Consider the following 48,093-nt stretch of genomic DNA (forward strand, 5'->3'; position numbering starts at 1 on the left):
CGCCGCCCTGGCCCTGCACCTTGTGACCGACACGGCGCTCAGTGCCCCGCGCAGCGTGCCCGACGTCGTGGCGGCCGCCGTGGCCGGGGGAGCCACCATGGTCCAGGTCCGGGAGAAGCACGCCCCGGCCCGGGACCTGGTCGCCCTGCTCGTGGCCGTCGCCGAGCGCGTGGGCCGGGACGTCCCCGTGCTCGTCGACGACCGCGCCGACGTCTACCTGGCCGCCCGGGCGGCAGGGGCGCCCGTGGCCGGGGTGCACGTCGGCCAGAGCGACCTGCCCGTGGAGCTGGCCCGGCGGATCTGCGGTCCGGACGCGGTGCTGGGCCTGAGCGCCGCCACGGCGCCGGAGCTGGACGCGGCCGCTGCGCTGCCCCCGGGCACCGTCGACTACCTCGGGGTCGGCGCCGTGCGCGCCACCCGGACCAAGCCCGACCACCCCGAGCCGCTGGGCGTCGAGGGCTTCGCCCGTGCCGCGGCCCGGACCGCCCTGCCGTGCCTGGCGATCGGCGGGGTGCGGGTCGAGGACGCCGCAGCCCTGCGCGCCGCCGGCGCGGCGGGACTGGCCGTGGTCTCCGGGATCTGCGCCGACCCCCACCCCGCGGCCGCGGCCGCCCGCTACGTGCGCGCCTTCGGCCGCGTCCCCGAGGAGGCGGCCCGATGAGCCCTCGGGTGCCCCGCGTCCTGGCCGTCGCCGGCACCGATCCCACCGGCGGGGCGGGACAGCACGCGGACCTGAAGTCGATCGCGGCGATGGGCGGCTACGGCATGAGCGCCGTGACGGCCGTCGTGGTGCAGAACACCCTCGGGGTGCGCTGCGTCCACGTCCCGCCGGTGGAGTTCCTCGCCGCCCAGCTGGACGCCGTCGCCGAGGACGTCGAGATCGACGCGGTGAAGATCGGCATGCTCGGCTCCGTGCCGGTGATCGAGACGGTGACCCGCTGGCTCGAGGACCGGCGGCCGCCGGTGGTGGTGCTGGACCCGGTCATGGTCGCGACCTCGGGCGGGCGCCTGCTCGAGCGGGAGGCCGAGGACGCCCTGCGCGCGATGCTCGGCCACGCCGACCTCGTCACCCCGAACCTGCCGGAGCTGGCGGTGCTCGCCCAGGAGGAGATCGCCTCCTCCTGGGCGGAGGCCCTGGCGCAGGGGCACCGAGTGGCCCGGGCGCACGGCACCCTGGTGCTCGTCAAGGGCGGTCACCTCACCGGGGACCGCACTCCCGACGCCCTCGTGGGCCCGGACGCGCCAAAGCCCCTCGTCGCGTTCGACGGCGCCCGCGTGCCCACCGAGAACTCCCACGGCACCGGCTGCTCCCTCTCCTCGGCGCTGGCCACCCTGCAGGCCCGGCACGGGGACTGGGCGCACAGCCTCAGGATCGCCCGCGAGTGGCTGCGCGGGGCGCTCGAGCGCTCCGGGGACCTGGCGGTCGGCCACGGCAGCGGCCCCGTGCACCACTTCCACCACGTCCAGGACGCGCTGGAGAGCTGGGGCGCGGCACCGGCCCGGTTCAGCGACGAGCTCTGGGCGGCCTCCGCCGGGGTGCGCCGCGAGATCGAGGAGCTCGACTTCGTCCGCGGCCTGGGCGACGGCCGGCTCGAGCCGGAGCGGTTCCTGGCCTACCTCGACCAGGACCTGCAGTACCTCGACGGCTACAGCCGGGCGCTGACCCTGCTCGCCGCCCGGGCCCCGGACGAGCGGCAGCGGCTGTTCTTCGCGGCCGGCGCGGTGTCCTGCACCGAGACGGAGAGCGAGCTGCACCGGGCCCGCCTGCGGCACGCCGGGCCCGGTGCCGCCGGCGCCGGGCCCGGGGAGGTGACCCGGCGCTACACCTCCTTCCTGCTCGCGGCCACCGCCGCGGAGCCCTATCCGGTGGGCCTCGCCGCGGTGCTGCCGTGCTTCTGGGTCTACGCCGACGTCGGCCGGCACCTGGGGGAGCTCGCGGCCGCCGCCGGGACCGGCGAGCACCCCTACGCGGACTGGCTCGCCACCTACGCCGACGAGGGCTTCCAGGAGGCGACCCGCACGGCCCGGGAGCTGCTCGACGAGGCCGCCCGGGGCGCGTCACCGGCCGTGCGGGAGCGGATGCGGGAGGTGTTCCTGGAGGCCTGCGCCCTGGAGCGGGACTTCTTCGCCGCGCCGGTCGCGGCGGTCCGGCTGGCGGGCATTGACGGGATCGAGTAGTCTTGATCTTCGGTGCCATGCCGGTGCGCGCGTGTTCCAACTCGACACCCCACCTGGCGGCACATGCGGGTGCAGTTCCTGAATTGCGGCGAACCTGCGCTGACCACGGCCTGGTCCCACGGGCCGGTCACCGTCAGCTCGTCTCAACGTCGTTGGTCCTGACAGGGGTGCGCTCGACCCACACTGTTTACACATGACGTCGAGAGAAGTGAGTTCCCAAGTGGTGTACGCGATTGTCCGCGCTGGCGGCCGCCAGGAAAAGGTTTCCGTCGGAGACCTCGTTACCCTTGACCGCGTCGCCGGCGGAGCAGGCAGCACCATCGAGCTTCCTGCTCTTCTGCTGGTGGACGGGGACAAGATCACCTCGGATGCCCAGACCCTGGCCAACGTCAAGGTCACGGCCGAGATCGTCGGCGACCTGCGCGGTCCCAAGATCTCCATCCAGAAGTTCAAGAACAAGACCGGCTACAAGAAGCGCCAGGGCTTCCGGGCCGAGCTGACCACCGTCAAGGTGACCGGTATCGACGCCTGATCGGCGCGATTCCCCCTCCACATACCGGACGCCAGTCCCAACACGAAGGTAGGCACACCTCATGGCACACAAGAAGGGCGCGAGCTCCACTCGCAACGGTCGGGATTCCAACGCGCAGTACCTCGGCGTGAAGCGCTTCGGCGGCCAGACCGTCAACGCCGGCGAGATCCTCGTCCGCCAGCGCGGCACGCACTTCCACCCCGGCCTGAACGTCGGCCGCGGTGGCGACGACACCCTCTTCGCCCTGGCCGCCGGCCAGGTCGAGTTCGGCACCCGTCGGGGCCGGAAGGTCGTCAACATCCAGGCTGCCGCCGAGTAGTCGACCGGGCCGGTCCGCCGGCCCCCGGTGCGGGCTCCGTCCCGCACCACCCATGTCTGATCTGTGGAGGGTGGGTGCGTCCAGCGCCCGCCCTCTACAGTTTTAACGTGGCCCGTGCGCGGGCCCGCCCGTTCATGATCCAGAGGAGCTCTCCGTGGCCAGTTTCGTCGACCGCGTCGTCCTGCACGTCTCCGGCGGTGCCGGGGGGCACGGCTGCGTGTCCATCCGCCGCGAGAAGTTCAAGCCGCTCGGCGGGCCGGACGGAGGCAACGGCGGGGACGGCGGCAACGTGATCCTGCGCGTGGACGGCCAGACCACCACCCTGCTCAACTACCACCACGCCCCCCACCGCTCCGCGCCCAACGGCGGACCCGGCAAGGGCGACCTCCGGCACGGCCACCAGGGCGAGGACCTGGTGCTCTCCGTGCCCGACGGCACCGTGGTCAAGGACGGCGACGGCAACGTCCTGGCCGACCTCGTGGGCGAGGGCGCCGAGTTCGTGGCCGCCGCCGGCGGTCAGGGCGGGCTCGGCAACGCCGCGCTGGCCTCGGTCAAGCGCAAGGCCCCCGGCTTCGCCCTCCTGGGCACCCCCGGCGCGTCCGGGGACGTGGTCCTGGAGCTGAAGTCGATCGCGGACATCGCCCTCGTCGGCTATCCCTCGGCCGGCAAGTCCAGCCTGATCGCGGCCATCAGCGCGGCCCGGCCGAAGATCGCCGACTACCCGTTCACCACGCTCGTGCCCAACCTCGGGGTCGTCCAGGCCGGGGACGTGCGCTACACCGTCGCGGACGTGCCCGGACTGATCCCGGGGGCCTCCGAGGGCAAGGGCCTGGGCCTGGAGTTCCTGCGCCACGTGGAGCGCTGCGCCGCTCTCGTGCACGTCCTGGACTGCGCCACGCTCGAGCCCGGCCGGGACCCGATCTCCGACCTGGAGACCATCGAGGCGGAGCTCGCCGGCTACGCCGTGGACGGCGACCTCGACGGCGGGGACGCGCTGCCGCTCAACGAGCGGCCCCGGCTGGTCGTGCTCAACAAGATCGACGTGCCCGAGGCCCGCGAGCTGGCCGACTTCGTGCGCCCCGAGCTCGAGTCCCGCGGCTACCGCGTCTTCGAGATCTCCACCGCCTCCCACGAGGGGCTGCGCCCGCTGACCTTCGCGATGGGCGAGGTCGTGGAGCAGGCCCGGGCGGCGCGCCCGGCCCCGGCGGAGGCCCCCCGCGTGGTGCTGCGGCCCAAGGGCGTGCGCGGGCCCGAGTTCACCATCACCCGCGAGGAGCGCAACCTCGAGCCGCTGTGGCACGTGCGCGGGGACAAGCCCGACCGCTGGATCCTGCAGACCGACTTCAACAACGAGGAGGCGGTGGGCTATCTCGCCGACCGGCTCGCGAAGCTCGGGGTGGAGGCCGGGCTGTTCAAGCAGGGCGCCCGGCCCGGGGACGCCGTGCTCATCGGCCCGGAGGACAACGGCGTGGTCTTCGACTGGGAGCCGACGATGGTCGGCGGCGCGGAGCTGCTCGCCGGCCCGCGCGGCACCGACCTGCGCTTCGCCGACATCGACCGCCCCACCCGCGAGCAGAAGCGCCAGCAGTACCAGGAGCGCAAGGACGCCAAGGCCGCGGCCCGCGCCGAGCTCGAGGCCGAGCGCACCGCCGGGGTGTGGACCGAGTCGGTCGACGCCCGCCGCGGCGGGGCCGAGCCGGAGCCCGGCACCGACGACTGACGACCCGCCCGGGCTCCGGTCGACCCGAGCACGACGGCCCGGGACGGTCCGGAGCCGAGGTGCGACCGCCCCGGCACCGAGGACCGCGACCCGCCGCACGACTCCCACGACCGCCCCGGCACCGACGACCACGACCCGCCGCACGACCACCACGGCCGCCGCCCCCTACCGACCCCCCACCGACGACGCCCACCGCACAGGGAGACGCACAGGATGAACGAGCAGACGACCCGGATCGACGTCGAACGCCTCGAGGAGGTCGCGGAGAAGTCCGCGGTCCAGCTCAGCAGCGAGAACCGCGGCAAGAACCGGCGCAGCCCGATCGAACGCCGGGAGGACATCCCGCGCGCCCACCGCGTGGTGGTCAAGGTCGGCTCGTCGTCGCTGACGTCCATCGAGAGCTCCATCGACGAGCAGGCCGTGCGGATGATCGTGGACGCCCTGGGCGAGACCAAGGCCCGCGGCATCGAGCTCGTGTTCGTCTCCTCGGGCGCGATCACGGCCGGCCTGGCGCCCCTCGGGCTGTCCCGGCGGCCCAAGAACCTGGCCGGCAAGCAGGCCGCCGCCGCCGTGGGCCAGGGCCTGCTCATGGGCCGCTACATCGAGTCCTTCGCCCGCTACGGCGTCACCGTGGGGCAGGTGCTGGTGACCGCCGAGGACCTCATGCGGCGCAGCCACTACAAGAACACCCACCGCCAGATCGAGCGGCTCCTGGACTTCGGCGTGCTGCCGATCGTCAACGAGAACGACGCGGTGTCCAGCCAGGAGATCAAGTTCGGCGACAACGACCGGATCGCCGCCCTCATCGCCCACCTGATCAAGGCAGACGTCCTGCTGCTGCTCTCCGACGTCGACGCCCTCTACACGAAGGACCCCCGCAAGGGCGGGGACCGGATCCCGGTGGTCAACGACCCCATCAAGGACCTCGAGGGCGTGCAGATCGGCTCCGTGGGGGCCGCCGGCGTGGGCTCGGGCGGGATGGTCACCAAGGTGCAGGCGGCCCGCATCGCGGCGGCCTCGGGCATCCCCGCCCTCGTCACCTCGGCGCAGAACATCACCCGCGCCCTGCACGGGGAGGACGTCGGGACCTGGTTCGCGACCTCCGGGGGCCGCCGCAACGTGCGGCTGCTGTGGCTGGCCCACCTCGCGGACATCAAGGGCTCGCTGACCCTGGACCCGGGCGCCGTGGAGGCGATCCGCGACCGCAACTCCCTGCTGGCCGCCGGCGTCATCGGGGTCTCCGGAACCTTCGATGCGGGGGAGCCGGTCTCGCTGCGGGACCCGGACGGCCGGGAGATCGCCCACGGGCTCAGCAACTACACCTCGGACGAGATCCCCCTGATGCTCGGCAAGTCCACCTCCGTGCTGGCGGACGAGCTCGGCGACGACTACAGCCGGGAGCTCGTGCACGTGGACAACCTGGTGGTCCTGCGGGCCCGGGGCGCGCGGACTAAACTGAAGAAATGACTTCCGCCGCACACGATTCCGTGACCACCGACGAAGCCACCCCCGCGACCGGCAAGGCGGTCGTGTCCGACACCGGCGTGATCGCGACCTTCGGCGAGGACCCGGTCGCCGGCGTGTCCGCCATGGCCGACGACGCCCGCGACGCCGCCCGGATCCTCGCCCGCGCCACCCGCACCTGGAAGGACCGCGCGCTGCTGGCCATCGCGGACCGGATCGAGCGCAAGCAGGACGTCGTGCTCGCCGCCAACGCCAAGGACCTCGAGCGCGGCCGCGTGAACGGGACCTCCGAGGCCCTGCTGGACCGCCTGAAGCTCGACGCCCAGCGGATCACCGGCCTGGCCGAGAGCCTGCGCGAGCTCGCCGCGCTGCCCGACCCCGTGGGCGGGTTCGTCCGCGGCAGCACCCTGCCCAACGGCCTGCGGATGCGCCAGGTGCGCGTGCCGATGGGCGTGGTCGGCGCCATCTACGAGGCCCGCCCGAACGTGACCGTCGACATCGCAGGCATCGCCCTGAAGTCCGGCAACGCGGTGCTGCTGCGCGGCGGCTCGGCCGCGGAGGAGAGCAACCGGGCTCTCGTGGGGATCATCCGCGACTCCCTCGCCGACGTGAAGCTGCCCGTGGACTGCGTCCAGAGCATCGACGAGTACGGCCGCGAGGGCGCCAACGCCCTGATGGGCGCCCGCGGCAAGGTCGACGTCCTCATCCCGCGCGGCGGGCACGGGCTGATCCAGTCGGTCGTGCAGAACGCGAAGGTCCCCGTGATCGAGACCGGCGAGGGCAACGTGCACCTGTTCGTCGACCACTCCGCGTCGAAGGACATGGCCGTTGACCTCGTCGTGAACTCCAAGACCCACCGCACGAGCACCTGCAACACCACGGAGACGCTGCTGCTGCACAGCGGCTTCGCGCACGGGGACGCCGTCCTGGCGGCTCTCGACCGCGCCGGGGTGACCCTGCACGTCGACGAGCGGGCCGAGGCGATGCTGCCGGCCGGCAGCCACCACGTGCGCGCCACCGACGAGGACTGGGCCACCGAGTACCTGTCCATGGACCTGGCCGTGAAGGTGGTCGACTCCCTGGACGAGGCCCTCAAGCACATCGACCGCTGGTCCACCCGGCACACCGAGGCCATCGTGACCAACGACCTCGCCCACGCCGAGCGGTTCGTGGCGGAGATCGACGCCGCCGCGGTCATGGTCAACGCCTCCACCCGGTTCACCGACGGCGGCCAGCTCGGCCTCGGCGCGGAGATCGGCATCTCCACCCAGAAGATGCACGCGCGCGGCCCGATGGGCCTGGAGGAGCTGACCACCACCAAGTGGATCGTCCAGGGCGACGGGCACGTCCGCGCCTGAGCCGTGCGCGGCGGGCCCGCCGCGGATTCAGTACCATGAGAACCGTCCGGGCCCGCCGGCCGAGGCGGCACGGGCCGCTCCAAGACTTCCGGCCCCGTGCCGGCACCAGAAGGGATCCCCATGTTCCAGCAGTCCGTCACCACCGTCCTCGCCGCAGTCGAGGGTGGGCACGCCGCCGCCGAGGCCGGGATCCCGCCCGCCGTCTGGGGCGTCTCCGTGTTCGTCGTGCTGATCGGTCTGATGATCGTGGCGATGTCCTTCGCCAACCGCGGGCTCAGCCCGGAGGCCGGGCAGCACCAGGATCCCGCGGACCTGCCGGCGGACGAGCGGGCGCTGCTGGCCGAGTACGCCGCCAAGCGGCACGGCTGAGCCGGGAGGTCCTTTCGTCGTGACGACCGCCGCGCAGGACGCCTCCGCCCGCTCCCGGGACCTGCCCGCGACGGGGACGGCCGTCCCGCCCCGCAGGCCCGGACGCACCCGGCTGGGCGTGATGGGCGGGACGTTCGACCCGATCCACCACGGTCACCTGGTGGCCGCCTCCGAGGTGGCGGGGGAGTTCGACCTCGACGAGGTCGTGTTCGTGCCCACCGGCCACCCGTGGCAGAAGGCCGCCGGGGCCGTGAGCCCCGCCGAGCACCGCTACCTGATGACGGTGATCGCCACGGCGTCCAACCCGCGATTCACCGTCAGCCGCGTCGACATCGAGCGCAACGGCCCGACGTTCACGGTGGACACCCTGCGCGACCTGAAGCGCCAGCGCCCGGAGGCCGACCTGTTCTTCATCACCGGCGCCGACGTCATGGCGGAGATCCTGACGTGGAAGGGCGCCCAGGAGCTGTGGGAGCTCGCCCACTTCGTGGGGGTGACGCGTCCGGGCCACGACCTCGCCGCGCCCGTCGGGTCCAGCGGGGTGAACCTGCTGGAGGTGCCGGCCATGGCGATCTCCTCCACGGACTGCCGCGCCCGGGTGGCCCAGCACAAGCCCGTCTGGTACCTCGTGCCCGACGGCGTGGTGCAGTACATCAACAAGTACGGCCTGTACCTCGGCCCGGAGCCGAGCGCGGAGGCCGGCCACGTCGGCGCGCATCCGGACACCGTCCCGGCGGAGGCCCCGTGATGTCCGGCAACGACGAGACCCGGGACGACGGAACGCGGGACGACGGGACCCGGGACGACGGTCAGCCGGCCCCTTCCGGGCCCGCCCCGATCATCGACCTCGGCGGGGGCGCCGTGCCGGTGCGGCCCGTGAAGCCCCTCGGACCACGGCGGCTGGCCCGCCTGCAGCGGGAGCTGGCCGAACGCTCCCGCGAGCTGGAGCAGACCGGCGGGGGCCCGGCCGACCCGGAGCTGCTCGAGAAGCAGCGCCGCTTCGCCGAGCTCGCCGCCCAGGCCGAGCAGGCCAACGCGCCCTCCGCCGGCGGTGCCGGCGTCCCCGCGCACGTTTCGGCGCAACCGCCCGTGGCGCAGCCCGCGCCCGTCGAACCGGCACCCGCGGAGCCGACACCCGGAGAGCCCACGACTCCGGGAGAGACCGAGCAGATCACCGTCGTCTTCCCCGGCGCGGACGGCCCGGCCGGGGCGGACGGGCACGTGGGCCACGACCCGGTGCACGTCGATCCCTCCCTGTTCAGCAACCGGCTCGCGCCGGAGGAGCTGGCCGCGCTCACGCACATCGAGATCCTCGCCCCCGCCGAGCACCACGGCTCGCACGCAGCGGTCCCCGAGGATCCCGGTGACACGACGGCACCGCAGTCTGCACCACCGGCGGCCCCGTCGGAGAACGCCCCCTCGGCGACCGCCCTGCCGGAGCCGGTCGGGGCGTGGCCCGAGGCCGAGGAGGAGCCGGAACCGCCGGCCGCTCCGGTGCCCGCCACGGCGGCGGGCGGCCTGGAGCTGCTCGAACCGCGCGAGTACCGGCGCGGGGCCGGGGGCCGCTGGCTCGGGCTCCTGCTGCTGGTGCTGCTGGCGGCGCTGGCCGTGGTGCTGGTGCTCTTCGTCCTCTGAGGGTGCCTTTCTTCCTCCCTCCTGTTCACCATCCGTTCGCTCGACACCGTCCTCACCGTGGGGGCGGAACCACCGGTTCGCCGGGAAAGGATCCTCCTTGACTGTCAACGATCTCTCCCTGTCCATCCTCCAGGTCGCGGCCGCCGCGGCCGACGCCAAGCAGGCCCACGACATCGTGGCCCTCGACGTCAGCGAGGCGCTGGGCATCACCGACGCGTTCCTCGTCGCCTCCGCCTCCAACGAGCGGCTCGTCAACGCCGTCGTCGACGAGATCGAGGAGAAGCTCGTCGAGCGGCTCGACCTGCGCCCGATCCGGCGTGAGGGACGCTCCGAGGGCAGGTGGGTCCTCCTGGACTACGGCGACGTGGTGATCCACGTCCAGCACGACGAGGACCGGGCCTTCTACGCGCTCGAGCGGCTCTGGCGGGACAGCCCCGTGGTCGACCTGGAGCTGCCCGGGCGGGGTGCCACCGCGCCCGAGGAGTCCGCACCCGCCCCCGCGTCCGACGATTTGCCTTGATCCGGATCAGCTGTCTACTATGAATGCGTTGCCCAGCGGGGCGCAGGATCAACCGGAAAAGGGTGACCGACAAGGGAACTCTGAGGTTGTGATAGTGTACCGGAGGTAACGACCTGGGGCTGTGGCGCAGCTGGTAGCGCATTTGCATGGCATGCAAAGGGTCAGGGGTTCGAGTCCCCTCAGCTCCACCAGGACGAAAGAGCCCGTTCCGCACCACGCGGAACGGGCTCTTTCGCTGTGCCGCCCGCGGCATCCTCTGCCGGGCCGTTCCGGGTCCCGTGCCACAAAAGCCGAACTCGTCCGCATCCCTTCCGTTCGTTGATGCGTCCTGTTAGCGTCTGCTCCACCGGCGGCCGACCTCCGTGAGCTGCATCACAGCGTGGCGGAATCCGCCGGACACGCGCGCCTCACGGCGCACATTCCAGCGGACATCCTCAACGGAAGAGGTCATGATGGCAGGCAACAGAGCGGTCGCCTACAAGGGTCCCGGCAAGGTCGAGGTCATCGACACCGACTACCCCGAGTTCGAGCTCAAGGACGCACCCGGGATCAACACCGCCAACATCGGCCGGAAGGTCCCGCACGGAGTCATCCTCCGGACCGTGGCCACCAACATCTGCGGCTCCGACCAGCACATGGTCCGCGGCCGCACCACGGCCCCCACGGACCTGGTCCTGGGCCACGAGATCACGGGCGAGGTCGTGGAGGTCGGCCCCGACGTGGAGTTCATCAAGGTCGGGGACATCGTCTCCGTGCCCTTCAACATCTCCTGCGGACGCTGCCGCAACTGCAAGGAGCGCAAGACCGGCATCTGCCTCAACGTCAACCCGGACCGGCCCGGCTCCGCCTACGGCTACGTGGACATGGGCGGCTGGGTCGGCGGACAGGCCGAGCACGTCCTGGTGCCCTACGCGGACTGGAACCTGCTGAAGTTCCCGGACCGGGACCAGGCCCTGGAGAAGATCATGGACCTGGCCATGCTCTCCGACATCCTGCCCACCGGCTACCACGGCGTGGTCACGGCCGGGGTGGGGGTCGGCTCCACCGTCTACATCGCCGGCGCCGGCCCGGTCGGCCTGGCCGCGGCGGCCTCGGCCCACCTGCTCGGGGCGGCCGTGGTGATCGTGGGTGACATGAACGAGCAGCGCCTGGCCCAGGCCCGCAGCTTCGGCTGCGAGACCGTGGACGTGTCCAAGGGCGCGCCGGCCGAGCAGATCGAGCAGATCCTCGGCGTGCCGGAGGTCGACTGCGGCGTGGACGCCGTGGGCTTCGAGGCCCGTGGGCACGGCAAGGACGCCTCCCACGAGGCCCCGGCCACCGTGCTGAACTCGTTGATGGACATCACCGCCGCCGGCGGGGCCCTGGGCATCCCGGGCCTCTACGTCACCGGGGACCCGGGGGCGGTCGACGAGGCCGCCAAGAAGGGCTCCCTGTCCATCAGCCTCGGCACCGGCTGGGCCAAGTCCCTGTCCTTCACCACCGGCCAGTGCCCGGTCATGAAGTACAACCGGCAGCTCATGATGGCGATCCTGCACGACAAGATCCAGATCGCGAAGGCCGTCAACGCCAAGGCCATCCCGCTGGACGACGCGCCGAAGGGCTACGCCGAGTTCGACGCCGGGGCCGCCACGAAGTACGTGCTCAACCCCAACGGCTACATCAAGAACTGACCGCGGCACCCAGCGCGACGACGCACGCCCGCGCGGCGCTGCCGGCCGGGGAACCGGCTCGCAGCGCCGCGCGGGCGTCGCCGTGACCTGGGTGGGCGCTGTGAAACACTGGGCGCATGGCGAAGATATCCGACAGCTCGGACCTCCTGCAGACCGTCGACCACGTCACCGAAGAAGCCATCAACGTGGGCTACCGCCTCGAGCAGCGGTTCCACCGGTTCCGCCAGCGCCGCGCCGAGTCCCGGGGCGACATCCCCGTCATGGTCGCCTTCGAGGGCTACGGGTCCGAGCACCACGTCCGGGTGCTGGGCCGGGCGCTGCTGAAGACCCGCGGGTTGATCGAGTCCACCGACGAGAGCGGCGAGTCCATCCGCGGCTGGCGCTCCTTCACCTCCGTGCCCATCGCCTTCGCCCACGTCAACGTCTGGATCGACGAGTACGAGTTCCACCTGGTGGCCGACAGGGGCGGGGTGGTCGACGTCGACCTGCAGGTGTCCCTGCCCCCCGGCGAGCACACCGTGTGGATGCAGACGGAGGGCTCGGACGTCGTCGAGGCCCGGGTGTTCGTCGTCGCCGACGAGCAGCGGATCGGCGTGGTCTCCGACGTCGACGACACCGTCATGGTCACCGCCCTGCCCCGCCCCCTGCTGGCGGCCTGGAACTCCTTCGTGCTCAACGAGCACGCCCGCACCCCGACCCCGGGCATGGCCGTGATGATGGACCGGCTGCTGCACCGCCACCACGAGGCGCCGTTCGTGTACCTCTCCACGGGGGCGTGGAACGTGGCGCCCACCCTGCGCCGGTTCCTCACCCGCAACGCCTACCCGGACGGGGCCCTGCTGCTCACCGACTGGGGGCCCACCACGGACCGCTGGTTCCGGGCCGGCTCGGCGCACAAGGTGCAGAACCTGGAGCGCCTGGCCCGGAACTTCCCGGAGGTGCGCTGGATCCTCATCGGCGACGACGGCCAGCACGACCCCGAGATCTACAGCGGGTTCGTGCACCGCTATCCCGACCACGTGGCGGCGATCGTGATCCGCAACCTGTCCCCGGCCGAGGCGGTGCTGGCCGGCAACCCCCTGGTCAACGAGGAGCGGCGGGTGAGCATCCCCGAGGGGACGCTGTGGATCGAGGGCAACGACGGCGCCTCGATCTCCCGCCAGCTCGCCGAGCACGGACTGCTCTGAGCGGCCGGGCGGCCCGCCCGCGGCGTGGGACGTCCGAGCACGGCCCTACGCTGGACCCATGACGACTGGACCCACGACGAGCACCCACAGCACCCTCACCGCCGCCCCGGCCGCCACCGCCACCGGGGACTTCCCGGCGGTCGACGCCGCCGTCGCACGGGCCCGGGCGTCCTTCGTCCCGGACCTCGGCCTCGAGGCCCGGCTGGACCGGCTCCAGCGGCTGGAGGACCTCCTGCGGGAGAACCGCGAGGCGCTCCAGGACGCGCTCGCCGCCGACCTCGGCAAGCCCCCCGCCGAGGCGTGGCTGACCGAGATCGGCTTCACCCTCGAGGAGATCGCCGGGATCCGCAAGGAGCTGCGCCGCTGGATGGCCCCGGTGCGGATCCCGGTCCCGCTGAGCCTGGCCCCGGCCCGCTCCCGGATCGAGCACCAGTCCCTCGGCACCGTGCTCGTGATGGCGCCGTGGAACTACCCCGTCCAGCTCGTCCTGAGCCCGCTGGCGGGAGCGCTCGCCGCCGGCAACAGCGTCGTCGTCAAGCCCTCCGAGGTCTCCGCGACGGTGTCCACGGTGCTGGCCGGACTGCTCGAGACGTACCTGGGGGACTGCGTCAGCGTGGTCGAGGGCGGGGTCCCGGAGACCACCCGGCTGCTGGAGCACCGCTTCGACCACGTCTTCTACACCGGCAACGGGACGGTCGCCCGGATCGTGATGGCTGCGGCCGCCCGGCACCTGACGCCGGTGACCCTCGAGCTGGGCGGGAAGTCCCCGGTCTGGGTGGACGGCTCGACCGATCTGCGGACCGCCGCGCGGCGGATCGTGTGGGGGAAGTTCCTCAACGCCGGCCAGACCTGCGTGGCCCCGGACCACGTCCTCGGCACGCCCGGGACGCTGGCCGCCCTCGAGCCCGAGCTGGTGCGGGCGGTGGGGGAGCTCTACGGGAAGGACCCGCGCCGCAGCGACTCCTACGGGCGGATCGTCACCGGGCGCCACCTCGACCGGCTCACCGGCCTCCTGGACCAGGTCCCCGTCGAGGACGTGGTGTGCGGCGGCGCGGCCGACCCGGAGGCGCGCTACCTGGCGCCCACGGTGGTGCGCTCGGCGCCGGACGGCCCGCTGATGGCCGAGGAGATCTTCGGGCCCGTCCTGCCGCTGGTGCCGGTCGAGTCGGCCGAGCACGCGGTGGAGCTCGTCACCGCGAGGGACAAGCCCCTGGCCCTCTACGTGTTCACCGAGGAGAAGGCCGTCAAGGAGCTCTTCCGCCGGCGCACGTCCTCCGGCGGGCTGTCCTTCAACGCCCCGCTGCTGCACCTCAGCAGCCCGGAGCTGCCCTTCGGCGGGGTGGGGGAGAGCGGCACCGGCGCCTACCACGGGAAGTTCTCGTTCACCACGTTCTCCCACGCGCGGGCGGTCCTGGACAAGCCGCTCGCTCCCGACACCCTGCGGGTCGTCTACCCGCCCTACCGGGGCCTGCGGGCCCTGCTCGCCGGCGCGGCGGTCGGTCTGCGCCGGCCCCGCCGCCGGAGTCGACACGCCGTGTCCGAAAATTAATTCCGTCCACCGCCCGGGGGCCCCGCGGAGCGCACAGCCTGTGCATATCGGGGCCCCGGTCGCGGAATTCCGCGACCCCCGCGGACGGTGCCCTGTGGATGGCCGAGGCCCGCCCTGGGGATAGCCAGAGAGGAGCTGTGGACAACCTTCACCACTGCATCTAGGGGTCACTTCCCCTTCCGGACACTAGATGTAGTATTGAAATCAGCCACCCGGAGAGACCCCTTCACCGCCGCAGAGTCTGCGGAAGTCCCGGATCTCCCCCGAAAAACCACCCGAGCGACCAAGGGGAAACAGCGATGTCCGTGACCGTGTACAGCAAGCCGTCCTGCGTCCAGTGCAATGCCACCTACCGGGCCCTGACCAAGAAGGGCATCGAGTACAACGTCGTCGACGTCACCGAGGACGAGGCGGCCCTGGCCCACGTCCTGGCGCTGGGCTACCAGCAGGTCCCGGTCGTCGAGACGCCCACCGAGCACTGGTCCGGCTACCGTCCGGACAAGATCACCTCCCTGGCCGTCCTGCTCTCGGCCTGAGGCCCGCGCGCCGCCCGCTTCCCCGCGGCGCCCGGTCCCGGACCCGGATGCAGGACCACCGGCCACCGACCCACCCCGGAGCGCGGAAGCACATGAGCACGAACCTCCCCGGCACCCCCGGGACCGCTCTGCAGGACCCCGGCGCCGCCCGCGCGGCGTCCGAGCCCTGCGCCCCCCTGGTCGTCTACTTCTCCTCGGTCTCCAACAACACGCACCGCTTCGTCGAGAAGCTCGCCGCCCGCGCGGTGCGCCTTCCTCTTCTGACCGGGGAGGAGCCCCCCGAGATGACCGAGCCCTTCGTGCTGGTCGCCCCGACCTACGGGAGGCCCAGCGGCAGCGGGGCCGTTCCGCCGCAGGTCGTGAAGTTCCTCAACCGGGAGGCCAACCGGCGGCTGCTGCGCGGCGTGATCGGCGCCGGCAACACCAACTTCGGGCCGGCGTTCTGCCTGGCCGCGGACAAGATCGCGGCCAAGTGCGACGTCCCCGTCCTCTACAAGTTCGAACTCATGGGCACCCCCGAGGATGTCCGCAAGGTAAACGAAGGATTGGAACAGTTTTGGCGACAATTTCCGCAGCCCCGGGCGTGAGCGTCGAGCCCGGCCACGAGGACAAGCGCGTTCCGGAGAAGTACCGGGGCCTGGGCTACCACGAGCTCAACGCCCTGCTGAACCTCTACGACGCGGACGGCAACATCCAGTTCGACGCCGACCGGCAGGCCGCGCGGCAGTACTTCCTGCAGCACGTCAACAACAACACCGTCTTCTTCCACGACCTCGAGGAGAAGCTCGACTACCTGGTCTCGCACCAGTACTACGAGCCCGAGGTCCTGGCGAAGTACAGCCGGGACTTCATCAAGGAGCTCTCCAAGCGGGCCTACGCGAAGAAGTTCCGCTTCGAGACCTTCCTGGGCGCGTTCAAGTTCTACACGTCCTACACGCTGAAGACCTTCGACGGACAGCGCTACCTCGAGCGCTTCGAGGACCGCGTGGTCATGGTCTCCCTGTACCTCGCCGACGGGAACGAGACCCTCGCCACCCAGCTCGTGGACGAGATCATCTCCGGTCGCTTCCAGCCGGCCACCCCCACGTTCCTCAACGCGGGCAAGCAGCAGCGCGGCGAGCTCGTCTCCTGCTTCCTGCTGCGCATCGAGGACAACATGGAGTCCATCGGGCGCTCCATCAACTCCGCGCTGCAGCTGTCCAAGCGCGGCGGCGGCGTGGCGTTCGCGCTGACCAACATCCGTGAGGCCGGCGCCCCGATCAAGAAGATCGAGAACCAGTCCTCGGGCATCATCCCGATCATGAAGCTGCTGGAGGACTCCTTCTCCTACGCCAACCAGCTCGGCGCCCGCCAGGGCGCGGGGGCGGTGTACCTGCACGCCCACCACCCGGACATCTACAGCTTCCTGGACACCAAGCGGGAGAACGCGGACGAGAAGATCCGGATCAAGACCCTGTCCTTGGGTGTGGTCATCCCGGACATCACGTTCGAGCTGGCCAAGAAGAACCAGGACATGTACCTGTTCTCCCCGTACGACGTCGAGCGGGTCTACGGCATGCCGTTCTCGGACGTCAACGTGAGCGAGAAGTACCACGAGATGGTCGCCGACGGCCGGATCCAGAAGAAGAAGATCAAGGCCCGCGAGTTCTTCCAGACCCTCGCCGAGGTGCAGTTCGAGTCCGGCTACCCGTACGTCATGTTCGAGGACACCGTGAACCGGGCGAACCCGATCGACGGCAAGATCATCATGTCCAACCTGTGCTCCGAGATCCTCCAGGTCTCCGAGCCGTCCACGTACCACGAGGACCTGGACTACGACGAGGTCGGCAAGGACATCTCCTGCAACCTCGGCTCCCTCAACATCGCCCTCACCATGCAGTCCCCGGACTTCGGGCAGTCGGTGGAGACCGCGATCCGGGGCCTCACGGCGGTGTCGGACATGTCCAACATCAACTCGGTGCCCTCGATCGAGCGCGGCAACCAGATGTCCCACGCGGTGGGGCTGGGCCAGATGAACCTGCACGGCTACCTCGCCAAGGAGCACATCCACTACGGCTCCGAGGAAGGCCTCGACTTCACGAACATCTACTTCTACACGGTCACGTACCACGCGATCCGCGCGTCGAACGAGATCGCGAAGGAGCGGCGGGCCACGTTCGCCGGCTTCGAGCGGTCCCAGTACGCGACGGGGGAGTACTTCGCCAAGTACACCGACCGCGAGTGGGCCCCGGCCACCGAGCGGGTCCGGCGGCTGTTCGCCGAGGCCGGCGTGCACATCCCCACCCAGGCGGACTGGACGCAGCTCAGGGCCTCGGTGATGGAGCACGGGATGTACAACCAGAACCTCCAGGCCGTCCCGCCGACCGGTTCCATCTCCTACATCAACAACTCGACGTCCTCGATCCACCCGATCGCCTCGAAGATCGAGATCCGCAAGGAGGGCAAGCTGGGCCGCGTGTACTACCCGGCGCCCTTCATGAACAACGAGAACCTGGAGTACTTCCAGGACGCCTACGAGATCGGCTACGAGAAGATCATCGACACCTACGCCGCGGCCACGCAGCACGTGGACCAGGGCCTGTCCCTGACCCTGTTCTTCAAGGACACGGCCACCACCCGCGACATCAACAAGGCGCAGATCTACGCCTGGCGCAAGGGCATCAAGACGATGTACTACTCCCGGATCCGCCAGCTGGCGCTGGAGGGCACCGAGGTCGAGGGCTGCGTGTCCTGCATGCTCTGACCGCCGGCCCCGGCGACCACCACGAACTCCCCGCGTGCGTCCGCAGGACGCGCGCGGGGGCCCACCCCGTTCAAGGAAGAGACAGACCATGACGCTGGAGAAGAGCGAGAGCATCGACAAGGTGCAGCTGCTCCACCACCAGGCCCAGGCCATCAACTGGAACCGGATCGAGGATCCGAAGGACGACGAGGTCTGGGACCGCCTGACCGCGAACTTCTGGCTGCCCGAGAAGGTCCCGATCTCCAACGACGTCCCCTCGTGGAAGACGCTGACCCTGGAGGAGCAGGAGCTCACCATGCGGGTCTTCACGGGCCTGACGCTGCTGGACACCATCCAGGGCACCGTGGGCGCCGTCTCCCTGATCCCGGACGCCGTGACCCTGCACGAGGAGGCGGTGTACACCAACATCGCGTTCATGGAGTCCGTGCACGCGAAGTCCTACTCCTCGATCTTCTCGACGCTGTCCTCCATGAAGGACATCGACGACGTGTTCCGCTGGTCCCGGGAGAACCCGTACCTGCAGAAGAAGGCCGAGATCGTCATCCGGTACTACAAGGGCGACGACCCGCTGAAGAAGAAGGTGGCCTCGACCCTGCTCGAGTCCTTCCTCTTCTACTCCGGGTTCTACCTGCCCATGTACTGGTCCTCCCGGGCGAAGCTGACGAACACGGCCGACCTGGTCCGCCTGATCATCCGCGACGAGGCCGTGCACGGCTACTACATCGGCTACAAGTTCCAGCGCGCCATGGCCCAGGAGTCGCAGGAGCGCCAGGACGAGCTGAAGCTCTACACCTACGAGCTGCTCGACGAGCTCTACGAGAACGAGGTGCTCTACACCGAGTCCCTCTACGACGGTGTGGGGTGGACCGAGGACGTCAAGAAGTTCCTGCACTACAACGCCAACAAGGCCCTCAACAACCTGGGCTTCGAGGCGCTGTTCCCGAAGGAGATGACCGACGTCTCGGCGGCGATCCTCTCCGCGCTGTCCCCGAACGCCGACGAGAACCACGACTTCTTCTCCGGCTCGGGCTCCTCCTACGTCATCGGCAAGGCCGTGAACACGGAGGACGAGGACTGGGACTTCTGATCCCCGCCTGACCGGTGGGACGAGGGGCGGCTCTGCACCAGCAGGGCCGCCCCTGTGAGATCTCAATCCAGTTGTCAGATCCTCAAGATAGATGTCAGTACGGCACTGGAGTTGTCAGTGGTCACCTGATCTGTCAGTGACTGACGAATAGCGTGTATCAGCGTCATCCAAATGGCGAGGCCTCTGGAGGGTTTTCCTCCGGAGGCCTCGCCACGTTGCTCTCTGTAGTTTGTTGCGCTAATCCGCTGTCAAGGCTGTTTCGTCGATATCTGAAGTGCCAAGCTGCTCCTCCAGCGCCGTGGCAACGGCCTCGAACTCGACCAGGGCGGCGGTAAGCGTAACACCTGACGATGGCGAGTTAGACATGCTCGGAAACCTCGCGCTGGTCAGTGTCAGCACGAACTCCAAATTCAGCAACAATCTGCCTCCCTACAAGGCGAACAAGACAGAGATCGTCAGGCAGAGCACGAAGCTCCAAATAATGGCGGACTTGGTCAAGAGCGGGACCACCTGGGATAGGACGGCAACTCGCCAGCACGACCAGGCGATGGTGAAGTTGCTCCGGGAGGATCTTCGGAAGGCCGGCCACGACGTTTGAGATGTGAGGTACCGGAGCCCCTGACCAGCCTGTGCTGGCCGGCTGACCTTTGATCGAAGTCGGGACAGTGCTGAACCCGCGGCATCCCCTCCCGGCATGAAACCTCGAATTGAAACCATTTTTAGGTGCCCGGAAGGGCAAGCGGGTCTGCCCAGGAGAGAGACATCTCCCGCTCCGTCGTCACGCTGTCCGCCTTCTACCTTAATCCCAGGTGCCAGGAGCCGGGGCCATGTGATGCGCGGCGCACCGCAAGCGCAGCACTCCTCCTGATTCATGTCACGGTAAGCTTTCTCACCTTTGAGGTAGCGAGGATGCCATGTTCGCAATCATTGACACAAATGAATTTTTGTTACGTCAACCCCTGTCTCGAAGGAATCGTAAGAACAAACTGAGGGCGATTGTTTTAGCACTGTTTCTAGTGCTGTTAGTGAACGGCTGTGGAGCAGGCGGAAAGACACGTGCTACACCGACCCCGACAGCCACCGCGACCCCGACAGCCACCGCGACCCCGACAGGGAAGGGGAAGCAGTCCCCGGTTTCCACGTATGGACCCAACGCCAAGGCCGCCAAGGAATACAAGGGCAAGCTGCCCGTCAACACCATCATTGCGCCCACTTCTCCGCCCACGGTGTTGCCGGCGGGGAAGTTCGGGTGGAGGGATGCACCCGACCTTGACGGCCGGGAACTCCACAACGGGACTGACATCTCCGTCGGCGAAGGCCTGCCCGTGGTCTCGGCCATGGACGGAGTGGTGGAGGACGTGTTCTGGGACGTGTGGGGCGGCAACCGCGTGGAAGTTGTTCACGACGACGGGAAGATGATGAGTACCTACAACCACCTCAAGGACGTCCAGGTCAAAGAGGGGGACGAACTGAAGGCATCCCAGCAGCTCGGCACCGTCGGTCAGACCGGCACACGCGTTACCGGCCCGCACCTGCACTTCGAGATGTGGGTCAAGGGTGAGGTCGCCGACCCACAGACCTTCGACTGGAGGGACGGCTCCAAGACCATTCCCGCGCCTAGGAAATCTCAGCCGCAGGATGAAATCCCCATCGAGAAGCGAGCACCCTCCGATCCCGCAAAGCCCTGTCCCGCCGGACAACCTCAGACACACAATTGCACACCCCTGAATCTCCAGAAGGAGTTGTGTCCGCCCACGGATCCCCGGCGCGGAGACTGTCTGCCCCGAGAAGAGTTGCCTTCCTCGTTTCCTCCTCTCAAGGAATGTAAGTCTTTGGGAGAAGGGCGGTTCAACTGTGATCCCTTTAATCAGTACCCGGGGCCGGAGGACTGCCCGCCGGCGGTGGAGGGCGCGCGGGTCGACTGCCCGACGGTGCCGTCTGATCCGACGACCCCGACGGTGCTGCCTGATCTGAATGACCCGGAGCAGTGTGTTCCGGTCTCCCCGGGGGTGTTCGACTGTGTGCCGATCGCCCCGGTGCCGGGTTCTTCGCCGGGGCCGGAGGACTGCCCGCCGGCGGTGGAGGGCGCGCGGGTCGACTGCCCGACGGTGCCGTCTGATCCGACGACCCCGACGGTGCTGCCTGATGTGGAGATTGTTCCACCCTCTGGTCTCGTCTGACCGGCTTGCCCTTGGGGCGGCTTCAGGATGAGTGACGGGGTTTCCTCCGCCGCTGAAATGACTATGGAGTCGACCGGGGAGCAGGATTTCTTGGGCCATAGCTGTCGCGTGTCCATCCAAAGAGGCGAAGTGCTCCGTTCCGACGGGCAGTTCGATCTGAAGGTGGAAGCTTCGCGGCTCGTTGAGAGCCCGCGGTTCTGCAACGAGATCCTGCTTATCCGCAAACGCTTGACGGCCACTCCTTCGGTCGACTGCAGTAGTGCCGGAGGGGTTGCGCTCGATAACGGGGAGCGGCATCAGCTTCGATGCCCCAGAAATCTCCGACGCCACCTGCCTGGGAGATTGATACTCCTTCGACAACCAGCCAGCACTCAACTGAGACGAAGCCGAAGTTGCCCTCGAAGCGGTTCCGACACCGGCGCCTCTTCGTCCCTCGCGAAGGGGAAGCTGCAAAATGCGAGTATTGCTGGAGCAGTCTTTGGGAGAAGACCGCTGGACTTGCGGATGTCACCTGTCGCTATCAAATCGAGACCGGCATCTTTCTGGACACCTACTTCCTGCACCCTGTGATCAACGGCGACCCTTCCTGATTGGCAAGGGGCCCTCGACGGTGGGATGCTACGGCCGTGTGGGCTTCGGATCGCCGCCTGACCAGCACAGTAGAATTCGCTAGGGATCACTGCAGTGATATCAGTCGCAACGAGCCCTTCTCAACCCACAGCTTCGCCACGGTTATAACCGGACATGGTGCCAGTGGCGGCAAGCGCCCGACCCTGCCGTGCAGATGCGATCAACGCTCCGGCCACCCTGGCCGCGACTGTCATCAGCGCCTAGCGACTATCCCGTGAAGACTCTTGAAACCAACGCTTACTCGTCGGTTCTGCTTGTGACTTCATCGTTAGGCCTGTAATTTTCGGTTTCCTGCTCCCACCAGTAGCGACACCTCCTACGCTGAAGGTCCGCCCGCTTCCCCACGGAGGCCCCGGGACGCTCTGGGCGGGAGACCGAGCTGAGTAATGTCCTACGATGCGTTCCCATGCTGCGTACGCCGAGACTTTCCGGGGGTGGACGCCATGATGAGCACTGACAACGGACGTGCCCTCTGCGGCCCCCCGCAGGCCGAAGGGCTCGTTCGTGAACGCTTGCTCCGGAGGATCGACCCGGTGCTCTCCGCGCGGTTGGGCGTGGTCGTGGCCCCGCACGGGACCGGCAAGACGACGCTGCTGGCGCACTGGGCAGCAAGGAGACAGGCGCGGCTGGTCTGGCACCGGGTGGACCCGGCGGACGCACAACCGGAACGGCTGATGGCCGGCCTCGCCAGGAGTGTGGCCGCGCTCGTGCGCTCTCCCGAGCCGTGCTCCACGGCTGAGCTGGCCTCCCTGGCCGAAGCTGATGGCAGGCCCCTGTTCATCGTGCTCGACGATGTTCACCTGATAGTCGGTACTGCGGCCGAAACCGAACTGGAACGGTTGCTCCTCCTCTGTCCACCCAACGTCCACCTTGTGGTGGCCGGCCGGCTGGTGCCGTCGTTCAACCTCGCCCGTCCCGAGTTCTCGACTGTGGTGCTCGTGGCAGGGGAGGACCTGCGCTTCCGGGCGGACGAGGCCCACGCACTGCTCCAAGACGTCCACGGCCTGCGCATCGATCCGCTCCGGACGCTCGACCTGGTGCGCGCCACGGACGGGTGGGCCGCAGCCGTGCACCTCTTCCACCTCCACGCGATGCGGTGCAGCCCAGTGGAGCGGCATCGAGCGGCATGCGACACCGCGGCCCACTACGCGTGGGACCACCTAAGACGCCACGTGCTCGGCGACCTGACCGCACACGAGGCGGAACTTCTCGGGGTTGCGTCCATGCTCGACCTCGTGACCCCACGGCACTGCGATGCGTTGCTCGGTCCCTCCGGTGCAGCGGAGGCGGTGCTGCCGAAACTCGTACAGCGGTCCTTGCTGGTGGTCGACGACACCGAGCCGGGCCTGCGGATGCCGTGTGTGCTGCGCCGCTACTTCACCGACGAGCTGCGGAAGAGCATGGATTCCACCCGCTACGCCGCACTCCGTGGCCGGGCCGTGGCACTGCTGGAGTACGACGGCTTCCTGGCCAACGCGCTGCGCCTGCTCGCGACCGACGGACGGTGGGCGGAGGCTCGCCAGCTGCTGGCGCGCTCCGGCGCCGAGGCCTTTGTGCCGGGCGCCTGCGCATGGGCAGAGCTGCTGCCTCCCGGGCTGGTGGGCACGGACCCGTGGTTTGCCCTCGCCGAGGCCCGCCGGTTGTACGACGACGGACAGCTCGCCCGGGCGCACGCAGTAGCCTGCCGGGCGCTGGCGCTTGCCGACGACGCCGAGTGCACGGCGATCGCCACGGAGCTCCGGTCCCGATCCTCGGCATGGGGCTCGATCTCAGAGGGTCCGCTCCCAGGAGGAGGGGCCGGGGCCGAACCACCGTTGCGCGCGGCCACCCGGGGCAGTCCCGCTGTTGTCGCCCGTTCCCTCTGTGCAGACTCACCGGAAGAAGATCTGCTGGCGGCGGGGGTCGCCTCCGTGCTGGCAGGCGACCGGCGGACGGCCCTGCCCCCCCTCCGTCGGTGCGCCGAGCTCCTCGACAAGGACCGACCCGCGGCGCTCGCGGCACAGCTCGTCCTGGCGCTCTTCGAGACCGAGGAAATTTGCACCGCCCCCGATACCACAGCCGCCGAGATCGAGGCGGTTCAGCGCCACGCGTGGCTCGCGGGGCTCTCGTGGCTGGCCCGGCTGGCGGACGGCATGCTGGCGATCCTGTCCGGCAGCACAGCGGGCGAGGAGATCGCCGACGCCGTGGCCCGGGACTGCGAACGCCGCGGTGACGCCTGGGGCGCAGCCCTGCTGCACTCCGTCGCACTACTCGCCTGCGTCTCCTCCGGTGTCCCCGAGCGTGAGGGCTACAGAGCCCTCGCCGCGGAGTTCCGCGCCCTGGGCGCGGACGTCCTGGCGTCGTGGGCGCTCTCCCGGGCCGCGTCTCCGCTGAGGGCGGATGCCGTTGCGTCCGCGGCCGAGATGCTCGATAAGCCTTTCGTGGGAGCCCGGCCGACGCTGTGCGACACTCGGCTCGACAGCACGGACCGGAAGAGCGCAGCCGGTTGCCTGAGGGGAAGAGCATCGGAAGGGTCCGGGATTCCCTCGCTCGCCGTGACTTGCTTCGGCGGGCTGACGGTGCATCTGGACGGGGCGCTCGTGGACCTCACCGCGGTGCGCCCCCGGGCCAGGACCGTGCTGCGTCTGCTGGTCCTGAACGCGGGGCGCCCGGTGCACCGGGAACAGCTCGCCAGCACTCTTTGGGCTGATCTGGACGAGCAGCGCGCCCAGCACAACTTGCAGGTGAGCATCTCCGCTCTGCGCCACGTCCTGGATCTGCAAGGGACGGGGGACGGGCGCAGGGCGATCCTGCGTCAGGATGATTCCTACGTGCTAATCGTCGGTCCCGGCTCGTGGTCCGATCTGGCGGAGTTCGACCGGCTCCTGCAGGAGGCGGACCGCTACCACCGGCGGAGAGCCCCGGCACGGGCTGTGGCAGCCCTCCAAAGTGCGGTCGACCTCTACACCGATGACGTCTTCCCGGAGGAAGGCCCCGCCGAGTGGGTGCTGGTCACCCGGGACCGCTATCGATTGCGGGCGGCTCGGGCAGCCGGGGCGCTGGCACGCACGAGCTGGTCCCTCGGGCAGGAGCAACAGGCAGTCGGCGCGGCGGCCCGCAGCGTGGAGATCAACCCCTGGAGTGACGAGTCCTGGCGGTTGCTCATCGCCCTGCTGCGGGACTCCGGAGAGGTGGCCGAGGCCGAGCGCACGCGCCGGCGCTACTGCGACATGCTGGCGTCACTGGGCATCGACTCCGGAACTGGCCCCGGCGGCGGTGAGGACCGGGACCACGTCCGGCCAGCCTGAAGCTCGCCGCCGAGCGCGCTTCCACTTCCCGAGGCCGTGACTCCGTTCCACACCAGATACACCACTACCAGGACGACCAGGACGATGAGCGCCCACACCAGCGGTGATAAACCCTTTTGGCGCGGGCGTGACTGTCCCGCGGACTGGGGTGGGGGAGAAGCCAGGGCGCGGCTGAGGTCCAAAGCGCAGCGGCGGCAGAAGTGCCGATCGGGGGAGTTCCCCGCCCCGCAGCGGGGACAGACGATCTCCCCTGGTGCAGGCGGCGTCTCTGGTTCCTCCTCGGGAGGGCGAGGATGCCGGACGCGGATCTCCTCGGGCGGGATGGGGGGCGGGTCACCGGGTCTGTGACCGCTCCGGGAGCGAGCCTCATTCTCCGGCATCCGCGGCAGCACGACGGTCCGGTCGTCGGGCTCGGGGTTGGCGGGCCATTTTGAGACCTTGCCCTCTTTGTGGTGTGTGCGTACCGGTTCCGATGCCGGTTCATCCTGGGGAACAGTCGGATGCTGTTCTGATGAAGGCTCGGCATGTCGTTCCGGGGCCGGGACGGGACGCGGTTCTGGAGTCGGCGCGGGGTCATTTCGCCAAGGCTCGGGAGCAGAGGTCGGGGTGGACATGGCCCGCCCGGGAGTCGGGTGCGGACCGTTGTCCCATTCCAGGTAGGTGCCGCAGTTGGTGCAGAACCGGGTGCCCGCGGTGTTGCGGGTGCCGCACTCCGGACAGATCAGCATGGCGTCCTCCTCAATACCCGGTTCCGGTCGCCAGTACCACCTCGAGTGTGTGCGGGATGTGGGCGGGCTTCACGGCAGCGACCACGGCGTCCAGCCTCCGCACGTCGACGTCGTCCGGGGACCGGGTGTGGACCCGGACGTGCAGGGCCGCACGAGGGGTGCCGGGAAATTCGGAGCCCGGCGATGAGGACCACATCGTGCCCCCGGAGTCCTCGACATCGACGTCGACGACCCCCGTCCCGGTCAGCCGCACGGCGTCGGCGATGCCTGCCGCAGTGCCCCGGCGCCGGTGGATCAGAGCGCCGTGGGCCACGACCTCCCGCCGCTGGGCCACGGGCCAGTGCTCATCGACGCGCACGCCCACCCACTCGGCCAGCCAGGTGAGGAAGTCCTCGGGGGCGAGCCAGGGGTCGATGTACGACGCCAGCCCGTCGAGGGTGAGGAAAACTGGGGCGAGCGACTCGTCGAAGCCCGCCAGGAACCGCTGCAGGAACTCGTCCTCCTGCAGGACGGCCGGTAGCCGGGAGGCCACCGGGACGGGGGTCGGGAGTCCGGGGATCCGTCCACGCATCTCATTCGCCTTCCGTGACGCGCACCTGGTGCCCGAAGGAGAACACCAGGTCGTGCCTGCCCAGCTCAACCCGTTGGACGGGATCCCCGCGATCGCCGGTGCGCGGATCGGCGGCGAAGAGCAGCACGTCGTCCACGATCTCCGTGCCGGGGAGCCTCTGCAGGACGGCGTGCACTTCGCCGGCCTGCACCGGCCGGCCGAAGGGCCAGCCGTCGCTGTCGGGCCCACCGCGGATGGGGTCGAAGTACCGGTAGAGTGCCCGCAGCGCCTCGCGTTTGAGGCCGTCGGCGGCCACCCGGCGGCGCGCCGTCAGGCGGGCCACGACGGTCACGCCGCGGTAGCGGGGCGGCTCCACGACGACGCGCACCCCCACCGGGCGCCGCTCGTCCAGGTACTCCGCCACGGCCGAAAGTGTGTCCTCGTCGGGGACGAGGTCGCCGAAACGGAGCCGGTCGTCGTCGTCGGGCACGGCGGTGGGAACCACCAGCACGCGCACCCCACCTGCCTCGGCCGCGGTGGTCGCGGGGAGGCACCGTACCCGGGCGATGCCCGGGGCGGCCCGGCGGGACAGCTGCTCGTAGTCCTCGGCGGTGACGGCGCGGTCGCGGGTCCGCAGAGCTAGCGGGCCGCGCTCTCGCGCCTGATCGACGGTCTCCATGGCCACCCCGCCCTGAGCGGCACGGCGGTTCTCAACTCGGACCACGAACGGGACCGTGGAGCGCAGCACGGACACCGCGTGGGCGACGACGTTGCCGCGCGGGCCTCCTCCGGTCCGGTACTCCGGGATCCGCACGGTGCTGCCGACGGGCGGGACGGCGCCGTAGGCGCGCAGGGAGCCGTCGGCCTCCCGGACGGCGGGCGGGAAACGGACGACGCCTGCGGCACGGTCCAGGACGACCACCCGGTCCTCCGGGTCGCTGTTGGCGAAGTGGTCCACCTCCCGCCAGGTCTGCCACCCGGCACCGTCCGTGACCTCCACGGTGAAGGGGGTTCCCCCGGGCACCACGGGCCGGCGGGCCAGGGGGAACGCCTGGCCGGGCACGCCGTCGGAGGTGCCGAGGACCTCGACGTGGACGGTCTCCGCGTGCACGGCAGGAACAGAGCCGCCTATGGTGAAGGCGCTGACCGTCCGGACCCGGGGCGAGGCGCTGTAGGGCGGGTATCCCTCCAGCGGATGGACAACCCGGCAGCGCACCCAGCCCGCCCGCGCGCCGCCGACCACGGACGCCGTGTGCGCGTGGGGCAGGTGGACGACCACGTCACCGGGCCGGTTGAGGCCGCCCGTCTCGTCCTTGTCCACGTCGCAGCGGGTCCACCCGGAGCCGGTCCACGCCTCCCACACCAGGGGCGGGTAGCGGGGATCCACGCCGACGCCGCGGACCTCGCAGTCGAACCGGAGGGCCAGCGCGCAGGAGGGGGCGCTGTCGTCGAGGCCCAGCAGCAGCGCGTCGTCAGGGGTGGGTGGCTCGCCGAAGGCCGGGAAGTCCTCGTCCCCGCGGGGGCGGACCGGGCGCGGCACGGGCTCACCCCCGCGGGTGGTCGTTCGGAGGTGGGCCAGCCTCCTCGGCGGGATCACCAGTTCCCGGGCGGTCTCGAAGGAGACGGCCTCGTCCTCGTCGGTGCGCCGCGTGGCGGCCTCGGTGCCCCGGGGCACGACCACGGCGTTGGGCTGGGGCGCCGAGAGCCACAGCAGCAGCTCCACGGTGGCGGCCGTGGGCGGGTGCAGGCCGACCCCCAGCAGTTCCAGGAACGCGATGTACAGGCGGTCCGGGAGACGATTGAGGCGGTAGAAGAGCTCGTCCGTCATGAACGCGAACGCCTCGATCAAGGTCACCCCCGGATCGGAGACGTTGTGGTCGGTCCACTCGGGGCAGCGCTGGGCGATCATCCGCTTGGCATCGTCCACCAGATCCTGGAAACGCCGATCGTCGAGGTTCGGGGAGGGAAGCATCGGATCACGTCTCCTGGTCGTGGCGGGGGATCGTGTAGAAGGGGAAGACCAGGTTGCGCGGGTCGTTGGCGCCCCGCACGGTGTACTGCACCTCGATGAGCAGGACCCCGTCCGTGGCGGTGTCCAGGTGCACCAGGACGTCCTCCAGGTTGATCCGCGGCTCCCACCGGTCGAGGGCCACTCGCACCGCGAAGGCGATGTCCCCGGCCGTGGCCGCGTCCGCGGGGGCGAACACATAGTCGTGCACGGCGCAGCCGAACTCGGGGCGCATGGGCCGCTCGCCGGGCGAGGTGGCCAGGATGAGGTAGATGCTCTCCTCGATCTCCCGGATCTCCCGGACCAGGGCGACGCCGCCCGTGCGGTCCGTGCGCACCGGGAAAGCCCACCCGGAGCCGATGAACTCCTGTCCCACCGTCCTGCCCCCTTCTCGCGGCGCGGTCGTCCGGCCACGCCTAGTTGATGCGGACCAGCCCACCCCTGATCGTGGTGGTGGCGGAGCCCGAGAGCTCCGCCGTGGCGGAGGCGTCGACCTTCACGCTCGCGCCCCTCAGGTCGGCCGTGGCCCGGCCCTCGACGGACACCGTGGCACCCTTGAGCGCGAGCGCGGAGGCCGCTTCAACCGTCACATTCCTGCCCTTGACGGTGACGTCCCCCGTGGCCGTGGTGACGTCGACCTTGTCCTTGGCCGTGACGGTGACCGGGCCCTCCGAGACGATCTCGATCCCCGCCTTGCCCTTCTGGACGAGGGAGACCTTCTGCCTGCCGCCGTGGGTGCTCAGCGTCAGCCGCTCCTCCCCGGGGGTCTCCACGAACTCGACGAGCATCCCGGTGCGGGAGACGAAGGCGCGCCGCTCGATGGCCCCGTCGGTGGAGCCGACGTGCTCGGACCACTCTTTGTCCGGCTGATCCTGGCCGTTGTAGAGGCCCCCCAGGACGAAGGGCTGCTGGAAGCTGCCCTGGCCGAAGGCGACGAGCACTTCGTCTCCCACCTCGGGCAGGACCACGGTGCCACGGCCCGCCCCGGCTCCGAGTTGCACGGTCCGCACCCACCCGCTCTCGTAGGTGTCGGAGAGCAGGGGGAACTTGAGCTTGACCCGTCCCTGGTTGTCGGGGTCCTGCGCGGCGGTCACCACCGCGTTGAGCACCCCGGGGAACCCTGCCGGGCGGCCAGTGCCCGTGGCCCCGCCTGCGGCGACGCCGTAGAACGAGCGCTCGGAGGCGTGGCTGACGGTGAAGGATGTCTGATAGCCGCTCTCGGGGCTGAACTCGTGGCGCGAGGAACTGAGGGTGTAGCGGCCCTCGAACGGCTTGCCGACGCCCACCAGGGAGACAGCTGCCCCGGAGCGCAGCCGGGGATTGCCCCGTGCCACGCCGTCGAGCTCGGCGAAGCCCCCGGCGACGTGGCTCGCCAGGGCGGCGGCCGCGCTCTCGCACTGGGCCGGCTGGTCGAAGACTGTGGCGGGGGCGACGTAGCGGGGACTGTCGAACTGCTTGGCCAGGTCTACGGGCCGGACGTCCGGGAGCACAGCGCTGGTAGTTTCGGCGGGGGCGACGGCCACGATCTCTCGCTTGCCGTCCACGTCCCAACCCCGCACCTCGACGTCGGGCACCTGGTCGGCGGCAGTCACCGTGCCGCGCAGCACCAAGAGGTTGACCCCCTTCTCGACGACCAGGGGATCCCGCCGCGCGCCTCTCTCCCCGCCGGGCGCAGTGGAGGCGTCGGTGGCGGCCGTGAAGTGCAGGGCGCCGTCGGAGACGCTGAGCAACGCCCCCGCCTCGTGGGCGAGGCGACGGAGGAAGTCCCAGTCGTTGACCCCGTCCTGGGCCACGTGCTGGAGGACGGGGCCCTGGGCATCGATCGTGCCCGTTCGCAGACCGGCCCGGGTGGCGACCTTCCGGGCGATGTCCGCGGCAGTGCTCTGCAGGTAGGCCTCCACCCGTCGGCCGCGGAAGAGCCGGTGCGAGTGGTCCAGGCCGCGCACCACCGTGTATGCGCCGTCGCTGCCGAGCTCGGTCTCGAGGGCGGTCACCTCGCCCGAGAGCAGGGGCGTGGGACCGGAAGGGCCGCTCGTCTGAACGGAGAGCTTCACAGGGTCACCGATCCGCACGGAGGTCTTCTCGAGGAACGTGGCGTTCGCGTCGCTGTAGCGCAGCACGAACAGGTCCGGGACGTTGGCGCTGTCGTCCACGTAACCGGCCAGGAACAGCGCCGCGAGATCGGGCGGCAGCGCCTTGCCCTGGATCTCGACCAGCAGCGTGCTGCTGTACTCCTCACCGAAGGCCATCCCTTGCCTCCCTCCGCGGTGCGCCGGTCCGCTGGGGGCGGAGCACCTCGTCCGTGGTGGGCAGCAGCAAGGTGCTGCCCGGCCGCAGGCGCATGGGGTCGTCGAGCCGGTTCAGCTCGGCAACCGCCCGCCACAGGGCGGGATTGCCGTATTCGGCGTAGGCGATGGCGGCGAGGGTGTCGCCGTCGACGACCGTGTGGGCCCTGCGGGGCACGAGGCCGCCCGAGGTGGGGTTCTGTCCAGGGGGCTCTCCCTTGATCTCCTCGAGGGTGACAGTGCATGTGGCCCGGATCGGAAGCCCTGCCGCCGTGAACAAGGTGTACTTCGCCTGCACACTGCTGATGTACGCCACGAAGCCGGTCAGGCTGCCCCAGCGGAACAGCACCCACGGGGGCGAGCTCTTCTTCCGCTGGTGGGAGTCCGCGGTCGGCACGCAACAGACGAACAGTTGCTCCACCCGCTTGACCACGCTGTCGTTCCGGGTCGCGGACGCGTCGAAGAACATCTCCAGCGTCAGCTTCGAGGGCTGGGGCCCCTTGTACTGCGGGGTGCTGTTCTTCTTGCCCTTGCCGCTGTCCGGCTGCCAGGAGGCCGACTTCGCCAACGTCAGCTCCTTGGGGTTGAACTGAAACTCGATCTTGCCCATCGACGGCCCGGGCTTGTCGAGGGACCCGTCCTTGGAGGGCTCGAAGAGCTGCAGGTAGGCGTGCTCCAGCTTCGGGGCGAACGCGTCGCGGCGTGGTCCCTTGCCGGCGGACGGCGTGGCCGTGGCGCTCATCGCTTCGGTCGTGGAAGACATGCTGTTCGCCTCCTTGCGGGGCTGGCCGTCAGTTGTGGCCCGTCGGGACGGCCACGAAGCCGTGATGGGCGATCTCCAGGGTCTCCAGGAGGACCTTCGGCTGGTCCGGGTTGAAGGAGGGGCCTTTCCACCGCACGGGCACGACGCCCTGGAGCTGCCACGACGCGATCTTCGTCCCTTTGCCGTTCCTGGCTTCGATGAGGCCGGTGTAGCGGTCGTAACCGCTTGCCAGCGCCGCGAACCAGGAGGCGATCTTCGCCGTATCGGGTCCCAGGGGTCGGGTGAGGGTGATGTTGGGGTACTTGAGCCGGCTCGGGAGCTGCCAGACGAAGTCGTTGTTGCCGCCCTCCTCCCGGGTCTCCATCACCACCTCGCACCCGAGGCCTTCGCAGGTGCTGAAGGACCCCAGGCTCTGTTTGTCCAGCGTGACCACGTACTGCACATTGACCGCGGTGTCCACGCCTTCCATGACATTGTCCATCTCCGTCTCCTCAGCGCACGTCGGTCCGCAGACCGCGGCGCTCGCGGTCCAGGAGCATGTCGGCCTTGATCCGCCGCACGATCGGCGCGACGAGCCGTTGGGCGAGCTCGTCGACCTGTTCCGGGCTCATTCCCGTGTCGCCCGGCGTCCCGGGCGCGGCACCCGGTGCGGCTGCCGGTGCGCCGCCGGGTGCCGCGCCGGGACCGGCTGGAAGGGTCGTCGAACGGCTGTCCTCGGTGGCGCCCGCAGCCTCGCGCTGGACGGCCGTCGTGCCGCCGTCCGCGGGAACGAGCCCCAGGCTGGGTGCCGCGCCGGCCGTGGTCTCCTGCCGCTGGACGGAGTTCTGCATGGTGGGGGAGGCATCACGGGAGAAGATCGCCCCGGGCGGTTCCCGGGACGGAAGGGCGAGGCGCATCGTCGCGGGCTCCGCGTTGCTCGCCGGCGGGGTCTGGCTCCACGCCGGCGGCACCGCCCCCGCGACGTGGCGTCCTCCTCCCGGAGGAGCGACGACGCCAGCCGATGTCGTCCCCCAGCGCAGCGATGCCTCGTGCGTGGCCGAGGGACCAGCCGGTGCCGATGGGGGTGTGGAACGCTGGACCACGCCGACGGGCGAAGGCCCGGACGGTGAGGTGCCGCCCGGTGGAGGGCGGTGCCCTGACCGGGGCAAATCCCCGTCGGTTCCCCCCGCCGGGAGGGCCACCGCGGTCGGGATGATTCTCTGCGCCGGTCCGCCCCGTTCAAGGCGGAGAACGGTATCGGCTGAGCCCTCCGCCTCGGGGACACCGACCTGGTCGGGCCGGAGGGACAGCGCGGCCGTGGTGCTGTGGGCAACCGCGGGTGCCGGTCCCGGACCCGCCGACGGAGCCTGCACCGAGGTCCCCGCTCCGCGCAGGGGGGAGGCCACAGCTGAGGGCACCGCTTCCCAGGACGTGGCGGCGGGTTCTGAGCCGCCGACGGCCTGTGCGCTGCTCCGTTGCACCGGGAATGACGACCGTGCCGCCGTCGGCGCCGGGCCCACGAACCCCTGTCCAGGATCCGTGGGCGCGTCGAGGGGAGGAACAGCACGTGCTGGTGACCCCGGGGGTCGACTGACCGCGGTGGCCTGCGGCCGGTGACCTTCACCGGCCGAGCGCGAGACCATGGGCAGCTCCATGGGAGGGAGCAGCCTGGAAGGACCGGCGGGATGCGCGACCGTCATCCGCTGCACCGGGGGCCGAACTCCTGGGGGAGATCCGGCGCCTGCTGAATCGGTGCCTGCTGGATCGGTGCCTGCTGGATTTGCACCGGCCGAGCCTGCGTCGGTCGAGCCCACGTCGGCCTCCTCCGATCCCGTGGCCATCGTGGGGAGGCTGGAACCTTCACCCGCGGCACGGCCGTCGCCACCCGCTGCGGACACGACTCGCGGTGATGCGGTCGCCCGGGAAACCACAGGCAGGTCATCCGGGCGGTGGGACGCCGAGGAAGGGTCCGTCCCCGGACGGTCTGGAGACGACAGCAGTTGCCGCGGATCGTCGACGGGACTGCTGGTCGGCCGGCTCGGGGGAGTGGTGAGAGCCACGGCTTCTGGCCGCGGAGCTGACGGAGAGGCCGCCACCAGGGGAGGGGACGGCATCGGCTCCGCACCGTCGGCCGGAGGGTCCGGAGCAGCGGCCGAACGGTCCTCGGCGACGGGCTGCCGGAGGTGCCCGGCCATATCGTCCTCCGGTGCGCGCTGCAGGGTTCCGGCGGCGGGCGTCCTCCGCGCCGGACCCCCCGCCCCTCCGTCCGTGGCGGCCCGGTCGACGGGGACGTCGCACGCGACCGCGGAGCGGCCAACCACGCGCAGAAACTCCGCTGAGCCACTATCGAGTGACCGCCCACCCATGGAGCGAGGAGAGCCGTCGGGATGCGGGCCATGGCCGTGGACGGGGAGGACCGGAACGGTCGGCCGCGTCGCGGTGGGCCCGGTGGGTGCCGGGGGCGCCTCGGTCGGCGCGGTCCGGTCCGTCCCCGTCGACCGTGACTCCACGGGGCTGTTGGAGATCGCGGACTCCCCCTGAGGAGCCACCGACGGCGACGACGGAGCCGGTGCGCCACGCGGTGAGGGTATCGGCGGCGGGGAAGACGTCGCAGCCTCCGGCGATAGGGGAGACCGTGCGGCAACCGGCCCCCGCCCGTGCTCCTGCGAGGACTCAGGAAACACCGGGCTCCGTTGCAGCGCCGTGGTAGGAGGCGCGCCGGTTTCGGAGGTGCCCGACGGATGGGTGGCATTGGACCACGGCCGGCCCAGCCCCAGTTTCCGCGGGAACGAGGAAACTGCTGCCGGGTCAGGAGAGGGCGGAGCCCCGGTGCCAGTGGTTGCCCGGCTGCGCTGGGCGGTCGGTCGGACGGGCAACGGAACGGACGTGGCCGTGCCATCGAAGGCGCTGCCCGCGTCGCTCCCGGGCAAATCTGCCACCTGCCGTTGCAGGGGCAGGGAAGGACCGGTCGCGGCGGGTTCCGAACCGGCCGACGCATCGACGCCGTCGGTTGCCGGGGAGACTGCGTCGTCGGATGCATGTGTGCCGTGCGCAGGTTTCTCGGGTGCTGACGTCCCGAACACTGTGTCGGCCAGAACGTCGCCCGGGGCATCATGCTCGCCTTGGTCGTCCGGAGACGCTCCGGCATCCTCCTCCGCATCGGGGAGCGCGGGGAGCTCAAGCACGCCGAAGCCGCCCTGCGGGACAGTGGTCAGGGATCGTCCCTGCGCCGGGGCGCCCGCGGCGAGGCGTTGCACCGGTGCGGTCGGACCGACCTGGCCACCCCGGATGCCCTGGGATCTCGGGGGCGCATGCAGAAGCATCTCCACGGGTCCGGACGCCTGTCCAGTGCGCTCGGGCATCGGGCCGGCGTCCGCGCCGTCGAGGTCGATGACGCCCGTCGGAGCGTCCGCGCTGATCAGATGGGACATCGTGCTGGTGAACGAAGGGTTGACCCGCGTGGGGAGCCCCTGCGTGAACCAGTGGGGCGCCGTCGTCGTCTCCAGGTCCCCGAGCGTGCGCTGAAGGGGAGGCAAGAACGCCCAGCCTGCCGGGGAGGGGGCAGGGTCGGCCGGACCGCGGGGCAGTGCCGCGGGACTCGTGCCGGGGGGTGTCTCCGGGGCGGGTTCTGGTTCCTTCCTCTGCCACGGCCACCGCACGGCTCAGCGCTCCTCGCTCAGCCGGCGGTTGATGTCGGCGATCTCCCGGACGTAGCGCAGGCGCTGGCCGTGCTCCAGGTCCAGGATGTCGTCGAGCCCCCAGTGGAAGTGGTACGCCACGTACGCGACCTCCTCGTGGATCCGGTCGGACGCGTACGTCATGATTCCCCCAGGCGACCACCGGCGAGGTCCGCGGTGAAGCGGTGCGAGCACTCCGGGCACGTCACGGCGATCCGGGTGTGCCCCTCGGCGTTGACCTGCCGGTACAGGCTTTGGAGGAACGCCACGTCGGAGGCGAACATGTTCTCCACCACGTTCGAGGTGATCGACCCCAGCGTCCCGAGGGACGTGATGACCCTGCTCAGCAGCACCACCGTGGTGTAGGCGGGATTCTCCTGCACCCGGGCGTCGTAGAGCGGGAGCAGCTCGTCGCGGGCGGTGGCCAGGCGCATGACCCCGGAGCGGTGCACCGTCCCGTCCTGGTCCACGTAGCCGCGCGGCAGGTCGAAGGCGAACTCCGTCCTGAGCGCCGACCGCTCGTCCCGGCGTTCCTGGGGCGGCGCGGTGCCCGCCGTGGTGCCTGCGTGCTCGGACGCCGGCACCACCCCCGCGGTCCCATGGATGCGCTGCATCACTCGACCGTCGACTCGTCGTAGCAGATCACGAACTTCTCCGTGGTCTGCTCCGTGGCGCCGGCCTTGAGGGAGTTGACCTCCACGCTGCGCACCCAGCAGTTGGTGAAGTTGTAGGTCTTGACGGTCTCCCCCTTGTAGTCGAGCAGGGCGACGGCAGCGGTCTTGCGGGCGCCGGCCACGTCGCCCTCCATGACAGTCTTGAGCCAGTCCGTCACGGTCTTGCTCTCCGTCAGACCGCGGGTCACGGTGAGTTCTCCCGCCTTGGGCCGGCCGATCAGCTGGCGGATGACGTACTTGCCGTCCTGGGTCTGCTGCTTGAGCTCGATCTTGTCGACCTCGTGCTTCAGGCCGCTGACCTCGATCACGCGCGGCACCTCGATGCCGTCGATGGTGACCGTGAAGCCGTTGGCCGGGGCGTTGTCGAAATCGGCGAGTGGCATGGTCCTGGTCCTTTCCGGGCGATCATTCGTTCACGAGGCTGGTGCCGCCGGAGAACTGCGACAGCTGGAACACGACGAACTCGGCGGGCTTCACCGGTGCGACCCCCACCTGGCAGACCACCTGGCCGGCGTCGATGCCCTCGGCGGGGTTGGTCTCGGCGTCGCACTTCACGAAGAACGCCTCACCGGGAGTGGTCCCGAACAGGGCGCCCTTGCGCCACTCGTTCGTCAGGAAGGCGCTGATCGTGCGGCGGATGCGGGCCCACAGCGCCGGGTCGTTGGGCTCGAAGACCGCCCACTGGGTTCCCTGCAGGATGGACTCCTCTAGGTAGTTGAACAGCCGCCGCACGTTCACGTAGCGCCACGCGGCATCGCTGGAGAGCGTACGGGCGCCCCAGACCCGGATGCCGCGGCCCGGGAACGAGCGGACGCAGTTCACCCCGATCGGGTTGAGCAGCTCCTGCTCGGCGCTGGTGATGTTCGTCTCCAGGCTCGTCACCCCGCGGATCACCTCGTTCGCCGGGGCCTTGTGCACGCCGCGGGTGTCGTCGTTGCGGGCCCAGACGCCGGCGACGTGCCCCGACGGCGGGACGAAGCGGTGGATCCCCTCGGACGGGTCCAGGACCTTGAGCCGCGGCCAGTAGAGGGCCGCGTACTTGGAGTCGTAGCCGGCGTCGTTGACGCGCCACTCCTTGATCCGCTGGGCGTTCAGCCCCGGCGGCGGGTCGATGATGGCCATCCGGTCGCCCATCAGCTCGCAGTGGGCGATCAGCGCCAGCTGCACGGCCTTGAGGGTCTCCCCGTCGATCGCACCCTGCTCGTAGGCGGCGATCAGGTCGGGGACGGCGACCATGGTGACCTCGTCCACGGCCTCGAGGCCGCTGAAGCCGGTCCGGTCCGCGGCGTCGCCCACGTAGGCGTCCGCGCTGAGGGCGTCGGCCGAGGGGGGCTCCGGCTCGGGCTCCGGGGCCTGCAGCTGCACGGTGCCGCGGTCGGGCTTGGAGGGGGCGCTACCGGTCGCGATCTCCTCAATGGTTACGAGCTTCGATTCGGCGCTCACCTTCGTGGCCACGTTGTTGGGGCCCTTCTTGGTGGTCACGTTGTCGAAGACCTCGGGCTGGCGTCCCTCGACGGTGATGGTGATCTTGAACTGGTCCTCCGGGGGAGTCTCCCCACCGGGGGCGTCGAACTCGACCGTCACGGGTTTCGGGTTGGCCGCCGTGGACTTCGCGGTGATGCGGTAGCCGCCCACCTCGGCCATCGGGGGGCCGGCCACCGCCTTCGGCTGCTTCGCCTTCGACCGCTGCCCGTCCCCGTCGGCGCCGTCGGCCCCGATGCGGACGATGTAGCAGTTGCCGCCCCCGTTGAGGAAGTACCCGTAGACCGAGTGGGCCAGGTAGGACCCGGGCACGAAGTCACCGAAGGTCTCGGAGAACTGGGTCCAGTTGGACACCAGGGTGGGCTCGTTGACGGGGCCCTTGGCCGCCAGGCCCACGAACGCGGCGACCGCCGTGCCCACTCCCTCGATCGGGCGGGTGCCCGCCTCGACCTCCTGGACGTAGACGCCGGGCGAAAGATAGGTAGGCATCGTGTCTCTCCTCGGAAGAGTCCGGATCGTGGTTCAAGGGTCGGACCGGGGGAGAGGGGGCCGGGAGGCTACGGGGCCGCATGTGAGGGAAGGGGAGACTGCCCGAAGAGGCACCAGTTCAGATCAGGGGAATTTCTCACCCGGCCCCCGGAAGTCCGGCCCCACCTCCGGGCACATCCGCTCCCTACCGGGCCCTGAGCCCTCAGAGCTGTTCAGGAACCACGGCAGTACTTCAAACGGACCAGCGCTGAAGAAGGCTTTACGCTGCGGTTGTTGGGTTGTGTGCCCGCCGCCCTCTTTGTTCCAGTCTTCTACCACCGCTGGGTCGTGGTCGAGGGTAGGCTCGAAGCGCTTGCCGTCCCTGGGGTTGTAATAAGTATTTCTAGCCCAGTATCGGCGGTTGGAAACGTGCAGGTGAATATCGTCCGGGTGGGCCAGGCCCGTCGACGGGTCGCCGCGATAGGGGTTCTTCAGCCGCTCTAGTTTATCCAGCTTGACTTTGGTGCTGTAGGGTCCGTAAAAGCGGGCGCGCCAGTCGGCCCGATATTCTGGGGCGATCAAGAATTTGCCATTGACATTAATGACAAACTTCGAAGGGTGCTCGAGATCGGCGAGGTTTTTTACCGGTACAGGGGCCTTGGCTCGTACGGCAGCCAGAAAATCCGCCAAGGATACGTAATACAGATTACTTTTGACAATTATCCTGCGAGTGCCCGGCATGCGTGTGGAACCCCCCACCTTAATTCGGACGATCTTTGTCTGCTCCTCAATCTCGCTCACCGTGCCCCGGAAAACCTGCTTCGTGGGGTCAATCAGGTCGACGGAAGTGGATAAGTACTTCTGTGCCTCGAGGATGTCCGGATCGACAGGTTTGGCTTTTGCACCAAGGGTTAGTGTTGGGTTGACTGCCCCACGCACAGCCCAGTGGTCTTCCATATTTACAAGACTTAGTTCCTGCATTCCGTAGCGCAGGCGTATTCCTAATAACAAAGGCTTGAGGATTTTTCCTGCAACGGCCTTGCCAGCGTACTTGTCGACTGCTCTGATCCCCGCGGCGACCCCGGCCTCCAGTCGATGTTGCTTTTGACTCAGGGTTTCATCTTTGATGCCCAGCTTCTTCTTTACGTAGGCCTTGCCCTTCTCGTACTTGGCTTTGACCCAGGCCTTGCCCTTCTGAAAGGCGCCACTCAGCTTCTTCAGCAGCTTCTTGCCGATCTTCACCGCGCCGGCGATGAGCTTGTCGACCACCTTGCCCACCGGCTCCTGGACCCTGGCGATGATCTCCTTGATCTTGTCGGAGATCCCGCCCAGCCCCAGCAGGCTGGCCAGGAAGCCGATCAGGACCGGCACCATCTTCGACAGGGTCATCTCGATGTATCCCGCGACCGCGCCCACACCGCCGCTGGCGATGGATTCCACCGAGTCGAGGACCGAGTCCACGAACTCCTTGATCTGAGCGGCCCGCTCCACGAAGAACATGACCACGTCGTAGATCATCTTGCAGGCCTTGATGAAGGCCGCGGCCGGGTTGAGCATCGAGATCAGCCAGGTGATGCCTGCCTTGACGATCCTGGTGATGACGAAGTCGCGGATCTGGTCCATCACCATCTCCTTGATGTCGCCGAGCTTCTCCACCACCCACTTCCACAGCCCGCTCACGCCCTCGGTGAGGATCACCTGGATGAACGCCACGCTCTTCTCGACGCCGGCCATCACCTGCTCGGGGACGTGCTTGGCGATCCGCGCGCGGATGGCGGGCCAGGTCAGGCCCAGCAGCGAGAGCACGAGGCCGACGATGCCCTTGAGGTCGAGCTTGGCGGGCAGCTCGATACCCGCCGCGGAGAGCGATCCGAGCAGCCATCCCTGCAGTCCGGCCTTGAGGTGCTCGACGATGTTCTCGCCGAAGCGCAGGATCCCGCCCTTGACCGCCTTGACGAAGTTGCCCAGGAAGCCGATCGGGTCCTTGATGATCCTCCCGACGGCGTTCGCCGCGCGCGCGAGCACGCTCGCGAGCAGGTCCTTGAGCTGCAGGATGGTCTGGATGGCACCGCCCACCGCTTCCTTGGCCTTGCTCCACGCCCCCTTGTTCGCCTCCTGCATCGCCGTGACCTCCGCGTCCACGGCGGCCTTCGACTCGGTGTACTTGGCCGCAAGGTCCTCGACGAGCGCGTCCTTCTTGGCGTCGACGTCGTTCTCGAGCTGGTCGAACTGCTCCGAGAACTGCTCCGCGGCCTGCTGCGCGACCTTCTGCAGGTTCCTGGGCTTCGCGGCGACATAGGCCTTGATGTCCGCACGCCCCTTGGCGATCCTCTCCTTCGCCCGGGTCAGCCGGTCACCGATGAGGTCGGCGACCTTGCCGATGACGCGGGACATGCCCTCCTCGTAGGTCTTCCGGGCCGCCACGTAGCACTGGTTCGCCTCCTCGGGCAGGTCCGCGAGCAGGTCCTTCGCCCAGAGAAGGCTCCCGCCCCACCCGGAGTAGCGCTTGCGCTTGTACTCGGCCAGCCTCGCGTTGAGGTCAGCGGTGAAGGCCTTCCGGACCTCGGCCTCCCCGGTGGAGAACTCCTTGTCCACCTCCCCGTCGAGGGCACCCAGGATGGCGGTGACCTCAGCCTTCGTTGCGTCGAAGATGGCCTTGATCTCGCCGGCGATCTTGGCGCGCTCGGTCTCGTCCTGGGACTTGGCGGCGGTCTTGCCGGCCACGGCCTTGCTCAGCGCGCTCTTCTTGGCGCCGAGCATTCCGGCCAGGCCACTGGCGCCCTTCTGCTGGGCCTCCTGCCTCGCCGCGCCCAGCTGGGCCGCCTCCGCCTCCCGGAACGCGGCCGGGGCCGTGGCCGAGTGCTCCTCGCCCTGCTTCTTGGCGGCCAGGGCCCCGGTGAACTCCGGTTCGTTCGAGGTGGCGAGCTGCTGCTCGGTGACGTCCGCCTGCGCCATGGCCTCGTCGGTCTCCCGCTTGCCGCCGCCGAGGTCGACCTGCTCGGTGGGCACCGGGGCGGGCATGGCGGCGGCTGCGTCCACGCGGGGTGCCGCCGGCTGCGGCCCGGCCGGCAGAGGGGCCACGGGTTTGTCCTCGACCTTCGAGGTGTCGGGCGCGGCCGCCGTCTTCTCGGCGATGTCCTGGGCGGAGGCCTTCTTGCCCTCCGTCACCTTCCCCGCCACCTGGGCCTTGACCGCCTCGGCCTTGCCGGACTCCCCGAACTTCTCGGCCTGCTCCAGGTTCTTCGGGGCCTGAGCGGCGATCGCGGCCTTGACCGCGGCGATGAAGCCGGCCTTGTCGAAGCCGCCCGGCCTGGCCGTGGTCATGGTCTCGGCCTGTGCCGCCTTGGCCTGGGCCTCCTTGTCCGTGGCGGGAGGCACGGCGGCCTTGGCGGCCTGCCGGGCCTCGGCACGGGGCGCGGGGTGCTGCCGCAGCTGCCGGCCCTGCCCGGCGACCTTGGCGGCCACCGCCTGGAAGCGGGGGTCGTTCTGCGGGGAGGCCGGGACGGTCTTCACCGGGCCGGGGCTCTCGGCCAGCCGCTGGACGTAGGCGGCGGCCGCGGCGTTGCCGGCGCTGCGCTGCAGCGCCTGGAGCGTGGCGGGGGAACTCCGCACCGGGCGGCCGGAGGGTTCCGGCCGCCGCGCGGGCCCCGTCCGGGGACCGTTCTCGTGGGTGAGGAACATGGGAGCAGCCGGCCGCGCTCAGGCCTGTTCTTCTTCCTCGTCACCCTCGGCCCGCTGGACGACGTCGCGCTGGGCCGTGGCGTCCTCGGTGAAGGACCCCTGGGCGGTCTCCTCCTCGCCCTCGGTCCGCTGGATGGCCGGCGCGGCATCCTCCGCCGCCGCCCGCTGCACGGCGGCAGGCGCCGGCGTCAGGGGGGCTGGGCCGGACATGACCCGCTCGGCGTTGGCTACGGCCTCCCGCTCGAAGCGGTCGGAGGGGTCGCTGACCCGGATGCCCGCGCCCGTCGGGGTGCCGTCCACCGGACCGGAGCGCTGCTGCACGACGTGCGTGAGCTCGTGGGCGAGCATCGTGCGCCCTGACGTCGACGACGGGTCGTACTTGTCCCGCTGGAAGACGACGTTGGAGCCCACCGTGTAGGCGTGGGCGTTCACGGACGCCGCGGAGCGGCTCGCGGAGTCGTCGGTGTGCACGCGCACGTCGGAGAAGTCGTGGCCCAGCCGCGCCTCCATGTCCGTGCGGACGGGATCCTCCAGCGGGCGGCCGCCGGAGGAGACGACGTCCAGGACCGGGGAGCGCTCCTCCTCCGCCAGCCGCTGCACGCCGGTGTTGCCGACCGTCCGCTGCACGGCGAGCATGCCGGCGGGGCCGAGGACGTCGGTGCGCCTGGCCGCCGCGGCCCGCCACAGCTGCGGCGGGGCGTTTCCCTCGACGCGGTCCGCCCGTGGCCGCAGGCTCTCGCTCTCGTCGTGGTCGTGGTCGTGGATGTGCATGACGAGTCCCTTCTCTCGGGCCTTGCGGCCACCATGCGCCCGGGTCCGGCGGCCCGCAAGCGGCCCCTCGACGGTCGTGGGGGCACCAGGAGCTGCCCGAAGGGGCAGGTCGTGCGCTCGCCACGACACGGTGCCTCAGACGCGCGGTGAATGCGCTGTCCTCAGGGCGCCCCAGTAGGGGCCGAACTCGCTCTCCAGGGTGAGCCGGCCGAGCTTGCGGTACTCCCGCTGCACCGCGGTGACCAGGTGTGTCATGGTCACCGGGGTGCCGTCCTCCGCGGCCAGGTAGGCGGCGGTCACCGCGGCGGAGCGGATCCCGCCGCCGGCGAGCTCGAAGGCCCGGCCGAGGAAGTCCAGGTCCAGGTCCTCGGCCCGCTCCATGAGCCGGCCGAGGACCCGGTCCCACAGCAGGGCGCGGTGCCCCGGGTCGGGCAGGGGGAAGTCGACGACGACGTCGAGCCGGCGCGTGAAGGCCTCGTCGATGTTGGCCCGCAGGTTCGTGGCCAGCACCACCAGACCGTCGAAGGTCTCCATCCGCTGGAGCAGATAGGCGCTCTCGATGTTCGCGTAGCGGTCGTGGGCGTCCTTGACCTCGGAGCGGCGCCCGAAGACGGCATCGGCCTCGTCGAAGAGCAGCACCCCGTTGACCCCGGAGGCTGCGGTGAAGATCCGCTCCAGGTTCTTCTCCGTCTCCCCGACGTACTTGTCCACGACGGTCGCGAGGTCGACGACGTACAGGTCCAGGCCCAGCTCCCTGGCCACGACCTCCGCCGACATCGTCTTGCCCGTCCCGGAGTCCCCTGCGAACAATGCCGCCACGCCGTGGCCGCGTCCCGCCCCGGGACGCATGGCCCACTCGCCGAGCACCCGTTCGCGGTGCCGGGCCCGCATCGCCAGCTCCTGGAGGGACAGCAGGACCGGGTCCGGCAGCACCAGATCGGCCCAGCCCACCGCGGGGTCGACCCGGCGGGCGAGCCGGTCCAGGGCCGAGCCGTTCTCGGCCCGGGCGCCGGCCTGCAGGTGGGCGCCCGTCAGCTGCCCGTCGTCGCCCAGCGCCGCCTGCGCCCGGGCGGTCCGCGCGGCCCGGGCGACCTGCTCCGGGCCGAGCCGGAACTGGGCCGTCGCCTGCCGGATTTCGGCCCGCGGCAGGGTCCCCTCCAGCGCCTCCTGCCAGAGCCCGGTCCGCTCGGCGGCAGTGCTCGCCGGGACGTCGACGACGACGGGCGGCCGCTCCGTCCACTCCGGGTCCCAGGCGGTGTCCCCGAACAGCAGGACGGGCCGGGGATCGGCGCGCAGCCCACGCAGGAGCGCGGGGTGGTCAGCCACGGCCGTCACCGGCCCCGCCACGATCCCGGCCCGCCGCAGCCTCGCCTCCCGGACCGCGAGCGCCACAAGGCCGGGGGCGTCGCGCTCTCCGGCCAGCCGGGCGAGGTCGAGGCCCACGACGTCGTGCCCCGCGGCCCGGAGAGCCTCAGCGGCGAGGATCCGCGCCGAGCCCGTCGCAGGCTCACGCAGGTAGGCGAGAAGCACCCCCGAGCGCAGCGCCCGGCTCAGCGGTGCGGGGTCGCCCCACAGCACGTCCGGAGGATCGGCGAGGACAGTGGTCAGCGCCGGGTCGGGGGTGTCGTCGCCGAGCAGGTGGCCCACCACGCGGTCCGGGACCCGCAGCGCGCGGCCGGGCAGGGGCCGGTCCGGGTCCTCCAGGGCCAGCAGGGCCCCGGTGACCAGCGGCCCCAACAGCAGGCGGGCGCGGGCTCCGGAGTCGGACAGCGCCGCCCCGCACAGGGTGAGCGCGACGGCCGCCGAGGGCCGGCGGCGGGTGACGTCGTCGTTGAGGTAGCCGAACAGCTGCTCGAAGCGCGGGTCGAGGTCGGCCGCGACGGCGACCAGCAGCAGGTCCACGTCGAGGTCCGACAGACCGAGCACGGCGGCCAGCTCCCGAAGCCGCAGCCGCTGCCCGTCCTGCTCGGCGCGGTCCGCCGCCCGTTCACACGACTCGAGCCGGGGCGACGGGACGGGAGCGCCGGGGGGTGCCGGGGCGTCCGCCAGGATCCGGTCCACCGCCTCCTCGCTGAGGTACAGCCCCCGGAAGGGGTCGTCCGGCTGCGGGTCGTCCGCGCGGCGCTCGGCGACGAGCCGGCGGATGCGCTCCTCGACGACCCCGATCCGGCCGAGCAGGTGCGCCAGGCTCGCCGCGCCGGTCACCGCGTCCTCCGGGGCGGCGCGGGACGCGGCGCCTCCGCCGGGGGCCGGCGGTGGCGCCGGCCGGTGTCCGCCGCGGGTCCCAGCCGGTCGGCCATGTCCACCACCGTGCCTGCGGACGCCGTCGGGGCGATCTCGTAGACGATCCCTGTCTCCACCGGGGCGATCACCACGATGTCCAGCGACGGCTTGAGCTCCCCGCCGAGGGCGGACCACACGTCCGCGAACGCCCGGTCCTCCGGCGGGGGCAGCCCCACGGTGATCGGCACCGGCATCGCCGGCTCCGCCAGGCGGCCGGTCACCAGGTCCGCCGGCAGCGCCTCGTAGCGCAGGAAGCACCGCAGCAGCTGGTCCAGCAGCAGGTGCTCGTCCTCGGGGCGCTGGGTCCAGGCCGTCACGAGGTAGGAGAGCTTGAAGTGCCGGGGCGCCGGACGGCGCCGCCGGACCGTCCCGTCGTCGTTGCGCTCCTCGGACAGGCCGCGCTCGCGACGCCGGAGGTCCTCCCGGATGTCGTAGAGGTACAGGTTCACGGTGGGGGCGTTGCGGCGGGCGGCCCAGTCCTTCGTGGGGGCGTCGAAGAGCACCTCCACCTCGGCGCCCTCGAGGGCCTGAGTGCGGACCAGGGTGCGCAGCGCGTCGTCCACCTGGGCGATCACGGCTCTGCCCTCCTCACCATGGACTCCACTGTGGACCGCGGTCCGCTCGCCGACGACGGAGTCCGGCCCGCTCTCGGGGAAGCTGGTGGTGCCCTCACGGGCAGGCTCAGATGAGCCCCTCGCGCAGGGCGTAGGCGACGGCGTGGGACCGGTTGCGCAGCTGCAGGCGGGTGGTGACGTCGTGCACCACGTTCTTCACGGTCCGCTCCGAGTACGCGAGCCGGCGGGCGATCTCGGCGGTGTCCAGCCCGTCGGCCAGCAGCCGCAGCACGTCGACCTCCCGCGGGGCGAGGCCGGTGAACATGATGCCGCGCGGGCCCAGAACGTGACGCTGCAGCCGTCCCACCTGCTCGAGCAGCCGGCCCAACAGGTCCGGCGGGACGCAGCCCTCCCCGGAGGCCGCCGCGGTGATCACGGTGACGAGACGGTCCGGGGTGGCCTCGCACCGTCGGGCGATGCCGACCACGCCGGTCTCCACGATTTTCACGAGGTCGCCCTCCTCCAGTCGGCCCGCCACGAGCACGGAACGCGCCGTGCCCTGCCGCTGCACCGTCCGCAGTGTCTTCAGGGCCTCCTCGTCGACGGCGTCGGCCACGACCACGACGACGGTGGCCAGGTCCGCGTCCTGGGGACTCACCACGCGGATCTCCGGGCGGGGCCGGAGCTCGCTGATGACCCCGGCGGCGGAGATGGGGTCCCACGCGTGGACGTGAACGGTGATCGGTTCCATGACTGCTCCTCGTCCTGTGCCAGGAGTGGCCGTTGAGGCGCACCCCATGAACGGTGTGGCACGACGGTAGAGCCGGCCGCTCACCATGCGCTCAACAAGGACTCAACGGGCAACAAAAATGCCCTAAAGAGAGGCCGGTTGCCGCAATCTGCAGGTCATGCCACGACATAATCTGCGACGGGCAGGGCCGACGCCGTCGGCCCTGCCGGAGGCGCATCTTCAGGGAGGACCCATGAGTCCGTCGGCAGTCTTGGAGAGGCCAGAGGTAAGCCTAGATGCAGGCGGTGCAGCCGCAGTTCTCCTGAAAGTGGGCAACGAGGGGAAGTCCGTCGACGAGTACCGGTTCCGGGTGGTGGGACCCCTCGCTCCCTGGACGACGGTGGAACCGGAGACGGTGTCCGTGGATTCCGGCGACTTCGCCAAGGTCACGGTCGACCTCCACGTGCCGAGATCCTCGGAGGTTCCTGCCGGATCCGTCCCCTATGGGGTGCAGGTCCTGCCGAGCCAGAACTCCGTCGACCCCGTCGTGGCGGAGGGCGTGGTCCAGATCCGGCCATTCCACGACACCGTCGCCAAACTCGTGCCCCAGGGATCCCGAGGCAAGCGCGGCGGCCGGCACCGGCTCGGGGTCAGCAACCGTGGCAACGCCTCGGTGGACGTGCGGCTCGTCGCGAAGGACCCGGAGGAACGGCTTCACCTGCACCTGCGGCCGTCCGGACTGCGAGTCGTGCCCGGTACCGTGCAGTTCGCGGATCTCACCGTCCGCCCCCGAGCGAGCATCTGGCGCGGCACGGGGACAGAGCACCCCTTCGCGATCTCGGTGGAACCAGACCGGGGTCCCAGCACGGTCATCTCCGGCACGCACCAGCAGGAGGCAATCCTGCCGCGCTGGTCGCTGGAGGCGGCGGCCATCTTCACGCTTCTTGCCCTGCTGGCCTTCCTGGCGCTGCTCTCGGTTCAGCGGTTCGGTTCCGCGGCCCGGGAGTTCTCCGCTGATGCCCAGGTCTACGTCCAACGGTGCCTCCAGGACATGGTGACAGGTGGTGACCGTGTCGCCTGCCGGGTCTGGCCCCCTGAGGACCATGTCGTGGAAGAAGACCTGGAAGGGGGAGGGGCGGTGGAAGGGACACCGCCAATGGTGGAGCTCGCCGTCACCGCAAACGTGGGCGGACGGAAGAGCGCCGTCTTCACGCTCGGGGGCCAGAATGACGCATTCAACATCACCACCATCCTCCTCAGCGGATCCAAGGGCGACACCGGCCGGTGGACCCTAAGCAGGAACGGGGAGACCGTGTACTACGGGACAGTCGAAGGATTCGAGGGACAGGCCTTTGCATATGCCGGTGTCCTCCTGGCTCCGGAGCAGGAGATGGTGCTGGAACTCGAGTGCACGGGACTCGACGCTGAGGAAGCCACCTCACCGTCGGACCTGTGCGAAGTGAAGGCCGTGTTGCAGGGAGAGCTCATCCCCTTGGAAGGGTGAGCTGCCGATGCCGCTGCCCCTCCAGTGGTCCATACGGGCACTGGCTGGCGCCTCACGAGGCAGGGACGGTGCCTGCAAGCCCGGCCCAGAATCAAGCGAGCGGCAGTCGGTACCGTCGTACGCTCATGTCCAGAGCAGCGCACCACGCTCCCGTTCAGCACCGGGACGCTCCGGGGGGAGGACCTGATGGGCACGACGGCCACCCTGGAGCCATCCAGGTCGGAGATCGAGGTCGGCACAGAGACGACGGTGATCCTGTCGTTGCGCAACGACTCGGACATCGTCGAGGAATACTCGATCCAGGTGGTCGGGGATCCCTCCGACTGGGCCCGGGTGGACCCCCCTGAGGTCACGGTGTACCCCGGTCAAAGCACCTCGGCCGTCGTCACCTTGAAGCCTCCCCGCTCGTCCGCCGTCCCCGCGGGCGAGCACCCGTACGCCGTGCACGTGCAACCGGCCAAGCGACCCGAGAACGCCACGGTGCCAGAGGGCCTGGTGGAGCTCCTGCCCTTCTACGAGACAGTCGCCGAACTCTCGCCCCAGACGGCGAAGGGCAAAGGAGCGGAGCAGTACAGCGTCTCCGTCACGAACCGGGGCAACACCCCCGTGGCCGTCGCGCTCGCCGGGAAAAGCGCCTCCGACGACCTGGAACTCACTCTCGGCGAGTCGAGACATACGATTGAGCCGGGCGCCACCTGGACCTCTGCGCTCCGCGCGGAGCCGACGGAACGACTCTGGCGAGGAACGCCGACTGCGTATCCGTTCACCGTCATGGTGTCGCCCGAGGAGGGTCCAGACGTCCCCCTCGCAGGGACGCAGTACCAGGAATCGATCCTGCCGGCCTGGGGCCTCAAGGGCCTGCTCGGTCTACTAGTCCTGGCGGCGGCTGTCGCGCTAGGCGTGTGGACGGCGACGGCGGAGGACTTTCCACCGTGGGACCTTCCTTCTGAAACCAACGCCCCACCGGAGGAGAGTGCCGCACCGGAGGAGAG

At 70.2% G+C, this 48,093-nt stretch carries 40 protein-coding genes and 1 tRNA gene (1 of these 41 running past the window's edge); 24 read left to right on the forward strand and 17 right to left on the reverse strand.

Annotated features, from left to right (window positions below; genetic code table 11):
- The 22 genes from thiE to GMA12_RS02115 all read left to right on the forward strand — a co-directional run.
- Positions 1 to 661 carry the 3' portion of a thiamine phosphate synthase gene (gene thiE, locus GMA12_RS02010; protein ID WP_162459355.1) on the forward strand. It extends 20 nt beyond the left edge of the window, so the window shows 661 of its 681 coding nt (coding positions 21-681); its start codon lies off the left edge, out of view; its stop codon occupies positions 659 to 661.
- Complete coding sequence (locus GMA12_RS02015) at positions 658 to 2,178, forward strand: bifunctional hydroxymethylpyrimidine kinase/phosphomethylpyrimidine kinase (RefSeq protein WP_156266572.1); 1,521 nt, start codon at positions 658 to 660, stop codon at positions 2,176 to 2,178. Before thiE ends, GMA12_RS02015 begins: the two co-directional genes overlap by 4 nt.
- A 220-nt stretch (positions 2,179 to 2,398) precedes the next feature.
- Positions 2,399 to 2,710: a 50S ribosomal protein L21 gene (gene rplU / locus GMA12_RS02020; RefSeq protein ID WP_062734507.1), complete on the forward strand. Its 312-nt coding sequence runs from the start codon at positions 2,399 to 2,401 to the stop codon at positions 2,708 to 2,710.
- A 61-nt stretch (positions 2,711 to 2,771) separates the two neighbouring features.
- Positions 2,772 to 3,029: a 50S ribosomal protein L27 gene (gene rpmA / locus GMA12_RS02025; RefSeq protein ID WP_017834601.1), complete on the forward strand. Its 258-nt coding sequence runs from the start codon at positions 2,772 to 2,774 to the stop codon at positions 3,027 to 3,029.
- Between the two features lie 154 nt (positions 3,030 to 3,183).
- Positions 3,184 to 4,749, forward strand: coding sequence for a GTPase ObgE (gene obgE, locus GMA12_RS02030; protein WP_162459356.1), 1,566 nt, complete (start codon positions 3,184 to 3,186; stop codon positions 4,747 to 4,749).
- A gap of 213 nt (positions 4,750 to 4,962) precedes the next feature.
- Complete coding sequence (proB, locus tag GMA12_RS02035) at positions 4,963 to 6,216, forward strand: glutamate 5-kinase (RefSeq protein WP_156266576.1); 1,254 nt, start codon at positions 4,963 to 4,965, stop codon at positions 6,214 to 6,216.
- Entirely contained in the window at positions 6,213 to 7,571 is a 1,359-nt protein-coding gene (locus GMA12_RS02040; RefSeq protein WP_156266578.1) for a glutamate-5-semialdehyde dehydrogenase, read from the forward strand. The genes proB and GMA12_RS02040 overlap by 4 nt, the downstream gene beginning before the upstream one ends.
- A gap of 120 nt (positions 7,572 to 7,691) precedes the next feature.
- Positions 7,692 to 7,940, forward strand: a complete 249-nt coding sequence (locus tag GMA12_RS02045; protein ID WP_062734503.1) for a hypothetical protein — start codon at positions 7,692 to 7,694, stop codon at positions 7,938 to 7,940.
- A 121-nt stretch (positions 7,941 to 8,061) separates the two neighbouring features.
- Positions 8,062 to 8,688 (forward strand): nicotinate-nucleotide adenylyltransferase, encoded by a 627-nt coding sequence (gene nadD, locus GMA12_RS02050; protein WP_240898558.1) that lies wholly within the window; start codon positions 8,062 to 8,064, stop codon positions 8,686 to 8,688.
- Positions 8,688 to 9,575 (forward strand): hypothetical protein, encoded by an 888-nt coding sequence (locus GMA12_RS02055; protein WP_156266580.1) that lies wholly within the window; start codon positions 8,688 to 8,690, stop codon positions 9,573 to 9,575. Before nadD ends, GMA12_RS02055 begins: the two co-directional genes overlap by 1 nt.
- Before the next feature lie 97 nt (positions 9,576 to 9,672).
- On the forward strand, positions 9,673 to 10,095 hold the full coding sequence (rsfS, locus tag GMA12_RS02060) for a ribosome silencing factor (RefSeq protein WP_156266582.1): 423 nt from the start codon (positions 9,673 to 9,675) through the stop codon (positions 10,093 to 10,095).
- Positions 10,096 to 10,210: 115 nt separating this feature from the next.
- A tRNA-Ala gene (locus tag GMA12_RS02065) sits at positions 10,211 to 10,286 on the forward strand.
- 261 nt (positions 10,287 to 10,547) lie between these two features.
- Positions 10,548 to 11,765: a formaldehyde dehydrogenase, glutathione-independent gene (gene fdhA, locus GMA12_RS02070; protein WP_156266584.1), complete on the forward strand. Its 1,218-nt coding sequence runs from the start codon at positions 10,548 to 10,550 to the stop codon at positions 11,763 to 11,765.
- A 116-nt stretch (positions 11,766 to 11,881) separates the two neighbouring features.
- Entirely contained in the window at positions 11,882 to 12,952 is a 1,071-nt protein-coding gene (locus tag GMA12_RS02075) for an App1 family protein phosphatidate phosphatase (protein ID WP_156266586.1), read from the forward strand.
- Positions 12,953 to 13,010: 58 nt separating this feature from the next.
- Positions 13,011 to 14,501 carry an aldehyde dehydrogenase family protein gene (locus tag GMA12_RS02080; protein ID WP_156266588.1) on the forward strand — a complete coding sequence of 497 codons (1,491 nt, stop codon included), beginning with the start codon at positions 13,011 to 13,013 and terminating at the stop codon, positions 14,499 to 14,501.
- Between the two features lie 299 nt (positions 14,502 to 14,800).
- Positions 14,801 to 15,037 (forward strand): glutaredoxin-like protein NrdH, encoded by a 237-nt coding sequence (nrdH, locus tag GMA12_RS02085; RefSeq protein WP_047804163.1) that lies wholly within the window; start codon positions 14,801 to 14,803, stop codon positions 15,035 to 15,037.
- A 92-nt stretch (positions 15,038 to 15,129) separates the two neighbouring features.
- The gene (gene nrdI, locus GMA12_RS02090) at positions 15,130 to 15,624 is read left to right on the forward strand and encodes a class Ib ribonucleoside-diphosphate reductase assembly flavoprotein NrdI (RefSeq protein WP_156266590.1); all 495 of its coding nucleotides are present in this window, start codon (positions 15,130 to 15,132) and stop codon (positions 15,622 to 15,624) included.
- Positions 15,621 to 17,780, forward strand: a complete 2,160-nt coding sequence (gene nrdE / locus GMA12_RS02095) for a class 1b ribonucleoside-diphosphate reductase subunit alpha (RefSeq protein WP_162459357.1) — start codon at positions 15,621 to 15,623, stop codon at positions 17,778 to 17,780. The genes nrdI and nrdE overlap by 4 nt, the downstream gene beginning before the upstream one ends.
- 88 nt (positions 17,781 to 17,868) lie before the next feature.
- Positions 17,869 to 18,867, forward strand: coding sequence for a class 1b ribonucleoside-diphosphate reductase subunit beta (nrdF, locus tag GMA12_RS02100; protein WP_062734489.1), 999 nt, complete (start codon positions 17,869 to 17,871; stop codon positions 18,865 to 18,867).
- A 298-nt stretch (positions 18,868 to 19,165) separates the two neighbouring features.
- Positions 19,166 to 19,465, forward strand: coding sequence for a GmrSD restriction endonuclease domain-containing protein (locus tag GMA12_RS02105; RefSeq protein WP_156266594.1), 300 nt, complete (start codon positions 19,166 to 19,168; stop codon positions 19,463 to 19,465).
- 316 nt (positions 19,466 to 19,781) lie between these two features.
- The gene (locus GMA12_RS18700) at positions 19,782 to 21,047 is read left to right on the forward strand and encodes a M23 family metallopeptidase (RefSeq protein ID WP_240898515.1); all 1,266 of its coding nucleotides are present in this window, start codon (positions 19,782 to 19,784) and stop codon (positions 21,045 to 21,047) included.
- A gap of 1,073 nt (positions 21,048 to 22,120) precedes the next feature.
- Positions 22,121 to 24,964, forward strand: coding sequence for an AfsR/SARP family transcriptional regulator (locus GMA12_RS02115; RefSeq protein WP_240898561.1), 2,844 nt, complete (start codon positions 22,121 to 22,123; stop codon positions 24,962 to 24,964).
- Here GMA12_RS02115 and GMA12_RS19480 read toward each other — a convergent pair.
- The 17 genes from GMA12_RS19480 to GMA12_RS02200 all read right to left on the reverse strand — a co-directional run bounded on the left by GMA12_RS19480 (position 24,877) and on the right by GMA12_RS02200 (position 45,618).
- The gene (locus GMA12_RS19480) at positions 24,877 to 25,692 is read right to left on the reverse strand and encodes a zinc-ribbon domain-containing protein (protein ID WP_156266598.1); all 816 of its coding nucleotides are present in this window, start codon (positions 25,690 to 25,692) and stop codon (positions 24,877 to 24,879) included. The two genes, GMA12_RS02115 and GMA12_RS19480, sit on opposite strands and share 88 nt — an antisense overlap.
- A 10-nt stretch (positions 25,693 to 25,702) precedes the next feature.
- A complete protein-coding gene (locus GMA12_RS02125; RefSeq protein WP_156266600.1) occupies positions 25,703 to 26,263 on the reverse strand; it encodes a phage tail protein I in 561 nt (186 codons plus the stop codon).
- A gap of 1 nt (position 26,264) precedes the next feature.
- Positions 26,265 to 28,214, reverse strand: a complete 1,950-nt coding sequence (locus GMA12_RS02130) for a putative baseplate assembly protein (protein ID WP_156266602.1) — start codon at positions 28,212 to 28,214, stop codon at positions 26,265 to 26,267.
- A 4-nt stretch (positions 28,215 to 28,218) separates the two neighbouring features.
- Positions 28,219 to 28,626, reverse strand: coding sequence for a GPW/gp25 family protein (locus GMA12_RS02135; protein ID WP_162459359.1), 408 nt, complete (start codon positions 28,624 to 28,626; stop codon positions 28,219 to 28,221).
- 40 nt (positions 28,627 to 28,666) lie between these two features.
- On the reverse strand, positions 28,667 to 30,499 hold the full coding sequence (locus GMA12_RS02140; RefSeq protein WP_156266604.1) for a VgrG-related protein: 1,833 nt from the start codon (positions 30,497 to 30,499) through the stop codon (positions 28,667 to 28,669).
- Positions 30,486 to 31,298: a CIS tube protein gene (locus GMA12_RS02145; RefSeq protein ID WP_240898516.1), complete on the reverse strand. Its 813-nt coding sequence runs from the start codon at positions 31,296 to 31,298 to the stop codon at positions 30,486 to 30,488. Before GMA12_RS02145 ends, GMA12_RS02140 begins: the two co-directional genes overlap by 14 nt.
- Positions 31,299 to 31,326: 28 nt before the next feature.
- Positions 31,327 to 31,779: a phage tail protein gene (locus tag GMA12_RS02150; RefSeq protein ID WP_206064620.1), complete on the reverse strand. Its 453-nt coding sequence runs from the start codon at positions 31,777 to 31,779 to the stop codon at positions 31,327 to 31,329.
- A 10-nt stretch (positions 31,780 to 31,789) separates the two neighbouring features.
- A complete protein-coding gene (locus GMA12_RS02155) occupies positions 31,790 to 32,194 on the reverse strand; it encodes a hypothetical protein (RefSeq protein WP_156266606.1) in 405 nt (134 codons plus the stop codon).
- Positions 32,195 to 34,939: 2,745 nt separating this feature from the next.
- Complete coding sequence (locus GMA12_RS18405) at positions 34,940 to 35,098, reverse strand: DUF6760 family protein (RefSeq protein ID WP_156266608.1); 159 nt, start codon at positions 35,096 to 35,098, stop codon at positions 34,940 to 34,942.
- Positions 35,095 to 35,568: a hypothetical protein gene (locus GMA12_RS02165; RefSeq protein WP_240898517.1), complete on the reverse strand. Its 474-nt coding sequence runs from the start codon at positions 35,566 to 35,568 to the stop codon at positions 35,095 to 35,097. Before GMA12_RS02165 ends, GMA12_RS18405 begins: the two co-directional genes overlap by 4 nt.
- Complete coding sequence (locus tag GMA12_RS02170) at positions 35,568 to 36,011, reverse strand: phage tail protein (protein WP_156266610.1); 444 nt, start codon at positions 36,009 to 36,011, stop codon at positions 35,568 to 35,570. The genes GMA12_RS02165 and GMA12_RS02170 overlap by 1 nt, the downstream gene beginning before the upstream one ends.
- Before the next feature lie 22 nt (positions 36,012 to 36,033).
- Positions 36,034 to 37,599 carry a phage tail sheath family protein gene (locus GMA12_RS02175; protein WP_156266612.1) on the reverse strand — a complete coding sequence of 522 codons (1,566 nt, stop codon included), beginning with the start codon at positions 37,597 to 37,599 and terminating at the stop codon, positions 36,034 to 36,036.
- Positions 37,600 to 37,722: 123 nt separating this feature from the next.
- Positions 37,723 to 41,259, reverse strand: a complete 3,537-nt coding sequence (locus GMA12_RS02180) for a phage tail protein (RefSeq protein ID WP_156266614.1) — start codon at positions 41,257 to 41,259, stop codon at positions 37,723 to 37,725.
- Positions 41,260 to 41,277: 18 nt separating this feature from the next.
- Positions 41,278 to 42,030, reverse strand: a complete 753-nt coding sequence (locus GMA12_RS02185) for an eCIS core domain-containing protein (protein WP_156266616.1) — start codon at positions 42,028 to 42,030, stop codon at positions 41,278 to 41,280.
- Between the two features lie 135 nt (positions 42,031 to 42,165).
- Positions 42,166 to 44,235: an ATP-binding protein gene (locus tag GMA12_RS19185; protein WP_162459360.1), complete on the reverse strand. Its 2,070-nt coding sequence runs from the start codon at positions 44,233 to 44,235 to the stop codon at positions 42,166 to 42,168.
- The gene (locus GMA12_RS02195; RefSeq protein WP_162459361.1) at positions 44,232 to 44,888 is read right to left on the reverse strand and encodes a Pvc16 family protein; all 657 of its coding nucleotides are present in this window, start codon (positions 44,886 to 44,888) and stop codon (positions 44,232 to 44,234) included. The genes GMA12_RS19185 and GMA12_RS02195 overlap by 4 nt, the downstream gene beginning before the upstream one ends.
- A gap of 106 nt (positions 44,889 to 44,994) precedes the next feature.
- The gene (locus tag GMA12_RS02200; protein WP_156266618.1) at positions 44,995 to 45,618 is read right to left on the reverse strand and encodes a response regulator transcription factor; all 624 of its coding nucleotides are present in this window, start codon (positions 45,616 to 45,618) and stop codon (positions 44,995 to 44,997) included.
- A 232-nt stretch (positions 45,619 to 45,850) separates the two neighbouring features.
- Here GMA12_RS02200 and GMA12_RS02205 point away from each other — a divergent pair, with 232 nt between their 5' ends.
- Positions 45,851 to 47,101 carry a COG1470 family protein gene (locus tag GMA12_RS02205; RefSeq protein ID WP_156266620.1) on the forward strand — a complete coding sequence of 417 codons (1,251 nt, stop codon included), beginning with the start codon at positions 45,851 to 45,853 and terminating at the stop codon, positions 47,099 to 47,101.
- 186 nt (positions 47,102 to 47,287) lie between these two features.
- A partial coding sequence (locus GMA12_RS02210; RefSeq protein ID WP_442354862.1) for a COG1470 family protein occupies positions 47,288 to 48,093 on the forward strand: 806 nt, incomplete at its 3' end.

Origin of the sequence: Kocuria sediminis, assembly GCF_009735315.1 — a bacterium.
GTDB lineage: Bacteria > Actinomycetota > Actinomycetes > Actinomycetales > Micrococcaceae > Kocuria > Kocuria turfanensis.

What these genes read in the sequence shown, in the direction of transcription:
- GMA12_RS02015 (WP_156266572.1), top strand. Translation starts at nt 658, where the DNA reads ATGAGCCCTCGGGTGCCCCGCGTCCTGGCCGTCGCCGGCACCGATCCC.
- rpmA (WP_017834601.1), top strand. Translation starts at nt 2,772, where the DNA reads ATGGCACACAAGAAGGGCGCGAGCTCCACTCGCAACGGTCGGGATTCC.
- proB (WP_156266576.1), top strand. Translation starts at nt 4,963, where the DNA reads ATGAACGAGCAGACGACCCGGATCGACGTCGAACGCCTCGAGGAGGTC.
- GMA12_RS02040 (WP_156266578.1), top strand. Translation starts at nt 6,213, where the DNA reads ATGACTTCCGCCGCACACGATTCCGTGACCACCGACGAAGCCACCCCC.
- GMA12_RS02045 (WP_062734503.1), top strand. Translation starts at nt 7,692, where the DNA reads ATGTTCCAGCAGTCCGTCACCACCGTCCTCGCCGCAGTCGAGGGTGGG.
- nadD (WP_240898558.1), top strand. Translation starts at nt 8,062, where the DNA reads ATGGGCGGGACGTTCGACCCGATCCACCACGGTCACCTGGTGGCCGCC.
- GMA12_RS02055 (WP_156266580.1), top strand. Translation starts at nt 8,688, where the DNA reads ATGTCCGGCAACGACGAGACCCGGGACGACGGAACGCGGGACGACGGG.
- fdhA (WP_156266584.1), top strand. Translation starts at nt 10,548, where the DNA reads ATGGCAGGCAACAGAGCGGTCGCCTACAAGGGTCCCGGCAAGGTCGAG.
- GMA12_RS02075 (WP_156266586.1), top strand. Translation starts at nt 11,882, where the DNA reads ATGGCGAAGATATCCGACAGCTCGGACCTCCTGCAGACCGTCGACCAC.
- GMA12_RS02080 (WP_156266588.1), top strand. Translation starts at nt 13,011, where the DNA reads ATGACGACTGGACCCACGACGAGCACCCACAGCACCCTCACCGCCGCC.
- nrdH (WP_047804163.1), top strand. Translation starts at nt 14,801, where the DNA reads ATGTCCGTGACCGTGTACAGCAAGCCGTCCTGCGTCCAGTGCAATGCC.
- nrdI (WP_156266590.1), top strand. Translation starts at nt 15,130, where the DNA reads ATGAGCACGAACCTCCCCGGCACCCCCGGGACCGCTCTGCAGGACCCC.
- nrdF (WP_062734489.1), top strand. Translation starts at nt 17,869, where the DNA reads ATGACGCTGGAGAAGAGCGAGAGCATCGACAAGGTGCAGCTGCTCCAC.
- GMA12_RS18700 (WP_240898515.1), top strand. Translation starts at nt 19,782, where the DNA reads ATGTTCGCAATCATTGACACAAATGAATTTTTGTTACGTCAACCCCTG.
- GMA12_RS02115 (WP_240898561.1), top strand. Translation starts at nt 22,121, where the DNA reads ATGATGAGCACTGACAACGGACGTGCCCTCTGCGGCCCCCCGCAGGCC.
- GMA12_RS19480 (WP_156266598.1), bottom strand. Translation starts at nt 25,692, where the DNA reads ATGCTGATCTGTCCGGAGTGCGGCACCCGCAACACCGCGGGCACCCGG.
- GMA12_RS02125 (WP_156266600.1), bottom strand. Translation starts at nt 26,263, where the DNA reads ATGCGTGGACGGATCCCCGGACTCCCGACCCCCGTCCCGGTGGCCTCC.
- GMA12_RS02130 (WP_156266602.1), bottom strand. Translation starts at nt 28,214, where the DNA reads ATGCTTCCCTCCCCGAACCTCGACGATCGGCGTTTCCAGGATCTGGTG.
- GMA12_RS02140 (WP_156266604.1), bottom strand. Translation starts at nt 30,499, where the DNA reads ATGGCCTTCGGTGAGGAGTACAGCAGCACGCTGCTGGTCGAGATCCAG.
- GMA12_RS02145 (WP_240898516.1), bottom strand. Translation starts at nt 31,298, where the DNA reads ATGTCTTCCACGACCGAAGCGATGAGCGCCACGGCCACGCCGTCCGCC.
- GMA12_RS02150 (WP_206064620.1), bottom strand. Translation starts at nt 31,779, where the DNA reads ATGGACAATGTCATGGAAGGCGTGGACACCGCGGTCAATGTGCAGTAC.
- GMA12_RS02155 (WP_156266606.1), bottom strand. Translation starts at nt 32,194, where the DNA reads ATGCGCCTCGCCCTTCCGTCCCGGGAACCGCCCGGGGCGATCTTCTCC.
- GMA12_RS18405 (WP_156266608.1), bottom strand. Translation starts at nt 35,098, where the DNA reads ATGACGTACGCGTCCGACCGGATCCACGAGGAGGTCGCGTACGTGGCG.
- GMA12_RS02165 (WP_240898517.1), bottom strand. Translation starts at nt 35,568, where the DNA reads ATGCAGCGCATCCATGGGACCGCGGGGGTGGTGCCGGCGTCCGAGCAC.
- GMA12_RS02170 (WP_156266610.1), bottom strand. Translation starts at nt 36,011, where the DNA reads ATGCCACTCGCCGATTTCGACAACGCCCCGGCCAACGGCTTCACGGTC.
- GMA12_RS02175 (WP_156266612.1), bottom strand. Translation starts at nt 37,599, where the DNA reads ATGCCTACCTATCTTTCGCCCGGCGTCTACGTCCAGGAGGTCGAGGCG.
- GMA12_RS02180 (WP_156266614.1), bottom strand. Translation starts at nt 41,259, where the DNA reads ATGTTCCTCACCCACGAGAACGGTCCCCGGACGGGGCCCGCGCGGCGG.
- GMA12_RS02185 (WP_156266616.1), bottom strand. Translation starts at nt 42,030, where the DNA reads ATGCACATCCACGACCACGACCACGACGAGAGCGAGAGCCTGCGGCCA.
- GMA12_RS02200 (WP_156266618.1), bottom strand. Translation starts at nt 45,618, where the DNA reads ATGGAACCGATCACCGTTCACGTCCACGCGTGGGACCCCATCTCCGCC.
- GMA12_RS02205 (WP_156266620.1), top strand. Translation starts at nt 45,851, where the DNA reads ATGAGTCCGTCGGCAGTCTTGGAGAGGCCAGAGGTAAGCCTAGATGCA.